The organism is Faecalibacterium prausnitzii, assembly GCF_019967995.1.
GTDB classification, from domain to species: Bacteria; Bacillota; Clostridia; order Oscillospirales; family Ruminococcaceae; genus Faecalibacterium; species Faecalibacterium prausnitzii_E.
The window spans coordinates 1,883,172-1,940,018 of sequence record NZ_CP065377.1; the positions used below are offsets into that span (position 1 = coordinate 1,883,172).

Genomic DNA, 56,847 nt, shown 5'->3' on the forward strand with positions numbered 1-56,847 from the left:
CTGTGGATCCCAGCCGTGATTACGGCTTTGTGGCAGTTGCTGCGGGCGAGGGCCTGAAGGCCGTCTTCACCGACTTGGCTGCCGACGCTGTCGTCTCCGGCGGTCAGACCATGAACCCCGCCACCGAGGACATCCTCGCCGCCATCCAGAGCGTCCCGGCCAAGACCGTCTTCGTTCTGCCCAACAACAAGAACATCATCATGGCTGCCGAGCAGGCCCAGAAGCTGGCCGACCGTCAGGTCGTCGTTCTGCCCACCCGCACCGTGCCCATGGGCATCACGGCACTGCTGAACTTTGACCCCTCTGCCAATGTTGAGACCAACACCATCAACATGATGGCTGCGGCCGACAAGGTCTCCACCGGCCTCATCACCTACGCCGCCCGCGACAGCGAGTTCGACGGCAAGCGCATCCGGAAGGGCGAGATCATGGCTCTGGAGAACGGCAAGATCGTGGCCACCTCCAATGACCTGACCAAGGCCACCTACCGCCTGGCCCGCAGCATGTGCAAGAAGGACTCCAGCTTCGTCACCATCATCTCCGGCTGCGATGTCTCCGACGAGGATGCCGAAAAGGTCACCGAGATCGTCAAGGCAAAGTGCCCCAACCACGTTGAGGTCAGCCACATCCGCGGCGGTCAGCCCGTTTATTATTATATGATCAGCGTGGAGTAATTTTCACTCCTGCGCTTGTAAGACACAGAACAAGCCCCCTGCATCCATCCCGGATGCAGGGGGCTTTGCGGTTCTTGGAACCTCTATTTCACGTACATCGCATCATTTTTCGCAAGGAGGTAAACGCAGTATTGATTCATACTGATTCCCTCCCGCTGCGAATGCTCGGCAAGCGAGCGATGCAGACTGCGCGGAAGCCGCAGTTTGAACTGCCCGGAATATTCCTCCAGGCTATCCGGCTCATGGATCTCGATTCCCTCTTCCAGCGCTGCTTCCAGCCATGTTTTTTTTGCGTCCTGTGCATTCGCGATCGCGCGTTCGACCGTTTCGCCGCAGGTAATGCAGCCCGGCAAGTCCGGATAAGAGACCACAAATCCACCCTCATCCGGGTCCTCCACCAACTCCATTCGGTAAGGCATCTTCAAATACTCATTCAGCGTCTTCATCGTTCTTCGCCTCACTCTCCACGATCTGCCGTACCATTTCCACGTAAACTTTCTTGATAGGTTCATGTTTTGGGATCGTAATGGGCATACAGCCTGCCTTCCGGAAGGTGTAGTGGCTGCTCCCGCTTCTGGGGGCTGTCATCTCGTAGCCATAGCATTCCAGCACTTTTCGCAGTTCGTCGAACCGCAGGTCCTTCGATAAGGCACAGATGCGCGCAAGCAGCTTATCCCATTTTGACATTCCGAATCCCCCTGTTCCCATTATATATGGTGTCACATATGGTGTCAAGCATTTTTAGAAGAAGCTCACCTGGCTGCTCTCCGGCAGGTCGCCGAGGGCACGACGACCATACCGCCGGGGTGCTGGGCGGGTAGGTGCCGCGTGGGGTGGATACGCCTTTTCTTTGGGCAGATTGCTGAACTGTTTCAGCATGTCCTCGGTGGTGCGGTAGATGGCGTCGTTCGGTTCAGCCCTTTTCCATTGTTCTTTTTCGGCGGCTCTTACAGCCACTGTTTCAGCACGTCGTTCAGCTTATTCAGGTCCAGCGGTTTGGCGATATGTTCGTTCATGCCGGTGTTCTTGGCCAGCTGCACGTCCTCGGCGAAGGCGTTCGCCGTCATGGCGATGATGGGCACTTTGCCCCGGCTGCCGGGAAGGGAGCGGATCGCCGCCGTTGCTTCGTAGCCGTTCATGACCGGCATCTGGATGTCCATCAGGACGAGTCTGTACCAGTTTTCCGGGGCCGCCGCGACCTTTTCGACGGCGATCTTTCCGTTTTCGGCCGTTTCGACCGTCACGCCTGTCATGCCCAGGATCTCGGTCGCGATCTCGCGGTTCAGGTCGTTGTCTTCCACCAGCAGGAGCCGCTTGCCCGTGTAGTCCGTTTTTGCAAAGTCTTCCAGATAATTCCGGGCGTCTTTCTCTTTCTTGCCGGAGGTGAACTGCCGCAGGGTCGCCGTCAGGCGGGAGCGGAACAGCGGTTTTGCCATAAACGCATCCACGCCCGCCGCTCTGGCTTCTTCCTCGATCTCGCTGAACTCGAAGGAGGTCAGGATGATGATCGTGACGTCTTGCCCGACGCATTCCCGAATCCTTCTGGCCGTTTCGATGCCGTCCATCTCCGGCATCTTCCAGTCCAGGATCACCGCAAAATAGTCACTGTTGGTCTCATGACGCGCATAGCAGCGCTCCACAGCTTCCTTTCCGGTCAGGACCCATTCGCCTGCGATGCCGATCTCCCGCAGGGTCTCGACGGTGCTTTCGCAGCTGGTCTTGTCGTCGTCCACGACCAGAACCGGCAGATCGAACAGCTCTTTTTCCTGCTCTTTCTCGTCTTTCTGCAATTTCAGATAGACCGTGACCGTGATCTTCGTGCCCTTGTTGGGGGCGCTTTCGACCTGAATGTCGCCATTCATCAGGTTGACGATGTTCCGGGTGATGGCCATGCCCAGACCGGTGCCCTGCACCTTGGTCGTCCGGTGATCGTCCGCCCGGCTGAACGGCTCGAACATGACCTTCTGAAATTCCGGCGTCATGCCGATGCCGTTGTCCGCGATGGAAAATTCATAGCAGCCCAGCTCCGAGAAACCATTCGGTTTTTCCTTGATCGTGAAGGTGATGTTTCCTCCATCCGGGGTGTACTTGATGGCGTTGCTCATCAGGTTCACAAAGACCTGCTGGATGCGCAGGCTGTCGCCGCAGACGGCCTCGTGCTCGATGTGCTCCACGTGGACTTCGAGCTGATGGTGGTGCTCGTCGATCGCCGGATTTGTGAGGGTGAGCAGGTTATCGACCAGCTCCGGCAGGCTGAAATCCTCCTCGGCAAGGCTCATCCGCCCGCTCTCGATCCGGGCCATGTCCAGCACTTCGTTGATCAGGCCCAGCAGATGGCGGCTCGACTTGGTGATCTTGCCAAGGCATTCGACGACTTTGTCCTGATTTTCGATGTTGGCCCCCGCAATGGCCGTCAGGCCCACGATGGCGTTCATCGGCGTCCGGATGTCGTGGGACATATTGGAGAGGAAATCCGTCTTGGCGCGGCTTGCGTTCTCGGCCGCGCGGTACGCTTCCTTCAGCGCCTTGTGGGATTCGATCTCGGCCTTTTTCTCCTGCGACACATCCATCGACGCCAGCAGAACTTTGACCAGCTTCGTGCCGTCCCATTCCAGCGGGATGAAAGACGCGATCTTATACGTGTTTTCGTCCAGTGCGCAGTATTCAAATTTGTAGATGTCGTTCTCGCCCTGCAAATTCCTGCGGATATTTTCCGGCGAGATGAGCGCATCCAATGCGTCCAGCGATTCCAGTGTCTTATACTTTGCAACTACCTGCTCCACAAAACCATGGTAGGTTCCGGTCGGCGCATAGATCCTTTCACCTTGCAGGTTATAGAACTGATAACGGTCATTTTCCAGATCGCAGACGACGAAGCGGTCCAGCAGGCGCACCATGCTCTGGATCAGCAGCTCCATGGATGCGTTGGCCGAGGCCATCTGCATCCGCCGCGCCGTCTCGGCTTTGCTCTCTGTGATGTCCCGCAAAAAGATCATCGCATAGTTCGAGTCCCCGATCTCGCCGCGCATGACCACGTTGCGGACCCACCGCTTTTCGCCGTTCAGGAAGATGCGGCATTCCTGGCACAGCTCGGTCTCAAGCCCCTTCAATTTTTCGGTGATGTAGGCGCGGTCGTAGAACTCCGTGACCTTCTGTTTGTCCTGTTCGACCACATAGTTGTCCACAAAGAATTTGACCAGCTCGTCCCATGTCTGGCTCTGCTCAAAGGCCGTCATCAGGGAGTCCTCCACCTTGAAGGTATCGAAGGTGTTCTGTTCCAGATCCACATAATATTCGCAGAGGTTCGCGCTGGTGAAGGCGCGGTGGAACGCTTCCGCCCGCTGCGCCTGCATCCGGCTTTGCTTTTCTTCCTCAATGTTCCAGATGATGCCGGCGATGCGGCTGGCCGTGCCATCCAGACGGCGGATCACTTCCGCCGAGACCCGGAACCACTGGTATTGGCCGTTTTTCAGCCTCAGCCGGTACTCCACGCTGAACTTTGTGGTGTTGGTCTTGTCGGCCGCCGTTTCAAAAAGCAGCGTCATCACCCGGTCTTTGTCCTCCGGGTGCAGAAGCTCCGACCACGCATCCAGCTGGTTCGGGAAATCCAGAGCGTCATGATACCCCAGGATCTGCCGGAAGGCATGGCTCCAGTTCGCACGGACGATCCTGCCCTTTTCATCGCATTCAAAGTTCCACGGTGCCGAGTGGATGGACTCGTTGACCAGCGCAAGGTCTTCATACGCCCAATTCACCTGCACCGACAGCACCCAGAGCGGCCTGCCGTCCGCGTCCACGGCATCTTCCTTATAAAGACGCACGTAGGCCGGTGTTCCATCGGCTGTGAGGATCTGGCCCTCCCCTGCGCCCCGGATCTGACGAAAGCGCTCCGGTTCGAGGAAGCTGACGTTTTCCCCATAAAACAGGTTCTTCAGCGAACCCTTCGTCTGCTCCATCAGGGACGCATAGCTGTGGTTCAGGTTATGCAGCAGCAGTTCGCTGACCGACAGGATCGGCAGACCCGCATCATAGTACCCGGTCACGGTCCCGATGCCGCCATTCTGATGGATCGTGTTCTGCATCGCCTGAAGCACGTTCTCTCCCAATTTTTCCGTATCGGATGTATAGATCTCATCCGTAAGTCGGTTGTTGAACTTCATTTTTATCCTCGCATATATTTGAATCTGCCGTACGTTCCAGCCTCGCCAGAGGGCATACAATAACAATTATAGTATACCGCTGTCCCGTCACCCGTTCAAGCTATTTTTTCAATCGGGTAAACATTCTTCCGGTGCCCCGCGCTCCCCCATTTTTCGGGCAGATTGCAACAAAAGTCCGGCAACTTCCGCAAAGGGCTCCATTTTTCATCGCTTTCTCCCAAAAACACGTTCAGATTCCTTGCAATGCCGTTGTCGGGGTGGTAGAATGGTCTTATATCTCGATCGTGCTGCGCCTTTTTTCCGGCTCTCGAACGGCTTTTTGCCAGAGTGCCGGGCAAGCCGCACGCAGGGGGCGGCATCATTCCCGTGGGGTGGGCTGTATCATCATACAAGAGGTCCGGGTCAGCCCGCTGCACTGCGGCGGCTGGCAGCGGGCCGTGAGGAAGAGGAACATAAAGAATGAAGAAGAACACACTGCGCAGCCTGTTTGCCCTGCTGACCGCCCTGGTGATGGCAGTCTGTCTGCTGACCGGCTGCGGCGCAGCGGACACCGAGCCGGTGGAAGCACAGGAAGACGCCGAGACCATTCAGGTGTATCTGTGGACTGCCGCCCTGTACGACACCTACGCCCCCTACATCCAGGCCCAGCTGCCGGACGTGAACATTGAGTTCATCGTCGGCAACAACGATCTGGATTTTTACAAATTTTTGCAGCAGAACGGCGGTCTGCCGGATATCATCACCTGCTGCCGCTTCTCACTGCACGATGCAGCGCCCCTGAAGGACAGCCTGATGGATCTTTCCACCACCAACGAGGCGGGTGCCGTCTACAACACCTACCTCAACAGCTTCAAAAATGAGGACGGCAGCGTGAACTGGCTGCCGGTGTGCGCCGACGCCCACGGCTTCGTGGTCAACCGCAGCCTGTTTGCGCAGTACGACATCCCGCTGCCCACCGATTACGCGAGCTTCGTTTCGGCCTGTCAGGCATTTGAGAAGGTGGGTATCCGCGGCTTTACCGCCGATTACGCCTACGATTACACCTGCATGGAAACGCTGCAGGGGCTTTCTGCTGCCGAGCTGACCACGGTGGACGGGCGCAAGTGGCGCACCGCTTACAGCGACCCCGCCAACACCACGCGGGTCGGGCTGGACGATGCCATCTGGCCGGGTGCCTTCGAGCGGATGGCACAGTTCATCCAGGATACCCACCTTACGGCAGACGACCTTGCGCAGACTTACGATGACGTGATGGACCTGTTCCGGAACAGGGAGGTCGCCATGTACTTTGGCAGCTCTGCCGGCGTGAAGATGTTCCAGGATGAGGGCATCGACACCACCTTCCTACCCTTCTTCAGCCAGAACGGCGAACAGTGGATCATGACCACTCCCTATTTCCAGGTGGCGCTGAACCGTGACCTGGAGCAGGACACGGCCCGCCGCGAAAAAGCCATGAAGGTGCTGGACGTCATGCTCTCCGAGGAGGCACAGAACCGGATCGTCTCGGAAGGGCAGGACATTCTGAGCTACAGCCAGGACGTCCCCCTGCGCCTGACCGATACCATGAAGAACGTCCGCTCTGTGGTGGAAGAGAACCACCTGTACATCCGCATCGCCTCCAACGATTTCTTTGCCATCTCCCAGGATGTGGTCTCTAAAATGATCGCGGGCGAGTATACGGCAAAACAGGCGTATCAGGCGTTCAATGCCCAGCTTCTTGCGGACGAGGAGCCTGCTGCGGACGAGGTCGTGCTGACCTCTGAGAAACGCTATTCCAACGTGTTCCACGCAAACGGCGGCATCGCCTCCTTCTCCGTCATGGCAAACACCCTGCGCGGCGTTTACGGCACCGATGTGCTGCTTGCCACTGCAAACAGCTTTACCGGCAGCGTGCTGCAGGCTGACTATACCGAAAAGATGGCGGCTTCCATGATCATGCCCAACGGTCTGATGTCCCGCCAGCGCACCATGACCGGCGCAGAGCTGAAGGAGACCGTCCGTGCCTTTGTGGAAGGCTGCGAGGGCGGCTTTGTGCCCTTCAACCGTGGTTCTCTGCCGGTGGTCAGCGGCATTGCCGTGGAGGTAAAAGAGGCAGGCGGCAGCTATACCCTGACCGGCATCACCCGGAACGGCCAGCCGCTGCGGGATGACGACACCGTGACCGTGACCTGCCTGGCCACGGCCAGCCAGATGGCAGCGCTGCTTGCGGACGAATGCGGCACGTCTGCGGGCGAAGATACATGGGTAAAATATACATGGCGCGAGGCTCTCTCCGGCGGCGGCGTGGTGCTTGCAGAGCCGGAACACTACATGACACTGAGGTGAACAGAATGCCAGACGAAAAGCACGAACCCAACCGAAACGGCCATTTCCGGCAAAAATTGCTCTCTGCTGCTGCCATCCTTCTTCTGGTCTTGCTGGCAGCCAGATTCAGCATTCAGTATCTCTCGTTCGTGTCGCAGACCATCTATCAGGAAAGCACCTCGCATCTGGAAGAAGTGCTGCACAAATCCAACAATATGCTGAAAGAGATGGTGCGCAAGAACGTGAGCTATCTGCACCTGTACAACTGCTTTCTGGAAAGCACCTCGGACGCGGACGCCATTCAGGCGTATATCGAGAAAGCGCAGCAGGACATCGGATTTGTCGGCTTCTACTTTCTTTCCTATGACGGAAACTACATGACCGTGAACGGGGAAACAGGCTACCTTGGCTTGCAGACCAATCTGGACGAAAGGCTCGCCGATGGCGAGGATATCGTGATGAACACAGCACTGCCCGGCAAGGCACAGATGCTTGTGTTCATCTGCCCCGAAACACAGGGCAGCTACCGGGGCTTTGCCTACGATGCCGTTGCCATCTCTTATTATAATGATGCGGTGCTGAAGCTGCTGGACAGCTCTGCGTTTCAGGGCAACGCCAGCAACTATGTGATCTACTCGGATGGACGGGTCGTCATCGACAATTCCGTAAACCGCAAGAAAACGATCTACAACTTCATTGCGATGCTGCGCGACTATTCCGACCTTTCCGAGGAGGAGATCCTTACGCTTTCGGATGATTTTGCGCAGGGCCGCAGCGGAAACCGGAAGGTAACGCTGGGCGACACCCGTTATTATCTGGTCTACGAGGGCACGGCGGTGCAGAGCTGGACGATGCTGGGGCTTGTGCCGGTCAACATCGTCAATGCCAATCTGGACAAGCTGTGGTTCCGCACGGCGCAGATCGTAACGGGCATCGCCGCCGGTCTTGCCGCCGCCATCATCCTGCTCATCCTGCGCCGGAACCGCACCACCCTGCACCAGAAAAATACCGAGATCCTGTACCGTGACGAGCTGTTCCAGAAGCTCTCGCTGAACGTGGACGACGTGTTCCTGATGCTGGACGCAGAGACCTCCAAGGTGGATTACGTCAGCCCGAACATCGAGCGCCTGCTGGGCATCCCGTGGAAAGAAGTCCGCCAGGATGTCCATGTTCTGGCAGAGCTGTACCCGAAAGACTCCCCGTCGCACGGCAAAAACTTCCTGGAAGGGCTTCGCAGCGGGGAACAGCGCGAATGGGACTTCGAGTACGAACATCTGGAGACCAAGGAGCGCCGCTGGTTCCATAACATCGCCATGGGCAGCGAGGTAGAGGGCCGAACGAAGTACATCCTGGTGCTGTCAGACCGCACCGCCGACAAACAGGCGAATCAGGCCCTCTCGGAGGCCGTTGCGGCCGCCGAGACCGCCAACCGTGCCAAGAGCACCTTCCTTTCCAATATGTCCCATGATATCCGCACCCCCATGAATGCCATCATCGGCTTCACCACACTGGCGGTCAGCAACATCGACGACAAGGAGCGGGTGAAGGATTACCTCACCAAGACCCTCGCTTCCAGCAACCACCTGCTCTCCCTCATCAACGATGTGCTGGATATGAGCCGCATCGAAAGCGGAAAGATCCATCTGGAAGAGACCGAGGTCAACCTCTCGGATGTGCTGCACGACCTGAAGACCATCGTCAGCGGGCAGATCCACGCAAAGCAGCTGGATCTGTATATGGACGCCATGGATGTGACCGACGAGGACGTCTACTGTGACAAGACCCGGCTGAACCAGGTGCTGCTGAACCTGCTGTCCAACGCCATCAAGTTCACCCCGGCGGGCGGCATGGTCTCGGTGCGGGTGCGGCAGCTTGCGGGCCCGATGCACGGCTGCGGGCAGTATGAGTTCCGCATCAAGGACAACGGCATCGGCATGAGCCCGGAGTTTGCCCAAAAGATCTTTGAACCCTTTGAGCGGGAGCGCACCTCCACGGTCAGCAAGATCCAGGGCACCGGCCTTGGCATGGCCATCACCAAAAACATCGTGGATATGATGGGCGGCACCATTGAGGTGCAGACAGAGCAGGGCAAGGGCACCGAGTTCATCATCCGTGTGCCGCTGCGCGCACAGGCGGAACACCGCCCGGTGGAAAAGATCACCGAGCTGGAAGGCCTGAAGGCGCTGGTGGTGGACGACGATTTCAACACCTGCGACAGCGTGACCAAGATGCTGGTCAAGGTGGGGATGCGCTCGGAGTGGACCCTCTCCGGCAAGGAGGCCGTGCTGCGCGCACGGCAGTCCATTGAGATGAGCGATGCCTACCATGCCTATATCATCGACTGGCGTCTGCCGGATATGAACGGCATCGAAGTCACCCGCCAGATCCGCAGCCTGAACGACGACACCCCCATCATCATCCTGACCGCCTACGACTGGTCTGACATCGAGGTGGAGGCAAAGGCCGCCGGTGTGACGGCGTTCTGCTCCAAGCCCATGTTCCTCTCCGACCTGCGCGAGACCCTGATGAGCGCCCTCGGCCAGAAACGAACGGATGCCGCGCAGGAGCTTCTGCCCGAAAAACAGGAAAACTTCAAGGGCCGCACCATCCTGCTGGTGGAGGACAACGAGCTGAACCGCGAGATCGCGCTGGAAATTCTGCGCGAGTACGGCTTCCAGGTCGATACGGCCGAAAACGGCGCGGTGGCGGTGGAAAAAGTCCGCACCAGCGCACCGGGCCGCTACGATCTGGTGCTGATGGATGTGCAGATGCCGGTCATGGACGGCTACACCGCCACCCGGCAGATCCGCGCTTTGGAGGACCCGGCGCTGGCCGGGATCCCCATCCTCGCCATGACGGCCAACGCCTTTGACGAAGACCGCCGCAACGCGCTGGCAAGCGGCATGAACGGCTTTTTGTCCAAGCCGATCATCGTCGGCGACCTGGTGCAGGAGCTGCGCAAGATCTTATAAGATGCGCACTCCCCTTTTCCGCCGTCTTGACAAGCCCGGCGCATCTGGTACAATACAACAAAGGCTCTGCGGCGGCCCCTTTACATCTTGCGGCCGTACATTCCGGGAAAGGAACTTCATCATGGATTCGAACACCAAACGCTCTCTGCTCGTCACCGTTGTGGGGGTAACACTTTTTGTTGCACTGCTGCGGTTTTCGGATGTGCTCGCCTTTGCGGCACGTCTTGTGGATCTGGCGCTGCCCATACTGGCGGGCGGCATCCTGGCACTTTTCATCAACGTGCCCATGACCGGGCTGGAAAAGCGGCTGAAGCAGCTGTTCCGCAAGGCCGGAAAGCAGCCGCCGGACAAGACCCTTCGTCTCCTCAGCTTTTTCATCACGCTGGTCGGCATCGTGCTGGTGCTGGTGCTTGCGCTGACCCTGCTGGTGCCGGAACTGGTCAAATCGTTCCACAGCCTTTATCTGCAGATCGAGTCGAACATCCCCCGCTGGACCGCCTACCTCAGCGCACAGGACGCCGACATGGGCTGGCTGATGCACTGGCTGGAGGGCATCAACTGGGAGCAGCTGCTCCACAAAGCCGCCGACAGCATCGACAAGGTGCTGGTCAATGCGGTAGGTGCCGTATCCGCCACGGTGAACGTCATCGTGACGGCCTCCTTCGCCCTCATCATCTCCGTCTATCTGTCGCTTGGGACGGAGAGCCTTGGCCGACAGGCCCATACGCTGGTGTGCGCGTATCTGAAGCCCCGCCACGCCGCCGGGCTGCTCCGGTTCTGCCGGCTGTTCCGGCAGTCCTTCGCCAATTTCCTGACCGGCCAGTGCAGCGAGGCGGTGATCCTCGGCGTTCTCATGGCCTTTGCCTTCTCCGTTTTCCAGCTCCCCTACGGCAGTCTGGTGGGGATGCTGACCGCCATCTGTGCCATCATCCCCTATGTGGGTGCCCTCATCTCCTGCGTGGTCAGCGTGGTCCTTGTGCTGCTGGTGGACCCGATGCTGGCGGTGCGCTGCCTCATCGTTTACCTCGCGGTGCAGTTCATCGAGAACCAGTTCATCTACCCCCGTGTCGTGGGCAAATCCGTCGGGCTTTCGCCGCTCTACACCCTGATCGCCGCCATGATCGGCGGCAACCTCTTCGGCATCCTCGGCATCATCTTCTTCATCCCGCTGACGGCGGTGGTCATCGAGCTTGTGAAAGAGGACGCCTGCCGACGCCTGCAAGCCAACGGGAACCAATCATGACCCCCAGCCCCCCGGAATGCGCCCGCCGCGCTCCGGGGGCGTTTTTGTCGGCCCGGCTCTGTTTGCCGGGTTTCTTTTTTCTTGCCTTTTCCCCCGGTGTGTGCTATACTTTTCCTCGAACTGAATAGAAAACAGCAGGTGCGTTCCGCCTATGCCTCCGGGCAGCGGCAGGAACGTTAAAAGGGAAGCGGGTGCAGATCCCGCACGATCTCGTCACTGTGATAAGGGAGTCTACTGTCCGGGTGCTTTGGGCACCGGCCACTGAACCGTCCGGTCTGGGAAGGCGGCAGCAGGCGTCGAACTTTCAGTCAGGAAACCTGCCCGCTGTTGGTACGGGGGCATCTGCCCCAGATCACGAGGAATTGGTTGTACCAAAAAGCCCGAACCACTGTAAGGGGTCTTTTTGTTTTGCCGTCCCGCAAGCAAAAAGGCCCTTTTTTCGTTGTTCGGGTCCTCTTTCCTGTGCCTTTCTGTTCAGCGCCGCAATGTTTCAAACAGGAAAGGAAGCTCACACATGAGAAAACGCACCCTCCACAAGACGGCGGCCGCCCTGACCGCCCTGGCACTCTGCGCCGGTGTTCTGACCGGCTGCGGCGGGGCCGCAAGTTCCACCGCTGCCTCCAGCACGGCAGGCTCTGCCGCTGCCAGCAGCGAAGTTTCAAGCGAGGAGGCCGATGAATTGGCCGCACAGAATGTCGCAGACCTGATCGACGCCATCTACGTGCAGGAGCGCACCGATGACACGGACGCCCAGTGCGCTGCCGCCAAGGCTGCCTGGGACGCCCTGACCGACGCCCAGAAGGAGCTGGTGGAAGGCGAAGAGGCCGACCCCGACTACTTTGGCCGCGACACCGGCGATGCCTCCCAGGATGACCCCCGCAACGCGGACGACATCGGCGAGAACGAGCTGCTGGTCGTCAGCTTCGGCACCTCCTTCAACGCCAGCCGCGCCGCCGACATCAAGGGCATCGAGGATGCTCTGCAGGCGGCCTATCCGGACTGGTCTGTCCGCCGCGCCTTCACCGCTCAGATCATCATCAACCATGTCCAGGCCCGCGACGGTGAGAAGATCGACAACATGCAGCAGGCCATGGACCGCGCTGTGGCCAACGGCGTGAAGAATCTGGTCGTCCAGCCCACCCACCTGATGCACGGTGCCGAGTACGACGAGATGATGGAGATGATCGACAGCTACCGCGACAAGTTCGAGTCCGTCGCGGTGGCCGAGCCCCTGCTGGGTGAGGTCGGCGCAGACGCCGCCGTCATCAACTCCGACAAGGAAGCCGTCGCCAAAGCCATCACCGCTGCTGCCGTGAAGGATGCCGGTTTCGACAGCCTGGATGCCGCCGCTGCCGAGAAGACCGCATTCGTCTTCATGGGCCACGGCACCTCGCACACCGCAAAGATCAGCTACAGCCAGATGCAGACCACCATGCAGACCCTCGGCTATGACAATGTCTTCATCGGCACTGTCGAGGGCGAGCCGGAGGAGACCGCCTGCGAGAACGTCATCGAGGCCGTCAAGGCTGCCGGTTACACCAAGGTCGTTCTGCGCCCGCTGATGGTCGTTGCCGGTGACCATGCCAACAACGATATGGCCGGTGCGGATGATGACTCCTGGCTGAGCCAGTTCAAGGCTTCCGGTGCATTCGAGGAAGTGGACACCCAGATCGCCGGTCTGGGCGAGATCTCCGACATCCAGCAGCTCTACATCGCACACACCAAGGCTGCGATCGAGTCCCTGAACGGCTGATATCGTGTGCCCCAATGCCCGAAGGGAGTGATCTTTTCGGGCATTTTTTATGGAGGATGCCCCCGCATGAGGAGGCACCCTCCCCCCATGGGCAGTTCTCTGCCCGCTCAAATCTGATCGCGAGGTATTTTGATCTATGCACTGCAAACAATTTCTTTCCCTGTCCGTCGCTTCCCTGCTGCTGGCTGCTGCCCTGACCGGCTGCGGGGCGGCCTCTTCCACTGCAAGCTCTGCCGCAGGCTCGGAGGCCGCTTCGTCCGTGGCCTCCTCTGCCGCTGCATCCGAGACCGCTGCCGCCGCTCTGCCGGACGGCGTCTATACCGCGGATTTCGACACCGACAGCGGCATGTTCCACGCGAACGAAGCCTGCGACGGCAAGGGCACTCTGACGGTCGAAAACGGCAAGATGACCTTCCACGTCAGCCTCGCTTCCAAGAAGATCGTCAACCTGTATGTCGGCATGGCCGCAGACGCCGACGCCAACAAAGCCGACTGGCTGCTGCCCACCACCGACACCGTCACCTACTCCGACGGCACCTCCGAAGAGGTCTACGGCTACGATATCCCCGTCGCCGCCGTGGACGAGGACTTCCAGCTGGCTCTTCTGGGCACCAAAGGCAAGTGGTACGACCACACCGTCAGCATCCGCAATGCGGAGCCCAAGGCGGAAGCAGCTGCTGAGACGCCCGCCGACGGCGAATACAACGTCCAGGTCGTGCTGGAAGGCGGTTCCGGCCGCGCCACGGTGGACAGCCCCGCCGCGCTGACCGTGGCCGACGGCAAGATGACCGCTACCATCGTCTGGAGCAGCCCCAACTACGACTACATGATCGTGGACGGCGAGAAGTATCTGCCCACCAACACCGAGGGCAACTCCACCTTCGTGATCCCCGTTGCCGCGCTGGGCACGCCTCTCTCCGTCACGGCCGACACCGTGGCCATGAGCACCCCCCACGAGATCGAATACACCCTGACGTTCACGCTGGCGTAACGGCTCCCCCCTTTGTGGGGTAGCTGCCGCCCGCGTGCCTTCGAAGGTGCAAGGCTGATACCATGAAACTGACCAGACAACAATTCTTAAAAGCGCTCCCCGCCTCTGCGCTTCTGCTGGCGGGCTGTGCGGCAAAGCAGACGGCCCCGGCCAACACGGAAGCGCTGGTGTTCGACCACGCCTATCCGCTGGACTACGCCCGGCAGTTCACCGCCGACTGCTACGAAGGCGGTTCTACCCTGCTGACCCTGACCGGGTCTGGGGAACAGTTCCTCGTCCTGCCGGAAGACGCCGCCGAGGTGGACGGCCTGCCCGCCGGGGTCACGGCCCTGCGCCAGCCGGTGCAGAATATCTATCTCGTCTCCACCTCGGTGATGGACCTGTTCCTCCATCTGGACGCGCTGGACTGCATCACCCTCTCCGGCACCCAGGCCGCCGGCTGGCATCTCGACGAAGCCAGCGCCGCCATGGAGGCCGGGCGCATCGCCTACGCGGGCAAGTACAGCGCCCCGGACTATGAGCAGATTCTCGCTTCCAACTGCGGCCTTGCCATTGAGAACACAATGATCCTCCACACACCGGAGGTCAAGGAGCAGCTGGAACGGTTCGGCATCCCGGTGGTGGTGGAGCGCTCCAGCTACGAGAGCAGCCCGCTGGCCCGGATGGAGTGGATCAAGTTCTGGGGCATCCTGCTGGGCCGGGAGACCCTCGCCGAGCAGGTGTTCCAAAAGCAGGTGGAGCGCATCCAGCCGCTTCTGGAACAGGCCCCCACCGGCAAGACCTGTGCGTTCTTCTCCATCACGGCCAACAACCTCGCCAACGTCCGCAAGGGCGGCGACTATGTGGCCCAGATGATCGGGATGGCCGGGGCCGATTATGTGTTCTCCGACCTGACCGACAGCGGCAATAACCTTTCCACCATGAACCTCCCGCTGGAGGATTTCTACGCCGGGGCAAAAGACGCCGATGTTCTCATCTACAACAGCACCATTGAAGGCATGGTCGCCACCATCGACGAGCTGGTGGCAAAATGTGCCCTGCTGGCCGACTTCCGGGCCGTGCAGAGCGGGAACGTCTGGTGCACCACCCAGAGCTTTTTTCAGCAGAGCATGGAGCTGGCCGATTTTGTGATCGACCTGCACCGCGTTCTGATTGAGGACGCCCCCGACGGCCTGCAATTTCTGACACCGGTGACCTAACTTTTCCAGAAAGGACCCGCATGACTACCAAAAAACGCCTCCTCTTCTCCTATGGCATCCTGGCCGTTCTGCTGGCGGTGCTCTTTGCCGCCAACCTCTTCTGGGGCAGCGTGGCACTGACGCCGGAGGCCGTGTTTTCGGCCCTGCTGGGCCGCGGGCAGGACGCGCTCTCGGTGCGCATCATCACCCAGCTGCGTCTGCCCCGCGCCGTGATGGTCGTGTTGCTGGGCGCAGCGCTCTCGGCGGCGGGCTATCTGTTGCAGACCTTTTTCGCCAACCCCATCGCCGGGCCCTTCGTCATGGGCATTTCCAGCGGGGCCAAGCTGGCGGTAGCGCTGGTCATGGTGGTGTTCCTGAACCAGGGGCTGCTCACAAGCTCCCTCACCCTCATCCTGGCCGCGTTCGCGGGGGCCATGGCCGCCATGGCCTTTGTGCTGGCGGTCTCCCGCCGGGTGCAGCGGATGAGCATCCTGGTCATCTGCGGCGTCATGATCGGCTACATCTGCTCGGCCATCACTGAATTTGTGGTGGCCTTTGCGCAGGACTCGAACATCGTCAACCTCCACAACTGGTCGCAGGGCAGCTTTTCCGGCATGACCTGGGGCAATGTCCGGGCGGCGGCGCTCGTAGTCCTGCCCGCGCTGGCGGCGGCGTTCTGCCTGTCGAAACCCATGTCCGCCTACCAGATGGGCGAGGCCTACGCCCAGAGCGTCGGCGTCAACGTCAAGCGGTTCTCCCGCACACTGGTGCTGCTCTCCAGCCTGCTGGCCGCCTGCGTCACGGCTTTTGCCGGGCCGATCTCCTTTGTGGGCATCGCGGTGCCGCACCTCGTCAAGCAGTTGCTGGGCAGCGCCCGGCCGCTGTTCGTCCTGCCGGGCTGCTGCCTGGGCGGGGCGGCGTTCTGCCTGCTGTGCGACCTCATCGCCCGCAGCCTGTTCGCCCCCACCGAGCTTTCCATCAGCGCCGTGACGGCGGTGTTCGGCGCACCGGTGGTCATCTGGCTGCTCATCCGCCGGAATCAGGAGGGTGCACGATGAACGAATTTTCCTGCGAGGCACAGGACCTCGCCGTCGGCTACGGCAAAGCGCCGCTGGCCGAGCATATCGCGCTGGGCGTCCGGCCGGGGCAGATCCTGACCCTCATCGGGCCGAACGGTGCGGGAAAATCCACCCTGCTCAAAACACTGGCGGGCCAGCTGGCCCCCATGGGCGGCGCGGTGCTGCTGGACGGACAGGATCTGACCGCCTACACCGGCAGCGCCCGCGCACAGCGGCTCGCCCTCATGCTCCCCCACACCCGCCGCACCGAGCTGACCACCTGCTTCGAGTTTGCCGCAGCCGGGCGCATCCCCTACACCGGGCGGCTGGGCCTCCTCTCCGAGGCCGACCGGCAGGCCGTGCGCGACGCGCTGGCTCTGGTGGGGGCTTCCGCTCTCGCGGAGCGGGACTTCAACTGCATCAGTGACGGCCAGCGCCAGCGCATCCTGCTGGCCCGCGCCATCTGCCAGCAGCCGGAGGTCATCCTGTTGGACGAGCCCACGTCTTTTCTGGACATCAAGGGCAAGATCGAGCTGCTGAGCATCCTGCAAACACTGGCCCACACGCAGCACCTTGCCGTCCTCGTCAGCCTGCACGAGCTGGACATGGCGCAGAAGATTGCGGACGCCGTGGTCTGCGTCTCCCCGCAGGGTGTCTCCGGCGTTCTGACGCCCCAGGAGGCTTTTGCGCCGGAGAACCTCCAGACCCTCTACCGCCTGAGCCGGGAGCAGTACGAAACGCTGTTCGGCCCCCCGAAGCCTGCGAAGCCAAGATTCGAGCACTACGTCCGCAGCGGGCAGAAACTGCTGCGCTGCGGCTACACCACCGGCACCTGTGCGGCGCTGGGCGCGGCGGGCGCGGCCCGGCTGCTGCTGACCGGCAAGGCCCCGGAGACGGTGGCGCTGCGCACACCGAAGGGCATCGTCGTGGAGGTAGCCCCGCTGTTCTGCCGCCGCGCCGGGCCGGAGGCCGAATGCGCCATTGAAAAGGACGGCGGCGACGATGTGGATGTGACCACCGGCCTGCCCATCGTCGCTGCGGTGGAGCTGATGCCCGGCACCACGGAAGTCCGCATCGCGGGCGGGCCGGGCGTAGGCCGGGTGACCCGGCCGGGGCTGGACCAGCCCGTAGGCGAAGCCGCCATCAACCACGTCCCCCGCCGGATGATCGCCGAAGCCCTGCAGCGGGAGGCCGAAACGGCCTGCTACACCGGCGGCTTCGCCGTGACCCTCTCCATTCCGGGCGGCGAAGAGGTGGCCCGGCGCACCTTCAACCCCCACATCGGGGTCGCGGGCGGGCTGTCCATCCTCGGCACCAGCGGCATCGTGGAGCCCATGAGCCAGCAGGCCATTCTGGACACCATCCAGCTGGAGATGAACCAGGCGGCGCTGCGCGTCCAAACCGAAGCCGGGCCACGGCGGCTCATCCTGGCTCCCGGCAACTATGGGCTGGACTACCTTGGCACGGCCTATCCGGCGTTCGCTTCCATCCCGGTCGTCAAGACCTCCAATTTCATCGGCGATACGCTGGATATGGCCGCTTCTGCCGGGTTTGAGGACGTGCTGCTCGTGGGCCATGTGGGCAAGCTCTGCAAGCTGGCGGGCGGCATCATGAACACCCACTCCCACACGGCGGACTGCCGCACCGAGCTGTTCTGCACCCATGCCGCCCTCTGCGGGGCCAGCCGGGAGACCTGCCGCGCCCTGTTCGAAGCCGCCACCACCGATGCCTGCCTCGACCTTCTGGAGGCGGCAGGCCTCCGCGCCCCGGTGCTGGAAAGCCTGCTGGCGGCGGTGCAGCTCCATCTGGACCGCCGCGCCGCCGGGGCGTTCCGGGTGGGTGCCATCCTCTTTTCGAACCAGCACGGCCCGCTGGGCCAGACTGAAACGGCGGCACAGATCCTGAACGACTGGAAGGAGCGATAATATGGTACATTTTGTTGGTGCCGGGCCAGGCGCACCGGACCTCATCACCCAGCGCGGCGCGGCTCTGTTGCAGGGGGCCGACTGCATCATTTATGCGGGCAGCCTTGTCAACCCGGCCCTGCTGGGGCTGGCAAAGCCGGGCTGCGCCATCTACAACAGCGCCGAGATGACGCTGGAGCAGGTGCTCGGCGTGCTGCGGCAGATGGAAGCCGCCGGCAAGACCACCGTGCGGCTCCACACCGGCGACCCCTGCCTGTTCGGAGCCATCCGGGAGCAGATGGATGCGCTGGATGCCGACGGGATCGCTTACGATGACACGCCCGGCGTTTCCAGCTTCTGCGGCGCGGCGGCCGCACTGAACGCTGAGTACACCCTGCCCACCGTCAGCCAGACGGTCATTATCACCCGGATGGAGGGCCGCACCCCGGTGCCCGAACGGGAAACGCTGGCCCGCCTTGCTTCCCACGGGGCTACGATGGTCATCTTCCTCTCCATCGGTCTCGTTGACAAGGTGCAGGAGGCTCTGCTGCAAGGGGCCTACACCCCCGGAACGCCTGCCGCTGTGGTCTACAAAGCCACCTGGCCAGAAGAAAAGATCGTGCGGTGCAGCGTGGGAACGCTGGCCGAAAGCGTCCATGCAGCGGGCATCACCAAGACCGCGCTCATCGTGGTGGGCGACTTCCTCGGCACCCGGTATGAGCGCAGCCGACTCTACGACCCCGCTTTCACGACGGAGTTCCGCAAAGGAGCCGACGCATGAGCCGCGCCTATGCCGCCTTTACCGAGACCGGGCTGGCGCTGGCAGAAACACTGGCGCGCGCGCTGCCCGGCCCTGTGACCCGCTGCGGGCACGGCGGGCCTTTGCTGGCAGAGTGGACCGCCGCCGCGTTTGCCCAAAACGAGGCCCTGATCTTTGTGGGGGCCGTGGGCATCGCGGTGCGGGCCATCGCGCCGTTTTGCCGCAGCAAGGCCAGCGACCCGGCGGTCGTGGTCGTGGATGAATGCGGACACTTTGCGGTGCCGCTGTTGTCCGGCCATCTGGGCGGTGCCAATGATCTGGCGCGGGCCATCGCCGCCCTCTGCGGGGCCGTCCCGGTCATCACCACGGCCACCGATGCCCACGGCCTCTTTGCCGTGGACGAGTGGGCAAGGCATCACAACTGCCGGGTGCTGGAACCCGAACGCATCAAGACCGTCAGCGGGAAACTGCTGGCCGGGGAGCCGGTCTTATTCTGGTCGGAGTTTCCCATCGCAGGCCCGGCCCCGGCCGGGGTGAATGCAGCACCAACGCCGGAAGCTGCCGACTTTGCCCTGACCCTCTCCCCTGCCGGGAATGCCTTGCATCTGACCCCGCGCATCGGGGTGCTGGGCATCGGGTGCCGGCGCGGGACGACGGCAGAGCAGCTGGAAGCCGCTTTTTCCGCCTTCTGTGCCGCCCACACGCTGGCCCCGCAGTGCATCGCAGCCGCCGCCAGCATCGACCTGAAGCAGAACGAGGCCGGGCTTCTTGCGTTCTGCGCGGCGCACCGGTGGGGCCTCTCGTTCTTCTCTGCCGAAGCGCTGCAGACCGCCCCCGGCAGCTTTACCCCTTCTGCCTTTGTCCGGAACGTCACCGGTGTGGACAATGTCTGCGAGCGGGCAGCCGTTCTGGCGTCCGGCGGGAGCATCCGCATCCCCAAACAGGCGGGCGGCGGCGTGACCTTTGCGCTGGCCCTTTCCCCCTTTGCCCCAGATTGGAGGGTTCTTTCATGATGAACACCGTTTTTGTGGTCGGGCTTGGCCCCGGCGGCCCGCAGTTTCTGACCGCACAGGCGCAGAGCGCCTTAACGCAAGCCGAGGTGCTGTGCGGCTATACGGTCTATCTGGACCTTGTGCGCCCCTATTTCCCGGAAAAAGAATATTACTCCACCGGCATGACCCAGGAGATCGACCGCTGCCGCTGGGCGCTGGAAACGGCCCGGCGCGGCAAAGTCGTCGCGCTGGTCTGCTCCGGCGACGCCGGGGTCTACGGCATGGCCAGCCCCCTGCTGGAGCTGGCTGAGCAGTTCCCGGAGGTCGCCGTGGAGGTGGTGCCCGGCCTGACGGCGGCTCTCAGCGGCGGGGCCGTGCTGGGTGCCCCGCTGGCCCACGATTTCTGCGTCATCTCCCTGTCGGACCGGCTGACCCCCTGGGCCGTCATCGAGCGGCGGCTGGCGGCAGCAGCGATGGGCGATTTCTGCGTCGCACTGTACAACCCCTCCTCCAAGGGCAGGCCGGACTATCTGGCCAGAGCCGTCCGCATCCTGCTGGACCACGGCAAACCACCGCAGACCGTCTGCGGGCTGGTGCGGAACATCGGGCGGGAGGGGCAGACCCACCGCATCCTGATCCTAGCGGAACTGGAAACCGCCCCGGTGGATATGTTCACCACCGTCTTCATCGGCAACACCGCCACCCGGCAGCTGGGCGGAAAGATGGTCACACCGAGGGGGTATCGCGCATGAAGATCGTCGTGTTCAGCGGCACCACCGAGGGCCGTCTGTTCTCCCGCCAGCTGGCCGCGCAGGGGGCCGAAGTCCTCGTCAGCGTGGCAACCCCGCTGGGAGCCGAAGAGCAGGGCCGTTTGCAGGGTGTCACCGTCCACTGCGGGCGGCTGACGCCGGAGGAAATGACCACCCTGCTGCAGGGGGCCGCCCTCTGCGTGGACGCCACCCATCCCTATGCGGTGGACGCCACCAAAAACATCCGGTCTGCGTGTAAAACCGCCTGCATCGAATACCACCGCCTGCTCCGGGCCGAAAGCCCGCTCCCGGCGGGGAGCATGGTCTTTCCGTCGGCCGCACACGCGGCAGAGTTTCTTGCAAACACCTGCGGCAATCTCCTGCTGGCCACCGGGGCCAAGGAGCTCGCGGCCTTTTCCGGCATCGAGCCTGCCCGCCTGTTTCCCCGTGTGCTGCCCACCCCGGAGGGCATCGCAGCCTGCGAGACCGCGCACATCCCCCACAAAAACATCATCGCGATGCAGGGTCCCTTCTCCTATGCGCTGAATCGGGCCCTGCTGGAGCAGTTCCACATCCGCTTCCTCGTCACAAAGGACGGCGGTGCAGCGGGCGGCTTTGCCGAGAAGGCACAGGCCGCAGAAGACACCGGCGCACAGCTCATCGTCCTCCGCCGCCCCGCAGAGCAGGGCGAAACGGCGGAGCAGATCCTGACCCGCTGCAAGGAGGTGCTGGCATGGTCACACTGATTGGAATGGGAGCCGGACTGCCCGGCTCCCTGACCGCCGAAGGGCTTGCGGCTCTGCAACAGGCCGACCTCATTTTAGGCGCCCGGCGGCTGCTGGAGCACCTGCCGGACGGCTGCACCGAACACCGGAAGGCGCTGTACAAACCGGAGGAGATCCTGACCTGCCTTGCGGAGCATCCGGAGGGAGACACAGCCCTGCTTTACAGCGGCGACACCGGATTTTATTCCGGGGCTTCCGGGCTGCTGCCCATGCTGCGGGCCTGCGGCATCTCCTGCCGCGTCCTGCCCGGCATCTCCAGCGTCCAGCTACTCGCGGCGGCGGTCGGCCGCCCCTGGCAGGACTGGAAACTCGTCTCCGCCCACGGCTGTGCCTGCGACCCGGTGGCCGAGTGCCTGACGGCGGATGGCCGACCGGTCTTCTTCCTGACCGGCGGCTCCGAGACCCCTGCCACCCTCTGCCGCACTCTGACCGCCGCCGGGCTGGGGCAGGCCCATGCGCTGGTCGGCGAACAGCTCGGCTCACCGGAGGAGAAGATCTTCTTCGGCACCGCGCAGGAAGTTTCGCAAAAAAGCACGGCATCCCTGAGCGTTCTGCTCATCGAACATCTGCCCCAGCCGCCCCGGCGCTGTGCCGGGTTCCCGGACGAAGCCTTTCTCCGGGGAGATGTCCCCATGACGAAGCAGGAAGTCCGCGCTGCCGCGCTGGCAAAGCTGGCCGTCCGCCCCACGGACACGCTGTGGGATGTGGGGGCCGGTACCGGCAGTGTCAGTGTGGAACTGGCCCTTGCCGCCCCCCGCGGGCGGGTCTATGCCGTGGAATGCGACCCGGAGGCCTGCGCTCTGATCCGGAAGAACCGGGAGCGTTTCGCAGCCTGGAATCTGACCCTCATCGAGGGGAAAGCCCCCCAGGCGCTGGAAGCTCTGCCCGCCCCGGACGCCGTCTTCCTCGGCGGCACCAAGGGCAGCATGGAGGCCGTGGTGGACGCTGTGCTGGCCAAAAACCCGCAGGCCCGCCTCTGCATCTCCGCCATCGCGCTGGAAACGCTGAGCGCCGCCGTTGCGGCCCTGACGGCGCGGGGTCTCACCGCCGAAGTCACCCAGATCGCTGTCAGCCGCACAAAACCGGCGGGCCGGCTGCATCTGCTGATGGCCAACAACCCCATCTTCCTCATCACAGGTGAACGCAAATGATGCAATTTCTCGTCGCAGCGCCCTGTTCCGGCAGCGGCAAGACCACCCTGACCTGTGCGCTGCTGGCCGCGCTCAAGCGGCGCGGGGCCGACCCCTGCGCGTTCAAGAGCGGGCCGGACTACATCGACCCCATGTTCCACCGGGCCGTGCTGGGGGTCGAGAGCCACAACCTCGACCTCTTTTTCTCCGCACCGGATACCGTGCGCGCCCTTTATGCACAGGGTGCCGCCGGGCACGGGGCGGCGGTGTGCGAGGGGGCCATGGGCTTTTACGATGGCCTGGGCGGCGTGACCGACACGGCCAGCGCCTGGCATCTGGCCGACACGCTGGGCCTGCCGGTGCTGCTGGTCGTCCCGGCCAAAGGGGCCAGTTTGACCCTGGCCGCGCAGATCAACGGGCTGAAAACGTTCCGCACCCCCAGCCGCATCGTCGGCGTTCTGCTCAACGACTGCACCTCTGCTTTGTACAAGATGCTCAAACCGATGCTGGAACGCGAGACCGGTCTGCCGGTGCTGGGGCATCTGCCCCGCCTGCCGGAGGCGTCCATCGAGAGCCGCCATCTGGGGCTGAAGACCGCCGGGGAGATCGCCGGGCTTCAGCAAAAGATCGCCCTTCTTGCGGATGCGCTGGTGCTGGACTGGGTGCAGTTCCAGGCCCTGACCGACCGGCCTGCACCGCTGGCTCAGCCTGCCGCCCGCGCCCCGGCGCGCACCCGCATCGCCGTTGCGCAGGACGAAGCCTTTTGCTTTGCCTACGCCGAAACGCTGGAGGCCCTGACCGCCGCCGGGGCCGAGCTTGTCCCATTCAGCCCCCTGCACGATGCGGCCCTTCCGCCGGAGCTTGGCGGGCTGTATCTGCCGGGCGGCTACCCGGAACTGTACGCAGAGCCGCTGAGCGAGAACCGCTCGATGCGGGCTTCTGTGCAGCAGGCCGTGGAGCACGGTCTGCCCACCGTGGCCGAGTGCGGCGGCTTCCTCTATCTGGGGCAGACGCTCGAAGACGCCGACGGCACCGTCTGGCCCATGGCGGGCGTCCTGCCGGGCAGCGGCTTCCCGGTCGGGCGGCTGGTGCGGTTCGGGTACGCGGAGCTGACCGCCCGCGCCGACAGCCTGCTGTTCCGCGCCGGAGAGTCCTTCCCCGCCCACGAGTTCCACCACTGGGACTCGACCGCGAACGGCACAGCGTTGACCGCTGCAAAAGCCAACGGCCGCAGCTGGGCCTGCAGCTTTGCCAATGAACATCTCTATGCGGGTTTTCCGCATCTGTACTGGGCAGGCACCCCCCTGCCCCGGCGGTTCGTGGAAGCCGCCGTACTCGATCACCAGAAGGAGCAGACCCCATGACCGAACCGGAACTGAAACAGCTTCTCACCGCCATCACCCCGCCCAGCGAGACCGCCCGCGCGGCCGCACACGCCCACTGGGCCAGCCTGGCCAAGCCGCTGGGCGGGCTGGGCGCACTGGAGACCCTGCTGGAAGATGCCGCCGCCCTGACCGGCACGGCGCAGCTTGCCTTTGACCGCCGGGCCGTCCTTGTGCTCTGCGCGGACAACGGTGTCGTGGCCCAGGGCGTGAGCCAGACCGACCAGAGCGTGACCCGCGCCGTAGCCGAAAACCTTGCGGCGCGGCGGACGAGCGTCTGCCAGATGGCAAAAACGGCCCGCTGCGAGGTCGTGCCGGTGGACATGGGCATGGCAGGCGCCCCGGTGCCGGGCATCATCCCCCGCCGCATCGCCGCCGGAACGGCAGACTTCACCCAAGGCCCCGCCATGACCCGCGCCCAGGCTGTGGAGGCCATCGCGGCGGGCATCGAACTGGTGCGGGCGCAGAAGGCACAGGGGTGCCAGCTGCTCGCCACCGGCGAGATGGGCATCGGCAACACCACCACGTCCAGCGCTGTGGCAGCGGTCCTGCTCGGCCAGCCTATTGAAGTTATGACCGGGCGGGGCGCGGGCCTTTCCGACGCCGGGCTGGCCCGCAAGCTGGACGCCATCCGGCGCGGCATCGCCCGCAACCAGCCCGATGCTGCCGACCCGCTGGACGTGCTGTCCAAACTGGGCGGCTTTGACATCGCCGGGCTGTGCGGGGTCTTCCTTGGCGGCGCACTGGAAGACCTGCCCATCCTGATGGATGGTTTCATCAGCGGGGTGGCGGCCCTGTGCGCGGTGCGGCTCTGCCCCGCCGCCGCCAAGGCCGTGTTCGCCAGCCACTGTTCCACCGAGCCTGCGGCCCGGCTGGTGCTGGAAGCGCTGGGCAAGGCCCCGCTCCTGACGGCGGGGCTCCACCTCGGCGAGGGCACCGGGGCTGTGGCCGCGCTTCCGCTGTGGGATCTGGCACTGGCGGTCTACGACCACTGCTATTCCTTCACGGAGGGCGGCATCCCGCCGTATACCCCCCAATGCTGACGCTGGTGATCGGCGGCGCAGCCAGCGGAAAAAGCGCGTACGCCGAACGCCTTGTGCTGCAGACCGCGCTCCCGCGCTATTACCTTGCCACGATGCAGGTATGGGACGCCGAGTGCGCCGCACGGGTGGAAAAGCACCGCCGGATGCGGGCGGAAAAGCAGTTCGAGACATTGGAGTGCCCCCTGCATCTGGGCGTGGTGCGCCTGCCCGCGCGGGGCACCGCCCTGCTGGAAGACCTTGGCAACCTGACCGCCAACGAACTTTACGACCCCGCCGGGGCGGGCGAAGCCGCCGCTTCGGCCATTCTGGACGGTCTGGACAAATTGGCCGCGCAATGTGAACACCTCGTCGTCGTTTCGAACGAAGTGTTCAGCGGCGGGGCAAACTACATGGGCGACACCGACCGGTATCTGAAGGCTCTGGCGCAGGTCAACAACGCCCTTGCGGCCCGCGCCGATGCAGTGGTGCGGGTGGTGTGCGGCATCCCGGTCTATCATAAAGGAGGCCCGTCATGATCGTTTTGCAGACCATTGCCGTGGCATTTGCCATGTTTTCAGCCATCCCGGTGCCGCAGTTCGACTGGAACGAAAAGAACATGCGCTACGCGATGTGCGCGTTCCCGCTCATCGGCGCGGTATGCGGAGCCCTGTGGTGCTTATGCGGGGCACTGCCGCTCCCGGCACTCGTCCGAGCGGGCGGGTTCTGCCTCATCCCCGTCTGGGTCACAGGCGGCATCCATCTGGACGGCTACGCCGACACCTGCGACGCCCTTTCCAGCTACGGCGGCAGGGAAAAGAAATTGGAGATTCTGAAAGACCCCCACTGCGGGGCCTTTGCCGTCATCCGGCTGTGCAGTTATTTTCTGGCTTATTTCGCGCTGTGCACGGCCGTGCAGTTCACGCCGCGCATCGGCCTCTGCTGGACGCTGGCACTGGTGCTGGAGCGGGCGCTTTCGGGCCTTGCCATCGCCTCCTTCCCGCTGGCCAGGAACACCGGCCTTGCCCACACGTTCGCTTCGGTCGCAGACCGCAAGGCCGTCCGCAGCGTGCTGCTGGTTCTGGCGGGCCTGCTCAGCGCTGCGCTGGTGCTGCTGGGCGGCGGGGCGCTCGTTCTTGCGGCGCTTCTTGTTTTCTGGCGCTATCGTGTTGTTTCCGACCGGCAGTTCGGCGGCATCACCGGCGATCTGGCCGGATGGTTCCTGCAAAAAGCGGAGCTTTGGATGCTGGCGGCACTGGCCGCCTGCCAATGGGGAGGGCTGTTATGATCTTCATCACCGGGCCGCTGTACAGCGGCAAGCGCACCTTTGCGCAGAACTTCCCCGGCACCCGCATCACCGATGTGCAGGAGCTGGCCGCAGCGGCGGAGGATCTGGAAAGCCTTGCAGACCGCCTCGCCGCGTATGACCTCGTCCTCGCCACCGAGGTAGGCGGCGGTGTCGTGCCCATGGACGCAGCCGAACGCGCCGCGCGGGAAGCCGCCGGGCGGCTGGCCTGCCTGCTGGCCGCGCGGGCCGACTGTGTGGTCCAGATGTTCTGCGGCCTGCCCACCGTCCTGAAAGGAGAACTTCCCCCATGCTGATCTATCTTCTGCGCCACGGCCTGACCGCCTACAATGCCGAAAAGCGCTATCAGGGCCAGCGGGACATCCCGCTCTCGCCCGAAGGGCGGGCCCAGCTCCGCCAGGCCGACCTCCGGCCCCGGACGGTCTACATCACCCCGCTCTGCCGCACCCGCCAGACCGCCGAGGTGCTCTTCCCGGACGCCGACCTCGTGGAGGTGCGCGATTTGCAGGAGATGTGCTTTGGCAGCTTTGAGGGGCGGAATTTCATCGAGATGGAGCACGACCCGGATTACCTCGCCTGGGTGAACGCCAACTGCGAAAGCCCCTGCCCCGACGGTGAGACGAAGGCGGTCTTCTCCGAGCGGGTCTGCAAGGCGTTCTCCGCACTGGTGGACCAGGCCCTTGCCGACGGCGAGGAGACCCTCGTCATTCTGGCCCACGGCGGCACCCAGATGGCCGCTATGGAGCGCTATGCGCTGCCCCATGCAGATTACTACCACTGGTGCGCCCCGAATGCGGGCGGCTATCTGCTGGATGCCCGCGACTGGGCCGAACAGCGGGTGCTCCACCTCGCGCGCACCGTGCAATACACAAAGGAGGCGGCAGAATGATCGGAGCAGCCGTTTTGGGTGGGTTCGTGCTGGATCTTCTCTTTGGCGACCCCGCGTGGCTCCCCCACCCCGTGGTGTACATGGGCAGGGCCATCTCGGCGCTGGAACGGCGGCTGCGGGCCCGCCTGCCCCGGACGCCGCAGGGTGAACTGCTGGGCGGTGCCATTCTGGCGTTCTGCCTGCCGGTGGGCACCTTCCTGCTGACGAGCCTCGTCTGCCTGGGGGCCGCAGCGCTCAGCTCCTGGCTGGGGCTGGCCGTGCAGATGTTCTGGTGCGGGCAGGCGCTGGCCGCAAAGGGGCTGGCGCAGGAGAGCACCCGCGTCTACCGGGAGCTTATCAAGCCGGACCTGCCCGCCGCCCGCCGGGCCGTGAGCCGCATCGTGGGGCGGGACACCCAGAATTTGACGCTGGAGGGCGTGACCAAAGCCGCCGTGGAGACCGTAGCCGAAAACGCCAGCGACGGCGTCATCGCGCCGCTGCTCTATATGCTGCTGGGCGGTGCCCCGCTGGCCCTGACCTACAAGGCCATCAACACGATGGACAGCATGCTCGGCTACAAAAACGAGACGTATCTTTATTTCGGCCGCGCCGCCGCCAAACTGGACGATGCGGCGAACTATCTGCCCAGCCGGATCGCCGGGCTGCTCTGGGCCGCTGCGGCGGCGCTTACCGGGAACAGCGCTTCGGGCGCGTGGAAGATCTGGCGGCGGGACCGCCGGAACCATGCCAGCCCCAACAGCGCCCAGACCGAAAGCGCCTGCGCCGGGGCTTTGGGCGTCCAGCTGGCGGGGCCCGCCTGCTACTTTGGCGAATATTATGACAAACCCACCATCGGCGACCCTCTGCGGCCCATTGAGCCGGAGGACATCCGCCGCGCCAACCGGATGATGTATGCCGAAAGCCTGCTGGCACTGGCCATCGGGCTGGCAATCCGGCTGGCGGTCTGTAGATTCATGTAAGGAGACGACCCATGGAACAATTGGTACACGGCGGCGACTGGGCCGGATACCGGGCACAGTTCGGGCGGGATGCGCTGGACTTTTCGGCCAACGTGAGCCCGCTGGGGCTGCCGGAGGGGGTGGCAAAGGCCATCACGGCGGCACTCCCCACCGCAGACCGCTACCCGGACCCGCTCTGCCGGGAACTGCGGGCAAAGCTCGCCCTGCACGAGGGTGTGCCCGCAGACCACATCCTCTGCGGCAACGGCGCGGCCGACCTCATCTTCCGGCTGGTGTGGGCCAGAAAGCCCCGCCGGGCGCTGGTCACCGCCCCCACGTTCGCCGAATATGCAGCCGCACTCGAAACCGTCGGCTGCACGGTGGAGCGCTTCATCTTGCAGGCGGCAGACGATTTTGCGGTGCCGGAAGCGTTCCTCTCCGCCATCGACGACCGGGTGGACCTCGTCTTCCTCTGCCAGCCCAACAACCCCACCGGCCAGCTCACCCCGCCGGACTTCGTGGCCCGCATCCTGCAGCGCTGCACCGCCTGCGGGGCGCTGCTCGTGCTGGACGAATGTTTCCTCGATTTTCTGCCCGACCATGCGCAGCTGACCGCAAAGCCGCTGCTGGGCAGCGGCGATCTTCTGATCCTGAAAGCCTTCACCAAACTGTATGGCATGGCAGGCGTCCGGCTGGGGTACGCTCTGAGCGCGGACACGGCCCTGCTGGACGCCATGCAGCACACCGGCCAGCCCTGGGCTGTTTCCAGCCTGGCGCAGGCGGCGGGGCTGGCCGCACTGGACGAGACCGCCTACGTGGAGCAGGTCCGCGCCCTCATCGCGGCGCAGCGGTCCCTGCTGGCCTCCGGCCTGCGGGCTCTGGGGCTGCGGGTGTTGGATGGGCGCGCCAATTATCTGTTGTTCCAAGGCCCCGAAACGCTGGGCGAGACCCTGCGGCAGAAGGGCGTCGTTCTGCGCAGCTGCGCAAATTATCCGGGCCTTGACGGCAGCTGGTACCGCACCGCCGTGCGCACGGCGGCGGAAAACGAGCAGCTGCTCCAGACCCTTTCGGAGGTGTTTTCATGAGCAAAGCCCGGTGCATCATGGTCCAGGGCACGATGAGCGGCGCGGGCAAAAGCCTGCTGTGCGCGGCCCTCTGCCGCATTTTTGCGCAGGACGGCTACCGCGTGGCCCCCTTCAAGAGCCAGAACATGGCGCTGAACAGCTTCGTCACCCGCGACGGGCTTGAAATGGGCCGGGCGCAGGTGGTGCAGGCCCAGGCAGCCGGCATCGAGCCGGATGTCCGGATGAACCCCATCCTCCTCAAGCCCAGCAGCGATGTGGGCAGTCAGGTCATCGTGAACGGCGAGGTGCGGGGCCAGATGCCCGCCGCCGTCTACTTCAAGATGAAAAAATCCCTCATTCCGGACATTCTCGCCGCCTACAATAGCCTGGCCGAGGATGTGGACATCATCGTCATCGAGGGGGCCGGTAGCCCCGCCGAGATCAACCTGAAGGCCGACGACATCGTGAACATGGGCCTCGCCCGGCTTGTGGACGCACCAGTGCTTCTGGCGGGCGACATCGACCGGGGCGGCGTTTTTGCCCAGCTGTACGGCACCGTAGCGCTGCTGGAGCCGGACGAACGTGCCCGCATCAAAGGGCTCATCATCAACAAATTCCGGGGCGACGTCGAGATCCTGCGCCCCGGCCTTGCCATGCTGGAAGAGAAGACTCATCTGCCGGTGCTGGGCGTCGTGCCCTACCTGAAGGTGGACATCGAGGACGAGGATTCGCTCTCCGAACGGCTGGATGCCGACAAAGCGGTCAAGCCGCTGGACCTCGCCATCGTCCGGCTGCCCCACATCTCGAACTTCACCGATTTCATGCCGCTGGAGCAGCACCCGCTGCTCGGTGTGCGGTATGTACAAAACGCGCGCACCCTCGGCACACCCGACCTGATCCTGCTGCCCGGCACCAAGAACACCATCGACGACCTGCTCTGGCTGCGGCAGTCCGGTCTGGAACCGGCCCTGCTCAAGCTGGCTGCGCGGGGCACCCCGGTCTTCGGCGTCTGCGGCGGGTATCAGATGCTGGGCAAAACGCTGGCTGACCCCATGGGCAGCGAGAGCGGCCGTCCGCAGACCCTGCGCGGGCTGGGTCTGCTGCCCACCCGCACCGTCTTTACTGCGCAAAAACGCCGCACCCAGACCCACGCCACCGCCGCGGCCGGGCCGTTTGCCGGGGCCGCGCTGACGGGCTATGAGATCCACACCGGCCGCACCGAGGTGCAGGGCCTCCCCTTCTGCACCCAGGCCGATGGCCACCCCGAAGGCTGTGTGCAGGGCGATGTTTTCGGCACCTATCTGCACGGCCTTTTTGACACCGGCGAACTGACCGAAAAACTCGTAGAATTTTTGTGCAAACGAAAGGGCATCCGCCCCGAAAGTGCTGCGCTCATCCCGATGGAGCAATACCGCCAGCAGCAGTTCGACCGGCTGGCCGACGGGGTACGCAGCGCTCTGGATCTGGATGCACTCTACGCCGCAATGGGCCTGAACGGAAGGAGCCGCACATGACACCGCAGCATCATCTCCCCGCCGACATCGAGCGGACGAGCCTTTCCATCATCACCGCCGAGCTGGAAGCTCTGGGCCTGACCCCGCCGCCGGAAACGGCTGCGGTGGTCAAGCGGGTCATCCACACCACGGCGGATTTCGATTACGCCCGGAATCTGCGCTTCACGCCGGGTGCTGTCGCCGCCGGAGTCGCCGCCCTGCGGGCCGGGACGCCCATCGTCACCGACACCAACATGGCGCTGGCCGGCATCACACGGCCCGGCCTTGCCAAAGTGGGCAGCGCGGCGCTCTGCTACATGGCCGACCCGGAGGTCGCCGCCGCCGCCAAGACCGCCGGGACCACCCGTGCCGTGGCCTCCATGCACCGGGCCGCGCAGGAGCATCCGGGTGCCATCCTGGCCGTCGGCAATGCCCCCACGGCGCTTCTGACCATCGCCGAAGAGATCGAGGCCGGGCTGCGGCCTGCGCTCGTCATCGGGGTGCCGGTCGGTTTTGTGAACGTGGTGGAGAGCAAAGAGATCCTCTTCGCCGCCTGCGAAGCCCACGGCGTCCCCGCCATCGCCGCCATGGGCCGCAAGGGCGGCAGCAACGTCGCCGCCGCCATCTGCAACGCGCTGGTCTACTCTGCCGCCGAAATGCTGGACCCCACCGCGAGAGGGTGGAAATAGGCTGAAACACGCAAGGCCGCTCCCCTGCACAATGCACGGGAACGGCCTTGTTTGCTGTCCATTCAAAACGCCTCTGGACGGTCTGCGCGCTCTCCCGGTTCCATGGGAGGGGCACACTCCATCCGGAGGCGTCTGTTTTTATTCCACGGTCACGCTCTTGGCCAGGTTGCGGGGCTTATCCACGTCGCAGCCACGCAGCACAGCCATATAGTAGGCGAACAGCTGCAGCGGCACGATGAGCTGCAGCGGCATGAGCAGGTCGTCGTAATCGTCCAGACGGACGACATAGTCTGCCACACCGTCCGGCACCACGGCGTCTTTCGTCGTGAAGAGCAGGACCTTCGCGCCCCGGCTCTTGGTCTCCTTGGCGTTGGAGATGGTCTTTTCGTAGACCTTTTTCTGGGTGGCCAGCGCGATGACCGGCACACCGTCCGTGATGAGGCTGATGGTGCCGTGCTTGAGCTCACCGGCGGCGTAGGCGTCCGAGTGGACGTAGCTGATCTCCTTCAGCTTCAGGCTGCCTTCCAGCGAAAGCGAATAATCGAACCCGCGCCCGATGAAAAAGCAGCTCTGGGTGTTGACAAACCGGCTGGCCAGGTATTTGATCTGTTCGCAGTCGGCCAGGCGGGGCTTGATGACCTCGCTGGCGCGGAGAAGCTCTGCGGTCAGGCGGCGGGTCTCGGCCTCGCTCTGGGCACCGCGCGCATAGGCCAGCCGCAGCGCAAAGAGGTACAGCACACACATCTGCACCATGTAAGCCTTGGTGGAGGCCACCGCGATCTCCGGCCCGGCATAGGTATAGAGCACATAGTCTGCCGCGCGGGCAATGGAGCTGCCCACCACGTTGACGATGGCCAGCACCGGCACACCCCGGCTCTTTGCCAGCTTGAGAGCCGCCAGTGTGTCGCTGGTCTCACCCGACTGGCTGATGATGATGACCAGATCGTTTTTGTTCAGGATGGGGTCGCGGTAACGGAACTCGCTGGCGATGTCCACTTCGGCGGGGACGCGGGCCAGCGCTTCGATGGCCGACTTGCCCACCATGCCCGCGTGCATGGCCGTGCCGCAGGCCACCAGATGGATGGTGCCGATGCCCCGCAGCTTTTCATCCGACAGCTCCGGGATGCGCAGGTCGGGCAGGCCGTTCTCCACGCGGGGGCTGACCGTTGCCGTGATGGCGGCGGGCTGTTCGTTGATCTCCTTGAGCATAAAGTGCGGATAACCGCCCTTCTCCGCCGCTTCCATGTCCCAATCGGCGGTCAGGATCTCCCGCTCCACCGGCTCGGCGAACTCGTTGTAGAAGCGGATGCCCTCCCGCGTCACGACGGCAAGGTCGCCTTCTTCGAGAACACTGTACCGGCGGGTATACTTGAGCAGGGCCGGGATATCCGACGCCACAAAGTTTTCCCCTTCGCCCCAGCCGACGATGAGCGGGCTCTCCCGCTTGACGGCAAAGACGGTATCCGGGAAATCCCGGAAGAGCACGGCCAGCGCGTAGCTGCCGCGCACCATGCTCAAAGCCTCGTGGATGGCCTGCAGCGGCTCGCCCTCGTAGCAGCTGTCGATGAGCTTGACCAGCACTTCGGTGTCGGTCTCGCTCTCAAAGGTGTAGCCCTTCGCGATGAGCCGCTCCTTCAAGATGCCGTAATTTTCAATGATGCCGTTGTGCACGATGCTCACACGCGGCGTCGAATGCGGATGGCTGTTCACATCGCTGGGTTCGCCGTGGGTGGCCCAGCGGGTATGGCCGATGCCGCAGCCGCTCTCGGCCAGGGCCTGCAATTCCAGCTTTTTGCGCAGCTCGGCCAGGCGGCCCTTGCTCTTGACCACGCGGATGCCGCCGTCCAGTGCCAGCGCGACACCGGCGGAGTCATAACCGCGGTACTCCAGCTTTTCCAGACCATCCAGCAGAACGTTCTGCGCGTTGCGTTTGCCAACATAACCAACAATGCCACACATACAAAATACCTCCAGACCGACAGCCCGGCGCTCAACATGCGCACAGAACAGCTGTCAGCTTCTCTTCCAGTTTATGTTCTTGTATGGCTTGCGTGAAAGGGGATCTGTTACGGTATTGCTGCCGCTTTTTGCCCCTTGCTGCGATCGGTATAGCCTGTTCGACCGGAGAAACATCCGCCGAATCGTTCGATGATTCCTCTCCTCGTCACCCTCACGGCTGTCACCCGCGTGGCCCGGCGCTTTGTGTCAACAAAAAGTCCGCATTCCTTCTTTCGATGCCCTCTCAGTCTCGCTGCGCTCGCCAGCTCCCCCAAAGGGGGAGCCCTTGGCATTTCGGGCAGCTCCTGCTGTTCGTATGGGTCTGTTCTGTCGTAAAGCAGCAGCCCCCGCTCTCCCTGGCAGCTGTTGCTGACCTCGGTCGCGGAGCCCGGATGCTTTTCACAACACAATATTTTTCTCATCCAGCACGACCAAAACCGGCCTGCCAATGGCTCTCCCTTTGGGAGAGCTGGCAAAGCCTGATGGCTTTGCCTGAGAGGGTCACCTCCCCAGCATCTTATGCAGCCTTGGCTGCCAGACCAGGCGGTAGACCTGCAACAGATTATGAATGGCCCGGTCGTAGAGCAGAAAGGCCACATTGCCCATGGCCAGTGTACTCAGTGAGACGACCCACGCTGTGGTGCGCAACTCCTGCGAGATGCTGCCCGCCGGAACGAGCAGCAGCACCAGCCCGTACATCGCCGCCAGTGCCCCATTGCAGAGCAGCAGCTTGCACACGCCCCGCAGCAGCTTCGGGCGGATGCGTTCGAACTTCGGCTTGACCAGCGGGTAGTACCCCAGCAGAAAGACGAAGACGAGGGCCACCTCTTTGTCCGGCACGAACAGCAGGCTGAGCAGGCTCACCGCGCCGTAGGCCGTAAGGGCCATCTTCATGCCGCACTCCATGCAGACCGTAGCGATGAGCAGGCTGGCTGCGGCCGGTGCAATGAACATCAGCACCGGCACCACGGCCCCCAGCAGCATCAGCGCGACGCTCAGTGCCGCCGCCATGCCGCAGTAGGCCATGGCCCAGCTGCTGCGGCCCTTCACGGCAGCTCCCAGCGCACCGGCTGGTTCTCGGCATCCAGCGGGTCCACCGCATGGCGCAGGCCGAGGATCATGATGTTGTCGATGAGTGACTTGTTCAGCTTGACGTCCAGCATCCCGTAGGCGCGGACCAGGTCGTTCGCTGCGGCCAGCGCCTGCCGCCGGGCATTTTCCATGGCGGCATCCTTCTCATTGATGCCATTGACCAGAAACACATTGTACCGGCCCACCTTGCGGTCCTCTTCCACCCGGCTGGCCTTATCCAGCAGATAAAACACCCGCCCGATGCAGCTGCCGATGTAGCGCATGCTCTTGCGCTGGCTGGGGTCATCGGTGGCGAGGGTGGAGTAGAGCGCACCGTAGATGTTGCTCATCGGCTCAGCCGCCACGCTGTAGTTCTTTGCGTTCAGGTTCATCTGGACCACGGCCTGGGCCTGTTCCTGCCCAAACAGACGTTCCAGCGCAGGGTTTTCGTTCACGGCCTTTTCGTAGGCGCGGCGCAGGAGAGCGTGATCCACCGCGCGGAACAGCTGGCTCCGGAGCGGCAGCTCGTCCCAGCGGCGGTCCTGCAGCTTATGCCAGCCCATCATCACTTCCACCTGTGCCGCCAGGCGGATGCCCTGGGTCTGGCACATCATCTGCCTGTAGCAGAGCGTACCAGGCAGGCGCTGGTTGACGCAGGTGGCTGGCCGGCCGGCCAGGCTGTCCGCCAGAAGCGCGAACAGCACACCGTTGTGTTGCAGCAGCCGACAGGAGTAGAACCCGTAGCTGCGGCTCATCTGCCAGCGCACCCCCCGCAGATACCACCGATAGGTGTTATAATCGCGGATGGTAAGCTCCGGAAGATAGGGTCTCATGCGCCCTTCCATTGCAGTCCTCCCTTTCCAGCAGCCTCGCGCTGCATGTTCTTACAATAGTACAAGTATACCTTTTTTCGGTCTTGGATGCAACTGACGAAATGTAAAAGATTCGCACCTTGTCTGCCCCGGAAAAGCAACAGCCGCACCAAACTTTCCCGTTCGGTGCGGCTGCAAAGTATTACTTTTGCTTATTTTTTCTCGAAACGGCCGGTGGAACGCTTGCCGTCAAAGCCCTGTTTGGGCATGGGCTTGGCCTTGTGCTCAAACTTCGGGGCCTCGTAGTACATATACAGCTGGCAGGGGATCATGCCGTTGTACATCTTGCGGCGCTTGTTGGCCCGCTTGCCGTAATGGCTCTCGAACTCCATGTCGGCGGTGATGGCGTAGACGCCTGCACAGGGGTGGGCTTCCATCTGGCGGCCCAGCGTCCGGGCCAGCTGAGCGGCCCCCTCGATGGTGCTCATCCGCTCGCCGTACGGAGGGTTGGTCAGGACGATGGCTTCGGGTCTGGCCTCAAAGGCTGCCACATCGGCCACCTCGAAGTGGCAGCGCTTTTCCACACCGGCCAGCTTGGCGTTGGCGTTGGCCAGCGCCACGGCGGCGGGGTCGATGTCGTAACCGAAGGCCTCAAAACCGACATCCAGCTTGGATTCGGCCAGAGCCTTCTGGCGCTGCTCCGCCCAGATGGACGCGGGCACGAAGCTGTACCGCTCGGCAGCAAAGCGGCGCTTCAGGCCGGGGGCGATGTTCATGGCCTTCTGGGCTGCTTCGATGAGCAGGGTGCCGCTGCCGCAGAAGGGGTCTTCCACAAGGCTGTCGCGGCGGACACGGCCCAGGTCGGCGATAGTCGCCGCCAGCGTCTCGCGGATGGGGGCCTCCATGGCGTTGCGGCGGTAACCGCGCTTGTGCAGACCGTCGCCGGTGGTGTCCAGCATGATCTCGCAGACGTTCTTGCGCAGCATGAAGCGGATCTTATACTCCGCGCCGGTCTCCGGCAGAACGGAGGTGTGGTGCTTGGTCATCAGCCGCTTGACCACAGCCTTCTTGATGATGCTCTGGCAGGCGGGCACACTGGTCAGCTGGCTGTTCAGGGACGAACCGGCGACGGGGAAGGCCGCATCGGCGGGGAGCAGCTCCTCCCAGGGGATGGCGTACACGCCATCGAACAGCTCATCGAAGGTGGAGGCCGGGTAGGTGTTCAGCAGCAGCATGACGCGCTCAACGGTGCGCAGGTTGAGGTTTGCGGCTGCGATCATCTCCGCACCACCCTCAAAGGTCAGACGGCCATCGCTGACCCGGATGTTCTCCGCGCCGATGCGGCGCAGCTCGAAGTTGGCCGTGGACTCGCAGCCGAAGAAGCAGGGCGCGATCAGTTCAAATTTTGCAGACATTTAGCGTTCCTTTCTTGCGCCGGGGCGCAGTTCACAAAAACAGGCCCGTCCCGGCTGGGGACAGGCCCGATCAGTTCATTGGGTTCAGCGGCCGCGGCGGGAGCGCGGGGCATAACCGCCGCCACGGCGGTTGTTGGTCTCGTGGTCCAGGTCGGCCATCTTCTCTTCGCTCTGGCTCTTGAAGCGGCTCATCATATCCTCAAAGCTCAGGTTGTCGCTTCGGGCGGGCGCCTTGGGCTGCCAGACACGGGGCGCAGCCTCGCGGGCCGGGCCTCTGCCGCCCTCACGCGGGGGGCGTCCGCCGCCGCGGGAACCACCAAAATGTCCGCCCTCACGCGGGGCACCGCTGCGCGGGCCGCCGGGGCGGGGGCCGCGGTCCGTGCGGGCCGGGCGCGGCAGCAGCCGCTTGATGGACAATGCGATCTTGCCATCCGGTGCCACCTGGATGACCTGCACCTTCACGGTATCGCCGTCGTGCAGGACGGTGTTGATGTCCTGCACATATTCATTGGACACTTCGGAAATGTGGACCATGCCCACCCGGCCCTCCGGCAGCGCAACAAATGCGCCGAACGGCTTCACGCCGGTCACACGGCCTTCAAATACGTTCCCTACCTCAATCGCCAAAACTCAATACTCCTTGCTCTCTTTTTGGGTGGCTGTTCCGGGGCGGGCCGCAGACCCTCCCGGAGGACCCGCCCTCAGTTGCCGGTCACATCCACAAAGATGCGCTCGTTGGGGGCGGCGTAGTTGTAAGAATCACGGGCGACCCATTCGGTCACGTCATCCGCATCGCCGCTGAGGATGCGCTGCAGCTCCTCGTTTTTGGTCTGCTGCTGTTCGATCTGCTCGTTCAGAGTCTGCAGCTCGGCACGTTTGGAGCTGATGGCCACCTGATTGGAGATGTATGCTGCCAGCATACTCAGCAGCAGCAAAAGAAAGAACAGCCGGAACACCGTGCGCAGCACCGTGTTCTTTCTGCGTTTTTTGCGGCTCGGATTCGTCATAACTCAGTGCCCCCTGAAATCAGCAGGCCCGATGCGCCTGTGGTCTTACTTTGATACGTTAGAATTATACAACATCCGCTGTGGTCTTGGCAAGTTCTTTTTTTGTTTTTTTGCGTTCCTTTTTGCGTTCCGGCGTTCTTTGGCACGTTTTGAACGCACTTTTCGGGCCAGCAGCACCGGCGCGAGGAGCCGCCGGGCCCCTTGCAGCGGAAGCCCCAGCACAAAGAACACACCCCGCACCGGCCCGCGCAGCACACGTTCTGCCGCCCACGCGCCAAAGACGGCCGCCGCCAGCTGATACCACCGCAGCACCCCGCCGAAGCTCAGCGACGCCGCATAGGACTGCAGCCCCAGCAGCAGCGCCCCTACGAGCAGCACGTCTGGCAGAAAGGCTCCCCGGCCTTTTTCCGGGAACAGCGCCCTTGCCCCGCCCAGAACGGCCCCCAGCAGAACGCAGGCTGCCGCCTCCCGCCCGATGAGCCCCGCCGGAAGTGCCGGGGCCATCAGCGCAGCAGACGGCGCAGCAGGCCGCCCGGCGTCCGCTCGGCCGTATATTCCAGCGCGTCGATGCGGCCGGTCAGGCGCACCTCCCCGCTCTCCAGGTCGAGGCTGGTCACGTTCAGCTCGGCTCCCGTCAGGTGCAGCACCCCTTTGCCCGTTTCCATCGCGGCGCTGTCGGCATCGCACCGCAGCACCCGCTTCACACCGGTCACCGTCAGTTTGCTGCGGCCTTCCAGAATCAGGTCGTGGGGCGGAGCGGGCGTTTTTTCGGCGGTCTTGTTCATGGCACAACTCCCCTTTTTCTCACTGTATGAAGGGCAGGGTGCCGTTATTCGTTATTTGACTTCCTGTTCCAGATTTCGGAACAGCTCCGAATGGAAACATTCTTCCGATGAGCTCTTTTGCTCTATACCGCCTACAATTGAATACCGCGTGAGCGTATTCTGAAATTCATCGGGCGGTTTTGTGCAGACCCATATCGAATACACGTTTCAGTCTTATTCCGAAAGGATCTCGTACATCTCCCGCGCGACATCCTTGGTGCGTGGCTCCACATCGGAGAGCACGCGGACTTTGATGGGGCGGTTGCCGAAGGTGACCTCGATGAGGTCGCCCGCCTTGACGGCCTGGCTGGCCTTGGCGACCTTGCCGTTGATGAGGATGCGGCCTGCATCGGCCACCTCGTTTGCCACGGTGCGGCGCTTGATGAGCCGCGAAACTTTCAGGTATTTGTCCAATCGCATGGGAAACCTCCATATAAAAAGCCGCCGGGCCAAACGGTTCCGGCGGCAGTGGGTTCTCTCTTACAGGGTGTCCTTCAGAGCCTTGCCCGGCTTGAACACGATGCTGCGGGAAGCAGCGATGGTGATGGGCTCGCGGGTGCGGGGGTTGATGCCCTGACGCTCGGCGCGCTCACGGATCTCGAAGGTACCGAAGCCGGAGATGGTGATCTTCTCACCCTCTGCCATGGCCTTACCCAGTGCCTCGAATGCAGCGTTGACAGCCAGCTCAGCGCTCTTCTTGCTCATTTCGGTGTTTGCCGCAACCTGTGCGATCAGATCAGTCTTGGTCATAATAGTAAAACCTCCACAAAATTTGTACTCATCATTTTCTATCTATCGGAGCAGGCGTTTCGGCCTGATACCCGTTCGCTCCCGCCTGTGGGGCCAGCAGCTCGTCCCGAAACCGCTTCGAGGCAAAGGTCAGTGCTTCTTCGGCATCCACACCGGCCAGCCGGATGGCGTTGACCGCTGCGAACAGCAGCTCTCCCGCCCGTGCGGCGGCATCCTCCGGTGCAGCGGCGTCCCAGTTCTGTTCTGCCGCCCGCAGGGCAGCAGCCGCGCATTCCTGGTCCACTGCACCGAGGCCATGGCCTGCGGCGCGCTTCTGCAGTTTCTGAGCATACATCAAAGCAGGCAGGGTGGCCGGTACGGTGCCCAGCTCATCGGCCAGCGTCCGGCGTCCCTTTTCCTTATTTTTGAGCGCATCCCAGCTGTTTATACCGGCATTTTCCGCCGCAGAGGAGGCAAAGATGTTCGGGTGACGGAACACCAGCTTCTCGCACACCTCACGGCAGACCTGTTCAAAATCGAACCGGCCCCGCTCCTCCTCCATGACGGCATGGAAGGCTACCTGCATCAGCACATCGCCCAGCTCTTCCCGCAGCATCGCGGGGTCGTCGGCATCCAGGGCTTCCAGTGCCTCATACGTTTCCTCCAGAAAATTTTTCCGGATGGACTGGTGCGTCTGCACCTTGTCCCACGGACAGCCTGTTTCGGGGTCGCGCAGGATGCGGAGGATCTCGATGAGGTCCTCTGCCGTATAGTGCTCCCGCTCCGGCCAGTCCAGCATGGGCAAACGCTCCCTTCTGCTCCAAAAGTAGGGCTTTATTGTATCGCAGAATCCGCCATTTTTCAAGGGGACAAGCGCATTTTCCGGTTTTTCGCTCCAAATGTTTCCAGATTTTTCACACTTTGGTACAAAAACGGGCGGTATCCCGCACGGACACCGCCCGCTCCGGGCTGTTTCAATTTCAGGTCACAGCTGCGCGCCGCACTTGTTGCAGAACAGTGCATCGTCCGAGACCGGAGCGCCGCACTGCGGGCAGGTCTTCTTTTCCTCCGCAGCAGGCTGTGCGTCGGTGGGGAACTCGATGGTCACGCTGTCCGCCGGTGCTTCGGGTTCCGGGGCAGCTTCCGCTGCGGGCGTCCCGATGCTCTCACGCAGAGCGGTCAGATCTTTTTCGATGGCATCGATCATCTCGATGTACTTATCCACAAGGGGCTGGTTCTCCTCGTTGCCCTTGGCCAGACTGTACACCAGCGCACCCAGCTGGCGCTGTGCGCGGGCGAGCTTGGTCTGCTCGTTCACGATCTTTGCCTGCGTCTTGCCGCGCTCGGCCAGATCCATTGCTGCGTTTTTGCCTTTTTCGGCATATTCCAGACCCATTTCCTTGATCTTGTTGAAATCCATAACAGACACCTCTCTCAGCGGAAGGGTACTTCCCCTCCTGTGCTTTCGGATGATGGTTTCATTATAGCGCACTCCACCTCTGATTGCAACGAATTTGCCGCAAGTTTTACAGTTTCGTGCGGATTTGGAAACAGATTTTTCGCATTTACACAAACTCCGGACAGCCCTTCGTCAGTTCGCCTCGCTGCCGTAGAACTCCCGCAGCATACTGTCGGCAGGCAGCAGGTCCAGCGGCAGGGGGGCCACATGCTCGAACCGGCGGGCCGTCTCGTCCCACAGCTCGGCATTGTGACCTTCCAGCACGAACTGGCGGCGCACCTTTTGCAGCAGCTGGGCGATGAGGCCCATCTCGTAGGTGAAGGAAGTGTCCAGCAGGAAGTCCGCCGTGGTCTTGAAGCCCTTGATATACCGGGTCTCGCCGTCCAGGACGCGGTCCCACATGGCAAGGGTCTTTTCGGGGCTGCGGCCGCGGGCGGCGGCATCGCGCAGGGTGCGGCGGCACAGGCGGATGTCCTGGGTGTTGATGACCCGGCGGCCGTCGATGCAGTATTCCTCCCGCAGACCGGCATAGATGCGGTAGACTTCCTCACCGGGCACAAGGCTGGTCAGCTCCGGGTTGAGAGCATGGATGCCCTCCACGATGCAGACGCCGCCCTGCAGGTCCACGGGTTCGGTCGCATCCGAGCGCTTCTCGCTGGTGAAATCGTAGATCGGCAGCACGGTCTTTCCCGTCTCGCTCAGCTCGCGGAGGCACTGCCGGATGAGGGGCAGATCCATGGTGTCGGGGTTCTCGTAGTCCAGTGTACCGTCCGGCATCCGGGGGTAGAACTCCGCGCCCCGGAAGAAATTGTCCAGACTGACCACATGGGCAGGTGTGCCCTGCCGGATGAGTTCTTCGGCCAGCTTGTGGGCCGAGGTGGTCTTGCCGCTGGCCGACGGGCCGGTGAGCATGACGATCTTAGTGCCGGAAAAGCGGACTTTTTCGGCCGCGTAGCGGACCCGCTCGCGGTAGCTGCGCTCGCTCATCTCCGCCAGCGCTTCCGGGCTGCGGGCGGCAATGTTATAAAGGTCGATCTCCACCAGGCGTTTCGGGACCCAAATCGTGATCATAAAAATCAGCCACTCCTTTTTTCCGTTCCAGAACCTCCGCAAAGCGCTGGATGTACTCGGTCGGATACTTAAAGTTGAAGATGCGCTGCATCCGTTTTCCGCCGTCGGCCACCAGCTTGGTGCTGCCGCCCGCGCCTGCGGAAAGGATAGTCTGGACTTCCTCCATGATATAGATGTTGTAATATCCCTCGTGGCCCGGCTTGCACCAGCCCACGTTTTCCAGATTTTGCAGGGTGTTCTTCTGGCGGTAGAGGTAGTAGGGCCGATAGCCCGCCTCTGCCAGCAGATGGCAGCGTTCCAGCATGGCGGCCACATCGGCGTAGTCGTTCTCCTTCTGGTCCTCGATGACGATGCGGGAGGCCCGCTTGAGGGTCAGGGTGTGGACGGTGATGTTCTCCGGGTCGAGCGCGATGGCCTGCCGCAGGCTGCGCTCAAAGCCCTCCACGGTGTCGCCGGGCAGGCCCGCGATGAGGTCCATGTTGATGTCGTCGTGGCCCGCCTTCCGGGCGTCGGCAAAGCAGTCCAGGATGTCCTGCGCCGAGTGCCGGCGGCCGATGCCGGCCAGCACCTCGTCCGAAAAGGTCTGGGGGTTGATGGAGATGCGGGTCGCCCCATACTCCTTGATGACGGCCAGCTTTTCGGCGTCGGTGCAGTCGGGGCGGCCTGCCTCCACCGTGTATTCCACGACGCGGGAAAGGTCAAAGCACTGCCGCACGGTGCCCATCAGCTGGCGGAGCTGGTCTGCCGAAAGGCTGGTGGGCGTGCCGCCGCCGATGTAGATACTGCACAGCTTCAGCCCGGCCTGCTCCGCCTGCGCCCGGATCTCCTCCACCTCGCGGCAAAGGCAGTCCACATAGGGCTGCACCAGCTTGCGGTCCCGGTCGAGATTGCAGCTGACGAAGCTGCAATAGCTGCACCGGGAGGGGCAGAACGGGATGCCGATGTACAGGCTGTAGGTCTTCGGCTCGCTGCCCAGGCGCAGGATCGGCTCCTGCAGATCGGCAATGGCTCTCGCCATCTGGTATTTCTGCTCCGAGCAGTCGAACCGGCCCAGGAAAAAGCGGTCGATCTCCGCTTCGCTCCAACCGGCAGCGCGCTTGTCGTGGATGAGTCGGACCGGGCGCACACCGGTCATCTTGCCCCAGGGCGGGCGGATGCCCGTCCAGCGGCGCAGCAGGTCATAGGTCAGGCTGGCAAGAGCAAAGGCTTCGGTCTCGCCGTCCGGCCCCGGCAGCGGGGCGGAGACGGCCTCCTGCCCGCCGTGCTCCCGCACCAGCGCCAGCAGACCGTTCGGCTTCCGCTCGGCCCACACGCAGTCCTCCCCGGCTTCAGGCGGAGTCAGGGTGAGCGGTGCCATTGGGTAAAACAGCCGGACCAGATGCTCGACCTCGTAGCCGGAAGCAAGCCCTGTGATATAGATCTTCATGTGTTCCTGCCTTTTTATGCGTTCCGCAGTGCGGCTTTGATATAGTAGTTGGTCTCCAGCTCCTCGCCATAGGTCGAGAAATCCCCGTGGCCGGGCAGGAGCTGGGTCTCTTTGGGGATGGGCAGGCCCGCGAACTTGCGCAGGCTCGCCTCCAGCTTGCGGTCGCTGCCGCCTTCGAGGTCGGTGCGGCCGATGCTACCCTGAAAGACCGTATCGCCCACAAAGAGATACTCGCTGCACAGCAGCACCACGCTGCCCTCGGTGTGGCCGGGGGTGTGCCATGCGGTGAAGGTCAGCTCATCCACCGAAAGGTTGGTCCCCTCTCCATAACCGAAATCGGCGCTCTTCAGGGGGAAGAGCTGGGTCCCGGCGCAGTCGGCGGCTTCGCACCAGATCTTTGCGCCCCACTCACGGCTCAGCACACCGGCGCTGCCCACATGGTCGTAGTGGCCGTGGGTGCACAGGATGTGCGTCAGCACGGCGCCGTGGTCCCGCAGGATCTTATCGTACTCCTGCACCTCGGCCGCCGGGTCGATGATGACCGCATGGCCTGCCTTGGTGAGCAGCAGAAAACTGTTGGTGTAAAACGGCGCAGAGCCGAGAAGATGAAATGCCTGCATGTTATCCCTCTCAATCCTTCTTTTTCCACTCGTCGGTGTCGATGACGATGGTGCAGGGCCCCTCGTTGACCAGAGCCACCTGCATATCCGCCCCGAACTCTCCGTGCCGGACCTCCCGGAGGCCCTGTTTGTTCATTTCAGCCAGAAACAGCTCGTAGGCGTCCACTGCAAGCGGGGCTTTGGCTGCGTGGATGAAACTGGGCCGGAAGCCCTTTCGGGTGTCCCCATACAGGGTGAACTGGCTGACCACCAGCGCCGAATACCCAAGGTCTTTTGCGCTGAGGTTCAGCTTGTCGTTCTCATCCTTGAAGATGCGCAGGCCCGCGCACTTTTCGGCCAGTTTGGGCACGATGTCCAGCGAGTCGGTGTCGCGGACGCCCAGCAGGATGACAAGGCCAGGGCCGATGGCGCGGGGCTCGCCCCCATCGACCCGGACACTGGCCGACGAAACGGCCTGAATGACTGCACGCATGGTTTAACTCCTTGTGACCTTGAGCACATCTTTGACCTTGGACAGGCGGGCCACCACCCGGTTAAGATGCTCGGTGTTGTTGATGCCGATGGTCAGGCTGACCACGGCGCAGTTGTTTTCCACCTGACGGGCGTTCATCGTGTAGATGGGCACCCGGATGTCGGCCAGAGCGCTCAGCACGTCCCGCAGCAGTTCGTTGCGGTCCAGCGCCACGATTTCAAGGCCGGCCTTGTAGCTGTCCTTGACGCTGTCGGCCCAGTACGCCTTGACCCAGCGGGGGGCGTTGGTGGGGTCCTTCATGCTGGAAATGGCGTTGGCGCAGCTCTGCTTGTGGATGGAGACGCCGAACCCGCGGGTGATGAAGCCCACGATGGGGTCGCCGGGCAGCGGCGAGCAGCACTTGGCGAACTTGATGGGGGTGTTGTCGAACCCTTCCACCACGACGCCGTCGGTGGCATGGACCTTGCTCAGGTCCACTTTGGCCAGCTGTTCGGTCTTGTCTTCCTCGGCCTTGAGCTTCTGCCACTCCTCTTTCAGCTTGGGCAGGCAGTTGGCGATGGTGATGCCGCCGTAGCCGACGGCCGCATACAGCTCCTCGGCGTTGTTCTGGCGCAGGCGGCGGCAGCAGCTGCCGATGAAATCATCCAGCTCGTCGTCCGGGATGAAGATCATCTCGCGGCGCAGTTCGCGGGCCAGCGCATCGCGGCCCTGCTGGATGTTCTCTTCCCGACGCATCTTCTTGAACCAGTTGCGGATCTTGCTCTTGGCCTCGCTGGTGCGCACGATCTTGAGCCAATCGCGGCTGGGGCCTTTGTCCGCCGGGCCGAGGAGGACCTCGATGATCTCGCCGGTGGAGACGATGTGGTCGATGGGGACCATCCGGTTGTTCACCTTGCAGCCCACCATCCGGTTGCCGACGGCAGAGTGGATGGCATAGGCAAAGTCGATGCAGGTGGCACCGGCGGGCAGGTTGATGACATCGCCCTTCGGGGTGAAGGCGAAGACCTCCTCCGGCAGCAGGTCGCTCTTCAGGTCGTGCAGCAGGTTGCCGGAATCCTCGCTGACGCGCTGATTTTCCAGCAGCTGGCTGACCCAGGCCAGACGCTCATCGAGCTTGTCGTGGCCGTCCAGCCCCTCTTTGTACTTCCAGTGGGCCGCAACGCCGTACTCGGCCTGTTCATCCATCTTGCGGGTGCGGATCTGGACTTCGAAGGGGATGCCCTCGTGCCCGATGACGGTGGTGTGCAGGCTCTGGTAGCCGTTGGGTTTGGGGGTGGAGATATAATCCTTGAAGCGGTTGGGCAGCGGGTGGTACATATCGTGGATGAGGCCCAGAGTGCTGTAGCACTCGGCCAGCGTATCCAGAATGATGCGGACCGCATAGATATCGTAGATCTCGTCAAACGACTTGTTCTGCATGATGGTCTTGCGGTAGATGCCGTAGATGCTCTTGACGCGGCGCTTGATGGTCGCACCCTCGATGCCGCTCTCTTCCAGCCGCTGCTCGATGACGCCGGACACGCTGGCCAGAAACTCCTCGCCCGCGCGCTCGCTCAGCATCTTGCTGATCTCGTTGTAGCCCACGGGGTCCAGGTAGTGCAGGCTGCGGTCTTCCAGCTCTTCCTTCACATTCAGGATGCCCAGACGGTTGGCGATGGGAGCATAGACCTCCATCGTCTCGCGGGCCTTGTCGCGGCGCTTCTGTTCGGGCCAGGCGTCGCCGGTGCGCATGTTGTGCAGCCGGTCGCAGAGCTTGATGATCATCACGCGGACGTCGCGGCTCATAGCCAGCAGCATCTTGCGCAGGTTCTCGGCCTGCAGCTCTTCGATGTTGGAGAACTGGATCTTGGTCAGCTTGGTGACACCGTCCACCAGCAGAGCCACTTCCTCGCCAAAGGCGGCCTTCAGGTCGTCCAGGGTGGTGGGGGTGTCCTCGACCACATCGTGGAGCAGGGCGGCAGCGATGCTCTCCGTGTCCATGCCCAGGTCCAGCACCAGCCGGGCCACGGCCAGCGGGTGGCAGATGTAGGGCTCGCCGCTGCGGCGGCAGACGCCCCTGTGGGCATTGTTGGCCAGATCATACGCCTTTTGGATCATCTCCATATTGTAGGCTTTGCCGCTGGCCTGGATGGCCTCCACCAGCTTTTCCCAGGTGATGATCTCCGGGCGCACCTCACTGGGCAGCGTCCCTTCGGGGGCGTTGGCAGGCAGAGCCGTGGCTGCGACCGTCGCCACTTCCGGCGGGTTGCTCACGGCCTGATGCAGGTGTGTTTTTGCGGAATAAGAATCCTCCGGCTTGACCGGGTCCAGCATACTTTTTCCCTCTGGCATTTACTCTTCCTCCAGACATTTCAAGATCGGTGCGTCGGCAAGATTCTTCTTGCCCTGTGCGGGCACCAGTGCCCAGAACTTTGCCCCGCCGCATTCCTGCACCGCGATGAGCCCCACCTGTTCGAGGGCGGTGAGCGCGACTAAGATTTTTCCGGTGTTCTGCTCCCCCAGCTTTGCGAACAGGGGCTGCAGATCCTCGGCGTGCCAGCGCCGGGCCTGCAGTTCACGGTACACTGTGATGATATCGCTCCGTTTGGGCACCACGGCTGCTTTCTGTTCCGCCGTGAGCGGGGTGCCGCGCCGGAGCGCCTGCACCAGCGCCGTCTGCTCGGCGGCGGCATTGCCCAGCCCCGCCGGGTGCAGCTCCAGGATGCGGCCCGAAAGCTGTGCCCCGCGCGGCGCATCGTAGACCGAAAGGTTCAGCGCAACGTCCACGACATCGCCCATGGCATAGGGCAGCTGCTCCGGGTGCATCCCGAACCAGACGGCATACATGCTGGCGCTGCCCTGCCGCAGGCGCAGGCGGCAGTGCCTGCCCTCCGACACCGGGTAGATGCCGTCGATGACGGCCTTTTCCAGCACAAAAACGGGGGTGGGGTTCTCGGCTCCGTAGGGAGCCAGCTGTTCCAGCCGCCGGACCGACTCCACGGTGATGCGGTCCAGATGGATGGACAGGTCGCATTCCAGCGGCGGCGTGAGGAGCACGGGGCACTCCCGCGCGGCCCACTCGTTCAGGCGGCGGCGCAGCTCGTGCAGGTTCTCTTCCCGCACCGAGAGGCCCGCCGCCATGGCGTGGCCACCGAAGCGGAGCAGGATGTCCTCGCACGAGGCGATGCAGGCATGCAGGTTGAAGCCCTGCACACTGCGGCCGCTGCCCTTGCCCTCGCCGTGCTCATCCACCGAGACGACGATGACGGGGCGGCCGGTCTTTTCCACCAGCCGGGAGGCTACGATGCCGATGACGCCGGGGTGCCAGTCCCGGCCCCAGATGAGGATGACCCGGTCTTCGAGGATGGCGGGTTCCGCATCCAGCTGCTCCTGCGCAGCCCGGACGATCTCCTGCTCGGTCTCCTGCCGAGCCACATTGATCTCGTTCAGCTTATGCGCCAGCTCCTCGGCGCGCTCCTCCTCCTCGCAGAGGACGAGCTGCAGCGCGGTGACGGCGTTGTCCATCCGGCCCGCCGCGTTGATGCGGGGCGCGATGGCATAGCTGACGTTCTCGGCCGTGATGGGCCTGCCCGCCAGACCGACCTCTTCCAGCAGGGCCGAAAAGCCCGGCCGGTCGGTCTGCTGCAGCAGTTTCAGGCCCGCCTTGACGAGGGTGCGGTTCTCGCCTGTCAGCGGCATGACGTCCGCCACGGTGCCCACGGCGGCTAGGTCGCCGCAGTAGTCCAGCATCTCTTCCGGCGGGCAGCCGTCCAGCGCCGCACAGAGCTTGAAGGCCACCCCCGCGCCGCACAGGCCCTTGAAAGGGCTGTGATCGTCGGCGCGGCGGGGGTCCACGACGGCCACTGCGTGGGGCAGGGTATCGTGGGGCAGGTGGTGGTCCGTCACGATGAGGTCCACGCCCAGCGAAGCCGCAAAGTCGGCTTCTTCCAGCGCGGAGATGCCGTTGTCCACCGTGACGATGAGCTGACAGCCCTTGTCGTGGATGGACTGCACGGCGTTTTTCGAAAGGCCGTAGCCGTCGCCCTCGCGGCTGGGCAGCATGCACTTGACATTTGCGCCCATTCCCTTGAGGTGCTGGTACAGCAGGGCCGTGGCCGTCACGCCGTCCACATCATAATCGCCGTAAACAACGATGGTCTGTTCTTTGTCGATGGCTTCGAGGATGCGGGCACAGGCTTTGTCCATGTCCGTCAGGAGCATGGGGTCGCTCAGCTCTTCCTCGCCCGCCAGCAGGGTCAGCGCCTCGGCGGGGTCGGTGATGCCGCGCGCAGCCAGGACACCCGCCAGCAGGCCCGCTTCCTTCTGTTGTACCGCCAGCGTGGCGGCGTATTTCTGCTCGCTCCAGGGTTCATCGTCCAGAGCGTTCTGCTCCAGTTCTTCGGTGTTCTGTTCCGCAATGGCGGCGGTCAGCTCCTTGAGGGCGGTGCGGTCAAATTCCTTTAAGGTCCATGCCCGGCAGGTCATCGCAATCCCTCCCCGGTCAGGCCGTCGTTGGCCAGCATTCCCTGCAATGCCGCGATCTCGCTGGAGACATCCAGCGCCACATCGCTCAGCAGATTATCGTAGAGGTTGTCATACGCCTGATTGAGCGTATGCAGGATGCCCGCGATGTCCCGGCGGATGCTCTCGGCATTATCGCCTTTCTGGCCCTGCACATCGTTGTAGGTGTGCAGGAGCTTGAGGGTGGTCGGGATATAGTATTCCGCGAACCGCCGTGCTTTCGGCAGGCTTTCGGGGTGGGCTTCCAGCCAATCGCAGATGGCCTCGGTGGTCTTCTGCATGTGGGCCAGCTCCTCCACGCCCTGTGCGTCCTGCATGAGCTGCTGCTCCTGCGCCAGCACTTTGGCGAAGCGGCAGGTCGTTTCGAGGTTGAGCGGGGTCTCCTGGGGTTCCGCCTGCGGTTCGGCCTTGGGTTCCGGCTCTGCCTGCACGGCGGCTCTGGCCTCCTGCGCGGCGCGGTAATCCTCCGCCGTCAGATAGAGTGTTTCCGTTTTTTCATCCAGCCATCCGTTCAGCCAGCCTTTGCGGATGTATTTTTGCAGCTTCTTCAGCATTTTTTTCCGGTTCTGGTGGACGAGGTCGGCCAGCATCCGGACCGAAAGGCCCTTGTGGTAGTCGGTGGTATCCGCAAGATCGGCGAACTGCCCCAGCTGCTTTCCGGCTTTCACCCAGGCGGAACCGCAGGCCGTCATCCAGCCAAAGCCCGCCGTGACAAGGGCCAGCACGCTGCTGACGATGCCCAGCGCGTTGTAGGCGGTGTTCATAACGTAGTCCGTGCCCGTCATCAGGATGCCGCCGCCCTCAGTAGCCGACACCACAACGTCAGCCGGCGAAATAATGCCCAACCCCATGAGGCAGCCCAGCGTCCCCAGCCCGAAGATCACCATGAAGGTGATGCCCACGGCCAGCAGGGCTGCACCGCCGTTCTGGCGCTTTTTGCCGTCTGCACGCAGCAGGTCTACGGGGGTCTGCTCCCCTTTCAGGCCAAAGATCTGTCTGGCCCACTGGGGCATCCCGCCCGCGTTCCGGGGCCCGGTTTTCTGTGCCTCCTGCTGGGCTTTGTAATATTCGTTCCGGCTGTTCCGGAGGGCTTTTCCCGCTTCCGAGATGCCGAAGTTGGCCGCATGGACGGCTGCTTTTCCCACATCCCAGGCCCGGTCGCCGATCTCCATGCCCCGGCCCTCGAAGCCATAGCGGAACGCATCGGACATGGTGTCGCCAAACTCACGCAGCTGGTCTTCCAGTTCCCGCTGCACCTGCTGGCCTTCGGTCTCCTTCATCCTATCGTTTTCACGATCGTTCATCAAAATCTTCTCACCCTTCTGCCGGACGATACCGGCCGATGATCGCGCGGGCGACCCGCAGGCCGTCCACGGCGGCGCTCATGATGCCGCCTGCATAGCCCGCGCCTTCTCCGCAGGGGTACAACCCTGCCAGCTGGGCCGATTCCAGATCTTCTTCCCGCTTCAGCCGCACCGGGCTGCTGGTGCGGGTCTCCAGACCGGTCAGGACCGCGTCCGGCGCGGTGTACCCGGCGATCTTGCGTTCATACGCCCGCAGACCGGCCCGCAGGGTCTCGGCCAGCTCCCCAGGCAGCAAAGCGCCCAGGTCTGCCGCCACGACGCCCCGGTCGTAGGTCGGCTCCACCGTGCCGATGTGCAGTTCTCCCCGGCCTTCAAGGAAACTCCGGACGTTTTCCGCCGGGGCCGCATAGGCTCCTCCGGCGCGGCCCGCCTGATAGGCGTTGGCTTCCAGCTCCCGCTGGAATGCAATGGCCCGGCGCGGGTCATTGCCGAAATCCTCGGCTCCCACGCTGACCACCACCGCCGCGTTGGCGTTTTTGCCGCTGCGGGCGTGGTAGCTCATGCCGTTGGTCACCACCCGGCCCGCCTCGCTGGCCGAGGCCACCACCTGCCCGCCGGGACACATGCAGAAGGTGTAAACACACCGGCTGCCCACATGCTGGGACAGCTGGTATTCCCCGCGCGGCAGCGCCGGGTGGCCCGCCGCCTCGTGGTAAAGGCTCTTTTCGATCGCACTTTGCAGATGCTCCGCCCGGAAGCCCACGCTGAACGGCTTGCACTCCAGCACAAGGCCGCTGTCCATCAGCATTTCAAAGGTATCCCGCGCCGAGTGGCCGACCGCGAACACCAGCGCCTCGCACGGGAAGCTGCCCTGCGTGGTCTGAACGCCGACGAGCCTGCCGTCCTTCCGCACAAAGCCGGTCAGGGCCGTGTTGAAATGCACCTCGCCGCCCAGAGATTCGATCTCTTTCCGGATGGAGGTGATGACGCCCCGGAGCAGGTCGGTGCCGACATGCGGCTTCTGCTTCCAGGCGATCTCCGCCGGGGCACCATGCTGCAAAAACACTTCGGTGACAAAGCCGCACAGCGCATCGCCGATGCGGGTGGTCAGCTTGCCGTCCGAAAAGGTGCCTGCACCGCCCTCGCCGAACTGGATGTTCGCGTTCTCGTTGAGCTCGCCGGTAGCGGAAAAATGCTCCACCGCCTTCACCCGCTCGTCCAGCGCCGGGCCGCGCTCCAGCACGATGGGCCGGTAGCCCTGCCGGGCCAGCAGCAGCGCCGCGAACAGCCCCGCCGGGCCAAGCCCGCAGACGATGGGCCGATGGGCCAGCGGATCGGTGCCGTTCCGGACGGAAAAATCGGTCCTGCTGCGGAGAGCAACGCAGGGCGAGGCCCCTGCAAATGCAGATTCCTCACCCTCGTCCTTGAGCGTTACCGCAACGGTATAGACCAGTCTGGGCTGGCCGTGGCGGGCATCCACCGACAGCTTTGCCACACCGAGATGGGCGGCTTTGCTGCGGGGGATGCGGGCCAGGTGCAGCGCTTTTTCAAAGGCCTGCGGCTCCCCGGCGGAAAGGGGGAGCCTGATGTCTCTTACCAAAATCATACGATGATTGCTTTCTTTTTTCATTGCAGCCCCCTGCCTATAGCATGGACGGAGCGGGCTGCGTTTTAGTTGCTCTCGATCTTGCACTGGATGACATAGCTGCCCAGCGCGAAAATTTTGCCGTTGGACGGCACATACAGTCTGCATGCGATGTTCTGCTGGCCGATGGCCACCGCGAAGTCGTCTGCGTCGATCTCAATGACGACCTGTTCCGGCGTCAGGGCCTCCATCGCGCCCGCCGGGCCGCAAAGGGTCACGTTCATCAGCCGCTCGGTCTCCACCGTCAGGGTATAGGTGGAGGGCAGGTTGACCACCTGCACACACGCGGCGGGCAGATTCAGGGTCTTGGTCTCCAGTTTGGAGGAATCGAAGCTGACGGTGATCGTGGAGATGTTGTCCAGCAGGCGGATATCGCTGGGCAGCTCGATGGGCATTTCATAGACCTTGTTCAGTGAGAAGGTGGACAGGTCGATGGTGCCGACGGACAGGGTGGACATCTTGTCGATCTGGCTGGCCGGGCCCGCCACGTTCAGGGTCTTCTTGCTCAGCGTGTAGGTCAGCACCGAGTCGTCAAAATCGCGCGGGGCGTTGATGAAGCTGACGCTGACGGGCAGCGTGGCCATCTTGTAGACCTGCAGCGTGACCTCCACGCTCGACTCTTCCAGCGTGGTGTACGCGAACTTGACTTCGCTGCCGCTGTTGGTGTAGAACCGCAGGGCGGTATCGAGGGTGACGGATTCCGTCAGCTCGCCGTTGTGGGTCACCTCGGCGGTGCAGGTGGTCACCTTGTCGATCTCGGTGCTGGGACCGGAGAGGGTCACGCTCTCCTTCGAAAGCTCCGTCCCATACAAAATATATCCATCGGCAATGGTCAGGTAGTTGGTGGTCACCGTGATGGGGACCGTCTTTTCCTCCACCACATCAAAGACCACGTCCACGCTGTTGTCGCCGCCCTCGATGGAGACGGTGACGCCGTTCAGCAGGCCGTTGACGCCCCGCACCTGCAGATGCAGGGTCTTCTCGCCGCTGTCGCGCACACCGGACCAGTCCGGGTAGACGACGAAATCGGATGCCGTGAGGCTGCCGATGGCGTAGCCGTCGCCGGAAACTTTCAGAGTGACGTATTTTTCCGGGGCGCTGACAATGCTCAGGCCGCGGGAGGTGTACGCGGCGGAGTCGTAGGTGAAATCCACCGGCACATTGGCGATGGTCTTGGTGGTGCCGGGCTGGACCACGATGGTGACGACCATCCAGGCCACGATGGCACCCACGACGGCCAGCAGCAACCGGATGCGGCGGTCGTCCAGGATGCTCTTGCTGTGCTGGATGGCAGGCTTTGTGCCGCTCTTGTTCGGCTCGTTGCTCATGACTGCTCGTCCTCCTCTTTCTGGTTCACCCAGCTCAGCAGGCGCTTGACTCTGCCCTTCCAGCTGTTGTCGGTCTTTTCGCTGGCGGTCTCCTTGGGGATCATCTCATCCACCAGACGGGTGTACAGGGTCTGGCGGTCAAAGTGGCGGATGAGGACGCCGTTCTTGGCCATGGAGATGATGCCCGTCTCTTCGCTGACGACGATGGCGATGGCGTCGGAGTTCTCCGCGATGCCCAGACAGGCGCGGTGGCGGGTGCCCATATCCTTGCCAAGGTCCAGGTTATTGGACAGCGGCAGTACACAGCCCGCTGCCTTGATGCGGCCGTTCTCGATGATGGCGGCACCGTCGTGCAGGGGGGTGCCCTCGTAGAAGATGGTGCCCAGCACTTCCAGGTTGACCGCGCTGTTCACCGGTGTGCCGGTGCGGACGATCTCAGAAAGATTGGTGCTGCGCTCCAGCACGATGAGCGCGCCGGTCTTGGTCTCGGAAAAGCGCTCGGCGGCGTCGCAGATGGCAATGATGGCGCTGCGCCAGGCCCCCTTGAAGCTGGGGTCGTTGTAGCGGCCCTTCACATTGAAGAGCTTCGAGGCCCACTGGTCGGTCTGGCCCATCCGTTCCAACGCACGGCGGATCTCCGGCTGGAACAGCACGACCAGCGTCAGCAGGCCGACCTGCAGCAGCGAGTTGAGCAGCCATGTGACCGTGCGCATGTTGAGCACGTTCGCCACCAGATAGACGGCCAGCACCAGCAGGGCACCCTTGGCCAGCTGCCCGGCGCGGGTGCGGTTGATGATGCCCAGCAGCTGATAGATCAGAAACGCGATGATGATGATATCCAGAAGGTCCGCCAGCTTGAACGTCTGGAAATTCGCGATGATCGAGTTCAGAGTCATGAAAGTTTCTCCTGCTTACAGCGTTTCGATCAGAGCCACCGCATGGACGGCGATGCCCAGCCCCTCGCCGGTAAAGCCCAGATGCTCTTCGGTGGTGGCCTTGACGCTCACGGCGTCCAGCGGCATCCCGAAGGCTTCGGCCAGTTTTTCGCGCATGGCGGGGATGTAGGGAGCCAGCTTCGGCTTCTGGCAGAGGATGGTGGAGTCGATGTTCTCGACCTTCCAGCCGTTCTCCCGGACGATGCGGGCCACATGGCGGGCCAGCATCAGGCTGTCGGCTCCGGCATATTCGGGGTCGGTATCCGGGAAGTGCTTCCCGATGTCGCCCAGAGCCGCTGCGCCCAGCACAGCGTCCATGACGGCGTGGGCCAGCACGTCGGCGTCGGAATGGCCCAGCAGGCCCTTCTCATACGGGATCTCCACACCGCCCAGGATCAGCTTGCGGCCCTCCACGAGACGATGAACATCATAACCATGACCAATGCGCATAGGTTCTCCTTCCTTCTGCTGCGGGCGGGGCAGGTCCTCCCGCGTGGTGATCTTCAGATTGGCGTAGTCGCCCTGGGTCAGCTGCACCGGGCGTCCGGTCAGCTCGAACAGGCTACAATCGTCGGTGACGAGGCGGGCCTTTTCTGCGTCCAGCTCTTCCAGCGCAGCCAGATAGGCGGCACGGTCGAAGCACTGGGGGGTCTGCACCGCATACAGTGTGCTGCGGTCGGGCGTTTCGGCCACCATGCAGGCCTCCGGCACGGTCTTGCCGTCGCCGCGCACAGCCCGCTTGACGGTGTCCTTCACCGGGACCGCCGGGGCCGCGGCCCCGCAGGCCGCTGCGGCGTAAACGGCCGCCTCGATGACGGCTTCGCTCACAAAGGGGCGGGCTGCATCGTGGACGGCCACAAGGTCGCCGTGCGCCGCCAGCACACCGTTCTTCGCGCTCTCGGCGCGGGTGGCCCCGCCGGGCACGACCTGCACCGGCTTTGGGCAGGCCGCAGCCTGCTGCTCCAGAAAGGCGCGGTTCTTACCCGCCACCAGCACGATCTCATCCACCAGCGGGCACTCCGCAAAGGCGCGGATGCTCCGCTGGACTACGGTCTCCCCGCCCAGATCAAAGCTGAGTTTGTCGAACCCCATCCGGGTGGAGGAACCTGCGGCCACCAGGACCGCCGTCACACGTTTTTCCACTTCTGACACCTACCCTGTCTTCCGTTTTTCGTGCCTTCCAGAAAGCACAGAATGATACATTGAATATTATAGCGTATTGCCCGGCAAACTGCAACTGCACCGGGCAATAAAAAATGGAGCTGCCGCAAAACTCTTCGCATTCCGGCATTGCATCCGCAGTGCCGGAGGGAGTTCTGCAACAGCTCCAAAAATCGTTTGCTTTTACTTCAGGATCGGCTCAATGGCAGCAGCCAGAGCATCCTTCTGGGCCTGTGCCTCGGCCAGGTCCTTGCCCAGGGTGGTGAAATAGGTCTTGATCTTCGGCTCGGTGCCGGAGGGACGGACCACGACGGTGGCACCGTTCTCCAGCGTGTAGATCAGGACGTTTGCGGCGGGCAGGCCGGTCTCTTCGGGCTTCTTGTAGTCGGTGACCTTGACGACCTTGTGGCCGGCCAGCTCGGTCAGAGGCTCGTCGCGCAGCTTCTGCATGATGGAAGCCATCTTCTCCATGCCGGTCAGGCCGGGGAACTCGAAGCTGTCCACCTTGTTCAGGTAGCGGCCATACTGTGCGTAGATTTCCTCCAGACGCTGCTTGATGGAGGAACCGATGCTGCGGTAGTAAGCAGCCATCTCGCAGATGAGCATGGAGCCGATGACGGCATCCTTATCGCGGACGTAAGGGCCTGCCAGGTAGCCGTAGCTCTCCTCGAAGCCGAAGATGAAGCGGTCCACCTCACCGGCAGCTTCCAGGTTGGCGATCTGGTCGCCGATCCACTTGAAGCCGGTCAGGACATTGCGCATCTCCACGCCGTAGTGCTTTGCCACCGCGTCAGCCAGCGGGGTGGAAACGATGGACTTGACGGCCACGGGGTTCTTGGGCATGGTGCCCTTCTCGATGCGGCCGGCGCAGATGTAATCCAGCAGCAGAACGCCCATTTCGTTGCCGGAGACCAGCTCATAGCTGCCATCCGGGCACTTCATGGCGATGCCCACGCGGTCAGCATCGGGGTCGGTCGCCAGCATCAGGTCGGCGCCGGTCTCGGTGGCCAGGTTCAGGCCCAGCTTCAGGGCCTCGAAGATCTCCGGGTTGGGGTAGGAGCAGGTGGTGAAGTAGCCGTTGGGGTACTCCTGCTCCGGCACGATGGTGATATCGGTGATGCCCATATCGTTCAGCACATGGGTCACAGGCACCAGACCGGAGCCGTTCAGCGGGCTGTACACCAGCTTCAGACCGGCCGTCTTGCACAGGCCGGGGCGGACCTGACGTGCCTCGATGGCGTCGTACAGAGCCTTCTTGCAGTCATCGCCGACAAAGCGGATGAGGCCCTGCTCCACGCCCTCGGCGAAGGAGATGTACTTTGCGCCGGTCAGCACATCGGTCTTCTGGATCTCGTCGTAGACGATGGCGGCGGCGTCATCGGTCATCTGGCAGCCATCCGGGCCGTAGGCCTTGTAGCCGTTGTACTTGGCGGGGTTGTGGGATGCCGTGACCATGATACCGGCGTTGCACTCGTAGTAGCGGGTGGCAAAGCTCAGGGCCGGCACGGGCATCAGGGCATCATAGATGCGCACCTTGATGCCGTTGGCTGCCAGAACACCGGCCGCCGTCTTTGCAAAGATGTCGCTCTTCAGGCGGCTGTCATAGCTGATGGCAACGGTCTGATTGCCGCCCTGGG

The 56,847-nt window shown here is 63.2% G+C and carries 53 protein-coding genes, 1 pseudogene and 1 riboswitch (2 of these 55 running past the window's edge); of the genes and pseudogenes, 25 read left to right on the forward strand and 29 right to left on the reverse strand.

All coding sequences use genetic code 11. From position 1 onward, the window contains the following. Window positions 1-674, forward strand: partial view of a DAK2 domain-containing protein gene (locus tag I5P96_RS09335; RefSeq protein ID WP_118551924.1) — the 3' end only. The gene continues 1,021 nt to the left of window position 1, outside the view; the window shows 674 of its 1,695 coding nt (coding positions 1,022-1,695); its start codon lies off the left edge, out of view; the stop codon is at window positions 672-674. Between the two features lie 83 nt (window positions 675-757). On the opposite strand, the gene I5P96_RS09340 is transcribed toward I5P96_RS09335, so the two are convergent. The 5 genes from I5P96_RS09340 to I5P96_RS09360 form a co-directional block, all read right to left on the reverse strand. Further along, window positions 758-1,120, reverse strand: a complete 363-nt coding sequence (locus tag I5P96_RS09340) for a type II toxin-antitoxin system HicB family antitoxin (protein ID WP_223381782.1) — start codon at window positions 1,118-1,120, stop codon at window positions 758-760. Then, window positions 1,104-1,361: a toxin HicA gene (locus I5P96_RS09345; protein WP_223381784.1), complete on the reverse strand. Its 258-nt coding sequence runs from the start codon at window positions 1,359-1,361 to the stop codon at window positions 1,104-1,106. The genes I5P96_RS09340 and I5P96_RS09345 overlap by 17 nt, the downstream gene beginning before the upstream one ends. A gap of 54 nt (window positions 1,362-1,415) precedes the next feature. After that, the gene (locus I5P96_RS09350; protein WP_223381785.1) at window positions 1,416-1,631 is read right to left on the reverse strand and encodes a hypothetical protein; all 216 of its coding nucleotides are present in this window, start codon (window positions 1,629-1,631) and stop codon (window positions 1,416-1,418) included. Further along, on the reverse strand, window positions 1,622-4,834 hold the full coding sequence (locus tag I5P96_RS09355) for a response regulator (RefSeq protein WP_411703229.1): 3,213 nt from the start codon (window positions 4,832-4,834) through the stop codon (window positions 1,622-1,624). The genes I5P96_RS09350 and I5P96_RS09355 overlap by 10 nt, the downstream gene beginning before the upstream one ends. A 95-nt stretch (window positions 4,835-4,929) precedes the next feature. Further along, window positions 4,930-5,307: a hypothetical protein gene (locus I5P96_RS09360; protein ID WP_223381786.1), complete on the reverse strand. Its 378-nt coding sequence runs from the start codon at window positions 5,305-5,307 to the stop codon at window positions 4,930-4,932. Here I5P96_RS09360 and I5P96_RS09365 point away from each other — a divergent pair. The 24 genes and pseudogenes from I5P96_RS09365 (at window position 5,294) to I5P96_RS09475 (ending at window position 31,433) form a co-directional block, all read left to right on the forward strand. After that, entirely contained in the window at window positions 5,294-7,159 is a 1,866-nt protein-coding gene (locus I5P96_RS09365; RefSeq protein ID WP_223381788.1) for an ABC transporter substrate-binding protein, read from the forward strand. The two genes, I5P96_RS09360 and I5P96_RS09365, sit on opposite strands and share 14 nt — an antisense overlap. A 5-nt stretch (window positions 7,160-7,164) precedes the next feature. After that, window positions 7,165-10,110: a response regulator gene (locus I5P96_RS09370; RefSeq protein WP_223381789.1), complete on the forward strand. Its 2,946-nt coding sequence runs from the start codon at window positions 7,165-7,167 to the stop codon at window positions 10,108-10,110. 121 nt (window positions 10,111-10,231) lie between these two features. After that, the gene (locus I5P96_RS09375) at window positions 10,232-11,353 is read left to right on the forward strand and encodes an AI-2E family transporter (RefSeq protein WP_223381790.1); all 1,122 of its coding nucleotides are present in this window, start codon (window positions 10,232-10,234) and stop codon (window positions 11,351-11,353) included. A 119-nt stretch (window positions 11,354-11,472) separates the two neighbouring features. Continuing rightward, window positions 11,473-11,693, forward strand: a riboswitch (cobalamin riboswitch). A gap of 174 nt (window positions 11,694-11,867) precedes the next feature. Then, entirely contained in the window at window positions 11,868-13,106 is a 1,239-nt protein-coding gene (locus I5P96_RS09380; protein ID WP_223381791.1) for a sirohydrochlorin cobaltochelatase, read from the forward strand. Between the two features lie 136 nt (window positions 13,107-13,242). Then, window positions 13,243-14,097, forward strand: a complete 855-nt coding sequence (locus I5P96_RS09385; protein ID WP_223381792.1) for an iron transporter — start codon at window positions 13,243-13,245, stop codon at window positions 14,095-14,097. Between the two features lie 62 nt (window positions 14,098-14,159). After that, the gene (locus tag I5P96_RS09390) at window positions 14,160-15,296 is read left to right on the forward strand and encodes an ABC transporter substrate-binding protein (protein ID WP_223381793.1); all 1,137 of its coding nucleotides are present in this window, start codon (window positions 14,160-14,162) and stop codon (window positions 15,294-15,296) included. 20 nt (window positions 15,297-15,316) lie between these two features. After that, the gene (locus I5P96_RS09395) at window positions 15,317-16,333 is read left to right on the forward strand and encodes a FecCD family ABC transporter permease (protein WP_223381794.1); all 1,017 of its coding nucleotides are present in this window, start codon (window positions 15,317-15,319) and stop codon (window positions 16,331-16,333) included. Between the two features lie 68 nt (window positions 16,334-16,401). After that, window positions 16,402-16,827 (forward strand): annotated as a pseudogene (locus I5P96_RS14300) (ABC transporter ATP-binding protein); the annotation flags it as partial. A gap of 111 nt (window positions 16,828-16,938) precedes the next feature. Continuing rightward, window positions 16,939-18,258, forward strand: a complete 1,320-nt coding sequence (cbiD, locus tag I5P96_RS09400; protein ID WP_411703517.1) for a cobalt-precorrin-5B (C(1))-methyltransferase CbiD — start codon at window positions 16,939-16,941, stop codon at window positions 18,256-18,258. 1 nt (window position 18,259) lies between these two features. Beyond that, window positions 18,260-19,018, forward strand: coding sequence for a precorrin-4 C(11)-methyltransferase (cobM, locus tag I5P96_RS09405; protein WP_097792524.1), 759 nt, complete (start codon window positions 18,260-18,262; stop codon window positions 19,016-19,018). Then, entirely contained in the window at window positions 19,015-20,010 is a 996-nt protein-coding gene (locus tag I5P96_RS09410) for a cobalt-precorrin 5A hydrolase (RefSeq protein WP_223381797.1), read from the forward strand. Before cobM ends, I5P96_RS09410 begins: the two co-directional genes overlap by 4 nt. Next, complete coding sequence (gene cobJ, locus I5P96_RS09415; RefSeq protein WP_223381800.1) at window positions 20,007-20,741, forward strand: precorrin-3B C(17)-methyltransferase; 735 nt, start codon at window positions 20,007-20,009, stop codon at window positions 20,739-20,741. The genes I5P96_RS09410 and cobJ overlap by 4 nt, the downstream gene beginning before the upstream one ends. After that, window positions 20,738-21,484, forward strand: coding sequence for a precorrin-6A reductase (gene cobK / locus I5P96_RS09420; RefSeq protein ID WP_223381802.1), 747 nt, complete (start codon window positions 20,738-20,740; stop codon window positions 21,482-21,484). The genes cobJ and cobK overlap by 4 nt, the downstream gene beginning before the upstream one ends. Next, window positions 21,472-22,674, forward strand: coding sequence for a precorrin-6y C5,15-methyltransferase (decarboxylating) subunit CbiE (cbiE, locus tag I5P96_RS09425; RefSeq protein ID WP_223381804.1), 1,203 nt, complete (start codon window positions 21,472-21,474; stop codon window positions 22,672-22,674). Before cobK ends, cbiE begins: the two co-directional genes overlap by 13 nt. Then, window positions 22,671-24,017 (forward strand): cobyrinate a,c-diamide synthase, encoded by a 1,347-nt coding sequence (locus tag I5P96_RS09430; protein WP_223381806.1) that lies wholly within the window; start codon window positions 22,671-22,673, stop codon window positions 24,015-24,017. Before cbiE ends, I5P96_RS09430 begins: the two co-directional genes overlap by 4 nt. Then, the gene (gene cobT / locus I5P96_RS09435; protein ID WP_223381808.1) at window positions 24,014-25,078 is read left to right on the forward strand and encodes a nicotinate-nucleotide--dimethylbenzimidazole phosphoribosyltransferase; all 1,065 of its coding nucleotides are present in this window, start codon (window positions 24,014-24,016) and stop codon (window positions 25,076-25,078) included. Before I5P96_RS09430 ends, cobT begins: the two co-directional genes overlap by 4 nt. After that, on the forward strand, window positions 25,072-25,593 hold the full coding sequence (locus tag I5P96_RS09440) for a bifunctional adenosylcobinamide kinase/adenosylcobinamide-phosphate guanylyltransferase (RefSeq protein ID WP_223381809.1): 522 nt from the start codon (window positions 25,072-25,074) through the stop codon (window positions 25,591-25,593). Before cobT ends, I5P96_RS09440 begins: the two co-directional genes overlap by 7 nt. Beyond that, window positions 25,590-26,342 carry an adenosylcobinamide-GDP ribazoletransferase gene (locus I5P96_RS09445; RefSeq protein ID WP_223381811.1) on the forward strand — a complete coding sequence of 251 codons (753 nt, stop codon included), beginning with the start codon at window positions 25,590-25,592 and terminating at the stop codon, window positions 26,340-26,342. Before I5P96_RS09440 ends, I5P96_RS09445 begins: the two co-directional genes overlap by 4 nt. Then, window positions 26,339-26,656 carry a bifunctional adenosylcobinamide kinase/adenosylcobinamide-phosphate guanylyltransferase gene (locus I5P96_RS09450; RefSeq protein ID WP_223381813.1) on the forward strand — a complete coding sequence of 106 codons (318 nt, stop codon included), beginning with the start codon at window positions 26,339-26,341 and terminating at the stop codon, window positions 26,654-26,656. The genes I5P96_RS09445 and I5P96_RS09450 overlap by 4 nt, the downstream gene beginning before the upstream one ends. Next, entirely contained in the window at window positions 26,650-27,249 is a 600-nt protein-coding gene (locus I5P96_RS09455; protein ID WP_223381815.1) for a histidine phosphatase family protein, read from the forward strand. Before I5P96_RS09450 ends, I5P96_RS09455 begins: the two co-directional genes overlap by 7 nt. Next, window positions 27,246-28,208: an adenosylcobinamide-phosphate synthase CbiB gene (gene cbiB, locus I5P96_RS09460; protein ID WP_223381817.1), complete on the forward strand. Its 963-nt coding sequence runs from the start codon at window positions 27,246-27,248 to the stop codon at window positions 28,206-28,208. The genes I5P96_RS09455 and cbiB overlap by 4 nt, the downstream gene beginning before the upstream one ends. An 11-nt stretch (window positions 28,209-28,219) precedes the next feature. Then, complete coding sequence (cobD, locus tag I5P96_RS09465; RefSeq protein WP_223381819.1) at window positions 28,220-29,272, forward strand: threonine-phosphate decarboxylase CobD; 1,053 nt, start codon at window positions 28,220-28,222, stop codon at window positions 29,270-29,272. Beyond that, window positions 29,269-30,765, forward strand: a complete 1,497-nt coding sequence (locus I5P96_RS09470) for a cobyric acid synthase (protein WP_223381821.1) — start codon at window positions 29,269-29,271, stop codon at window positions 30,763-30,765. Before cobD ends, I5P96_RS09470 begins: the two co-directional genes overlap by 4 nt. Further along, a complete protein-coding gene (locus I5P96_RS09475) occupies window positions 30,762-31,433 on the forward strand; it encodes a precorrin-8X methylmutase (RefSeq protein WP_223381823.1) in 672 nt (223 codons plus the stop codon). The genes I5P96_RS09470 and I5P96_RS09475 overlap by 4 nt, the downstream gene beginning before the upstream one ends. 138 nt (window positions 31,434-31,571) lie before the next feature. On the opposite strand, the gene glmS is transcribed toward I5P96_RS09475, so the two are convergent. From glmS to I5P96_RS09595, 24 genes are all read right to left on the reverse strand, one after another. Further along, a complete protein-coding gene (gene glmS, locus I5P96_RS09480) occupies window positions 31,572-33,392 on the reverse strand; it encodes a glutamine--fructose-6-phosphate transaminase (isomerizing) (RefSeq protein ID WP_223381826.1) in 1,821 nt (606 codons plus the stop codon). Between the two features lie 540 nt (window positions 33,393-33,932). Next, complete coding sequence (locus I5P96_RS09485) at window positions 33,933-34,481, reverse strand: hypothetical protein (RefSeq protein WP_207685439.1); 549 nt, start codon at window positions 34,479-34,481, stop codon at window positions 33,933-33,935. Then, window positions 34,478-35,347 carry a DUF5685 family protein gene (locus I5P96_RS09490; RefSeq protein ID WP_223381827.1) on the reverse strand — a complete coding sequence of 290 codons (870 nt, stop codon included), beginning with the start codon at window positions 35,345-35,347 and terminating at the stop codon, window positions 34,478-34,480. The genes I5P96_RS09485 and I5P96_RS09490 overlap by 4 nt, the downstream gene beginning before the upstream one ends. A gap of 179 nt (window positions 35,348-35,526) precedes the next feature. Further along, window positions 35,527-36,729, reverse strand: coding sequence for a class I SAM-dependent RNA methyltransferase (locus I5P96_RS09495; RefSeq protein WP_223381828.1), 1,203 nt, complete (start codon window positions 36,727-36,729; stop codon window positions 35,527-35,529). Window positions 36,730-36,813: 84 nt separating this feature from the next. Next, window positions 36,814-37,356: a S1 RNA-binding domain-containing protein gene (locus I5P96_RS09500; protein WP_207685441.1), complete on the reverse strand. Its 543-nt coding sequence runs from the start codon at window positions 37,354-37,356 to the stop codon at window positions 36,814-36,816. Window positions 37,357-37,430: 74 nt separating this feature from the next. Continuing rightward, a complete protein-coding gene (locus I5P96_RS09505; RefSeq protein WP_097792545.1) occupies window positions 37,431-37,736 on the reverse strand; it encodes a septum formation initiator family protein in 306 nt (101 codons plus the stop codon). Between the two features lie 45 nt (window positions 37,737-37,781). Beyond that, complete coding sequence (locus tag I5P96_RS09510) at window positions 37,782-38,240, reverse strand: hypothetical protein (protein ID WP_223381829.1); 459 nt, start codon at window positions 38,238-38,240, stop codon at window positions 37,782-37,784. Next, entirely contained in the window at window positions 38,240-38,521 is a 282-nt protein-coding gene (locus tag I5P96_RS09515) for a YabP/YqfC family sporulation protein (RefSeq protein ID WP_097792547.1), read from the reverse strand. The genes I5P96_RS09510 and I5P96_RS09515 overlap by 1 nt, the downstream gene beginning before the upstream one ends. A gap of 213 nt (window positions 38,522-38,734) precedes the next feature. Next, on the reverse strand, window positions 38,735-38,980 hold the full coding sequence (locus I5P96_RS09520; RefSeq protein WP_097792548.1) for an RNA-binding S4 domain-containing protein: 246 nt from the start codon (window positions 38,978-38,980) through the stop codon (window positions 38,735-38,737). Window positions 38,981-39,040: 60 nt separating this feature from the next. After that, window positions 39,041-39,310: an HU family DNA-binding protein gene (locus I5P96_RS09525; RefSeq protein WP_097792549.1), complete on the reverse strand. Its 270-nt coding sequence runs from the start codon at window positions 39,308-39,310 to the stop codon at window positions 39,041-39,043. Between the two features lie 31 nt (window positions 39,311-39,341). After that, window positions 39,342-40,088, reverse strand: a complete 747-nt coding sequence (locus I5P96_RS09530) for a MazG family protein (RefSeq protein ID WP_223381830.1) — start codon at window positions 40,086-40,088, stop codon at window positions 39,342-39,344. A 186-nt stretch (window positions 40,089-40,274) separates the two neighbouring features. Then, window positions 40,275-40,709, reverse strand: a complete 435-nt coding sequence (locus tag I5P96_RS09535) for a zinc ribbon domain-containing protein (protein ID WP_223381831.1) — start codon at window positions 40,707-40,709, stop codon at window positions 40,275-40,277. Window positions 40,710-40,880: 171 nt separating this feature from the next. After that, complete coding sequence (locus I5P96_RS09540; protein WP_097792552.1) at window positions 40,881-41,819, reverse strand: uridine kinase; 939 nt, start codon at window positions 41,817-41,819, stop codon at window positions 40,881-40,883. Further along, the gene (hemZ, locus tag I5P96_RS09545; RefSeq protein WP_223381832.1) at window positions 41,770-43,245 is read right to left on the reverse strand and encodes a coproporphyrinogen dehydrogenase HemZ; all 1,476 of its coding nucleotides are present in this window, start codon (window positions 43,243-43,245) and stop codon (window positions 41,770-41,772) included. The genes I5P96_RS09540 and hemZ overlap by 50 nt, the downstream gene beginning before the upstream one ends. Window positions 43,246-43,259: 14 nt before the next feature. Further along, window positions 43,260-43,865, reverse strand: a complete 606-nt coding sequence (locus tag I5P96_RS09550; protein WP_223381834.1) for an MBL fold metallo-hydrolase — start codon at window positions 43,863-43,865, stop codon at window positions 43,260-43,262. Window positions 43,866-43,875: 10 nt separating this feature from the next. Then, window positions 43,876-44,337: a D-aminoacyl-tRNA deacylase gene (gene dtd, locus I5P96_RS09555; RefSeq protein ID WP_097792555.1), complete on the reverse strand. Its 462-nt coding sequence runs from the start codon at window positions 44,335-44,337 to the stop codon at window positions 43,876-43,878. Between the two features lie 3 nt (window positions 44,338-44,340). Further along, the gene (locus tag I5P96_RS09560) at window positions 44,341-46,668 is read right to left on the reverse strand and encodes a RelA/SpoT family protein (protein WP_223381836.1); all 2,328 of its coding nucleotides are present in this window, start codon (window positions 46,666-46,668) and stop codon (window positions 44,341-44,343) included. Next, window positions 46,669-48,801, reverse strand: coding sequence for a single-stranded-DNA-specific exonuclease RecJ (gene recJ / locus I5P96_RS09565; protein WP_223381838.1), 2,133 nt, complete (start codon window positions 48,799-48,801; stop codon window positions 46,669-46,671). It lies immediately after the preceding gene. Next, a complete protein-coding gene (locus I5P96_RS09570; RefSeq protein ID WP_223381840.1) occupies window positions 48,798-50,141 on the reverse strand; it encodes a 5-bromo-4-chloroindolyl phosphate hydrolysis family protein in 1,344 nt (447 codons plus the stop codon). Before I5P96_RS09570 ends, recJ begins: the two co-directional genes overlap by 4 nt. A gap of 10 nt (window positions 50,142-50,151) precedes the next feature. Then, entirely contained in the window at window positions 50,152-51,747 is a 1,596-nt protein-coding gene (locus tag I5P96_RS09575; protein WP_223381843.1) for an NAD(P)/FAD-dependent oxidoreductase, read from the reverse strand. A gap of 65 nt (window positions 51,748-51,812) precedes the next feature. Further along, on the reverse strand, window positions 51,813-53,114 hold the full coding sequence (locus I5P96_RS09580; protein ID WP_223381845.1) for a YbbR-like domain-containing protein: 1,302 nt from the start codon (window positions 53,112-53,114) through the stop codon (window positions 51,813-51,815). Beyond that, on the reverse strand, window positions 53,111-54,010 hold the full coding sequence (gene cdaA / locus I5P96_RS09585; protein ID WP_097792561.1) for a diadenylate cyclase CdaA: 900 nt from the start codon (window positions 54,008-54,010) through the stop codon (window positions 53,111-53,113). The genes I5P96_RS09580 and cdaA overlap by 4 nt, the downstream gene beginning before the upstream one ends. Window positions 54,011-54,025: 15 nt before the next feature. Beyond that, complete coding sequence (gene ispF, locus I5P96_RS09590; protein WP_223381846.1) at window positions 54,026-55,201, reverse strand: 2-C-methyl-D-erythritol 2,4-cyclodiphosphate synthase; 1,176 nt, start codon at window positions 55,199-55,201, stop codon at window positions 54,026-54,028. A gap of 192 nt (window positions 55,202-55,393) precedes the next feature. After that, window positions 55,394-56,847, reverse strand: partial view of a phospho-sugar mutase gene (locus I5P96_RS09595; RefSeq protein ID WP_097792562.1) — the 3' portion only. It continues 229 nt past the right edge of the window; the window shows 1,454 of its 1,683 coding nt (coding positions 230-1,683); the start codon falls outside the window, past its right edge — the gene reads right to left on this strand; the stop codon is at window positions 55,394-55,396.

Bases quoted from the DNA above. Each gene is read 5' to 3' on its own strand.
- I5P96_RS09570 (WP_223381840.1), bottom strand. From the start codon at position 50,141: ATGAACGATCGTGAAAACGATAGGATGAAGGAGACCGAAGGCCAGCAG.
- I5P96_RS09540 (WP_097792552.1), bottom strand. From the start codon at position 41,819: ATGATCACGATTTGGGTCCCGAAACGCCTGGTGGAGATCGACCTTTAT.
- I5P96_RS09530 (WP_223381830.1), bottom strand. From the start codon at position 40,088: ATGCTGGACTGGCCGGAGCGGGAGCACTATACGGCAGAGGACCTCATC.
- I5P96_RS09450 (WP_223381813.1), top strand. From the start codon at position 26,339: ATGATCTTCATCACCGGGCCGCTGTACAGCGGCAAGCGCACCTTTGCG.
- I5P96_RS09345 (WP_223381784.1), bottom strand. From the start codon at position 1,361: ATGTCAAAATGGGATAAGCTGCTTGCGCGCATCTGTGCCTTATCGAAG.
- I5P96_RS09340 (WP_223381782.1), bottom strand. From the start codon at position 1,120: ATGAAGACGCTGAATGAGTATTTGAAGATGCCTTACCGAATGGAGTTG.
- I5P96_RS09410 (WP_223381797.1), top strand. From the start codon at position 19,015: ATGAGCCGCGCCTATGCCGCCTTTACCGAGACCGGGCTGGCGCTGGCA.
- cobT (WP_223381808.1), top strand. From the start codon at position 24,014: ATGACCGAACCGGAACTGAAACAGCTTCTCACCGCCATCACCCCGCCC.
- I5P96_RS09395 (WP_223381794.1), top strand. From the start codon at position 15,317: ATGACTACCAAAAAACGCCTCCTCTTCTCCTATGGCATCCTGGCCGTT.
- I5P96_RS09455 (WP_223381815.1), top strand. From the start codon at position 26,650: ATGCTGATCTATCTTCTGCGCCACGGCCTGACCGCCTACAATGCCGAA.
- I5P96_RS09580 (WP_223381845.1), bottom strand. From the start codon at position 53,114: ATGAGCAACGAGCCGAACAAGAGCGGCACAAAGCCTGCCATCCAGCAC.
- cdaA (WP_097792561.1), bottom strand. From the start codon at position 54,010: ATGACTCTGAACTCGATCATCGCGAATTTCCAGACGTTCAAGCTGGCG.
- I5P96_RS09475 (WP_223381823.1), top strand. From the start codon at position 30,762: ATGACACCGCAGCATCATCTCCCCGCCGACATCGAGCGGACGAGCCTT.
- cbiB (WP_223381817.1), top strand. From the start codon at position 27,246: ATGATCGGAGCAGCCGTTTTGGGTGGGTTCGTGCTGGATCTTCTCTTT.
- I5P96_RS09510 (WP_223381829.1), bottom strand. From the start codon at position 38,240: ATGGCCCCGGCACTTCCGGCGGGGCTCATCGGGCGGGAGGCGGCAGCC.
- I5P96_RS09365 (WP_223381788.1), top strand. From the start codon at position 5,294: ATGAAGAAGAACACACTGCGCAGCCTGTTTGCCCTGCTGACCGCCCTG.
- cbiE (WP_223381804.1), top strand. From the start codon at position 21,472: ATGGTCACACTGATTGGAATGGGAGCCGGACTGCCCGGCTCCCTGACC.
- I5P96_RS09370 (WP_223381789.1), top strand. From the start codon at position 7,165: ATGCCAGACGAAAAGCACGAACCCAACCGAAACGGCCATTTCCGGCAA.
- I5P96_RS09575 (WP_223381843.1), bottom strand. From the start codon at position 51,747: ATGATTTTGGTAAGAGACATCAGGCTCCCCCTTTCCGCCGGGGAGCCG.
- I5P96_RS09355 (WP_411703229.1), bottom strand. From the start codon at position 4,834: ATGAAGTTCAACAACCGACTTACGGATGAGATCTATACATCCGATACG.
- I5P96_RS09430 (WP_223381806.1), top strand. From the start codon at position 22,671: ATGATGCAATTTCTCGTCGCAGCGCCCTGTTCCGGCAGCGGCAAGACC.
- I5P96_RS09490 (WP_223381827.1), bottom strand. From the start codon at position 35,347: ATGGAAGGGCGCATGAGACCCTATCTTCCGGAGCTTACCATCCGCGAT.
- I5P96_RS09470 (WP_223381821.1), top strand. From the start codon at position 29,269: ATGAGCAAAGCCCGGTGCATCATGGTCCAGGGCACGATGAGCGGCGCG.
- cobM (WP_097792524.1), top strand. From the start codon at position 18,260: ATGGTACATTTTGTTGGTGCCGGGCCAGGCGCACCGGACCTCATCACC.
- cobJ (WP_223381800.1), top strand. From the start codon at position 20,007: ATGATGAACACCGTTTTTGTGGTCGGGCTTGGCCCCGGCGGCCCGCAG.
- I5P96_RS09445 (WP_223381811.1), top strand. From the start codon at position 25,590: ATGATCGTTTTGCAGACCATTGCCGTGGCATTTGCCATGTTTTCAGCC.
- recJ (WP_223381838.1), bottom strand. From the start codon at position 48,801: ATGACCTGCCGGGCATGGACCTTAAAGGAATTTGACCGCACCGCCCTC.
- I5P96_RS09385 (WP_223381792.1), top strand. From the start codon at position 13,243: ATGCACTGCAAACAATTTCTTTCCCTGTCCGTCGCTTCCCTGCTGCTG.
- I5P96_RS09550 (WP_223381834.1), bottom strand. From the start codon at position 43,865: ATGCAGGCATTTCATCTTCTCGGCTCTGCGCCGTTTTACACCAACAGT.
- I5P96_RS09440 (WP_223381809.1), top strand. From the start codon at position 25,072: ATGCTGACGCTGGTGATCGGCGGCGCAGCCAGCGGAAAAAGCGCGTAC.
- I5P96_RS09390 (WP_223381793.1), top strand. From the start codon at position 14,160: ATGAAACTGACCAGACAACAATTCTTAAAAGCGCTCCCCGCCTCTGCG.
- I5P96_RS09520 (WP_097792548.1), bottom strand. From the start codon at position 38,980: ATGCGATTGGACAAATACCTGAAAGTTTCGCGGCTCATCAAGCGCCGC.
- I5P96_RS09505 (WP_097792545.1), bottom strand. From the start codon at position 37,736: ATGACGAATCCGAGCCGCAAAAAACGCAGAAAGAACACGGTGCTGCGC.
- I5P96_RS09375 (WP_223381790.1), top strand. From the start codon at position 10,232: ATGGATTCGAACACCAAACGCTCTCTGCTCGTCACCGTTGTGGGGGTA.
- I5P96_RS09380 (WP_223381791.1), top strand. From the start codon at position 11,868: ATGAGAAAACGCACCCTCCACAAGACGGCGGCCGCCCTGACCGCCCTG.
- I5P96_RS09495 (WP_223381828.1), bottom strand. From the start codon at position 36,729: ATGTCTGCAAAATTTGAACTGATCGCGCCCTGCTTCTTCGGCTGCGAG.
- I5P96_RS09515 (WP_097792547.1), bottom strand. From the start codon at position 38,521: ATGAACAAGACCGCCGAAAAAACGCCCGCTCCGCCCCACGACCTGATT.
- glmS (WP_223381826.1), bottom strand. From the start codon at position 33,392: ATGTGTGGCATTGTTGGTTATGTTGGCAAACGCAACGCGCAGAACGTT.
- dtd (WP_097792555.1), bottom strand. From the start codon at position 44,337: ATGCGTGCAGTCATTCAGGCCGTTTCGTCGGCCAGTGTCCGGGTCGAT.
- cobD (WP_223381819.1), top strand. From the start codon at position 28,220: ATGGAACAATTGGTACACGGCGGCGACTGGGCCGGATACCGGGCACAG.
- I5P96_RS09535 (WP_223381831.1), bottom strand. From the start codon at position 40,709: ATGGATTTCAACAAGATCAAGGAAATGGGTCTGGAATATGCCGAAAAA.
- hemZ (WP_223381832.1), bottom strand. From the start codon at position 43,245: ATGAAGATCTATATCACAGGGCTTGCTTCCGGCTACGAGGTCGAGCAT.
- I5P96_RS09560 (WP_223381836.1), bottom strand. From the start codon at position 46,668: ATGCCAGAGGGAAAAAGTATGCTGGACCCGGTCAAGCCGGAGGATTCT.
- cbiD (WP_411703517.1), top strand. From the start codon at position 16,939: ATGGCGCAGAAGATTGCGGACGCCGTGGTCTGCGTCTCCCCGCAGGGT.
- cobK (WP_223381802.1), top strand. From the start codon at position 20,738: ATGAAGATCGTCGTGTTCAGCGGCACCACCGAGGGCCGTCTGTTCTCC.
- I5P96_RS09525 (WP_097792549.1), bottom strand. From the start codon at position 39,310: ATGACCAAGACTGATCTGATCGCACAGGTTGCGGCAAACACCGAAATG.